Origin of the sequence: Campylobacter sp. RM9333 (assembly GCF_020137705.1) — a bacterium.
Lineage (GTDB): Bacteria > Campylobacterota > Campylobacteria > Campylobacterales > Campylobacteraceae > Campylobacter_E.
In genome coordinates, this window is sequence record NZ_JACGAY010000012.1 from 1 (window position 1) to 52,031 (window position 52,031).

The 52,031-nt window shown below is 27.6% G+C and carries 58 protein-coding genes; 7 read left to right on the top strand and 51 right to left on the bottom strand.

Annotated elements, in window-relative coordinates; genetic code table 11:
- Positions 1–709, bottom strand: a 709-nt coding sequence (locus AVBRAN9333_RS05420; protein WP_336608413.1) for a cache domain-containing protein, incomplete at its 3' end; no start/stop codon positions are given.
- A 113-nt stretch (positions 710–822) separates the two neighbouring features.
- A complete protein-coding gene (locus AVBRAN9333_RS05425) occupies positions 823–1,821 on the bottom strand; it encodes a c-type cytochrome (protein ID WP_214150613.1) in 999 nt (332 codons plus the stop codon).
- A 225-nt stretch (positions 1,822–2,046) separates the two neighbouring features.
- Here AVBRAN9333_RS05425 and AVBRAN9333_RS05430 point away from each other — a divergent pair, with 225 nt between their 5' ends.
- A complete protein-coding gene (locus AVBRAN9333_RS05430) occupies positions 2,047–2,448 on the top strand; it encodes a hypothetical protein (RefSeq protein ID WP_214150614.1) in 402 nt (133 codons plus the stop codon).
- A 97-nt stretch (positions 2,449–2,545) separates the two neighbouring features.
- Here AVBRAN9333_RS05430 and AVBRAN9333_RS05435 read toward each other — a convergent pair whose 3' ends face one another.
- From AVBRAN9333_RS05435 to AVBRAN9333_RS05615, 37 genes are all read right to left on the bottom strand, one after another.
- Positions 2,546–3,016 carry a hypothetical protein gene (locus AVBRAN9333_RS05435; protein ID WP_336609565.1) on the bottom strand — a complete coding sequence of 157 codons (471 nt, stop codon included), beginning with the start codon at positions 3,014–3,016 and terminating at the stop codon, positions 2,546–2,548.
- 70 nt (positions 3,017–3,086) lie between these two features.
- Positions 3,087–3,500 (bottom strand): hypothetical protein, encoded by a 414-nt coding sequence (locus AVBRAN9333_RS05440; RefSeq protein ID WP_336609566.1) that lies wholly within the window; start codon positions 3,498–3,500, stop codon positions 3,087–3,089.
- Entirely contained in the window at positions 3,497–3,928 is a 432-nt protein-coding gene (locus tag AVBRAN9333_RS05445; protein ID WP_214120144.1) for a hypothetical protein, read from the bottom strand. The genes AVBRAN9333_RS05440 and AVBRAN9333_RS05445 overlap by 4 nt, the downstream gene beginning before the upstream one ends.
- Before the next feature lie 36 nt (positions 3,929–3,964).
- Positions 3,965–4,435, bottom strand: a complete 471-nt coding sequence (locus AVBRAN9333_RS05450; protein ID WP_214120145.1) for a hypothetical protein — start codon at positions 4,433–4,435, stop codon at positions 3,965–3,967.
- A gap of 61 nt (positions 4,436–4,496) precedes the next feature.
- A complete protein-coding gene (locus AVBRAN9333_RS05455) occupies positions 4,497–5,435 on the bottom strand; it encodes a carbon-nitrogen hydrolase (protein ID WP_214115728.1) in 939 nt (312 codons plus the stop codon).
- A gap of 42 nt (positions 5,436–5,477) precedes the next feature.
- Positions 5,478–5,999 (bottom strand): serine O-acetyltransferase EpsC, encoded by a 522-nt coding sequence (gene epsC / locus AVBRAN9333_RS05460; RefSeq protein ID WP_336609567.1) that lies wholly within the window; start codon positions 5,997–5,999, stop codon positions 5,478–5,480.
- Positions 5,992–6,900: a cysteine synthase A gene (gene cysK / locus AVBRAN9333_RS05465; protein ID WP_239803500.1), complete on the bottom strand. Its 909-nt coding sequence runs from the start codon at positions 6,898–6,900 to the stop codon at positions 5,992–5,994. Before cysK ends, epsC begins: the two co-directional genes overlap by 8 nt.
- 78 nt (positions 6,901–6,978) lie before the next feature.
- Complete coding sequence (locus AVBRAN9333_RS05470; protein WP_336609568.1) at positions 6,979–7,914, bottom strand: agmatine deiminase family protein; 936 nt, start codon at positions 7,912–7,914, stop codon at positions 6,979–6,981.
- Positions 7,914–8,975 (bottom strand): YeiH family protein, encoded by a 1,062-nt coding sequence (locus AVBRAN9333_RS05475; RefSeq protein WP_239803498.1) that lies wholly within the window; start codon positions 8,973–8,975, stop codon positions 7,914–7,916. Before AVBRAN9333_RS05475 ends, AVBRAN9333_RS05470 begins: the two co-directional genes overlap by 1 nt.
- On the bottom strand, positions 8,972–10,564 hold the full coding sequence (argS, locus tag AVBRAN9333_RS05480) for an arginine--tRNA ligase (RefSeq protein WP_267524420.1): 1,593 nt from the start codon (positions 10,562–10,564) through the stop codon (positions 8,972–8,974). Before argS ends, AVBRAN9333_RS05475 begins: the two co-directional genes overlap by 4 nt.
- A complete protein-coding gene (gene tatA, locus AVBRAN9333_RS05485; protein WP_214115733.1) occupies positions 10,564–10,794 on the bottom strand; it encodes a twin-arginine translocase TatA/TatE family subunit in 231 nt (76 codons plus the stop codon). The genes argS and tatA overlap by 1 nt, the downstream gene beginning before the upstream one ends.
- Position 10,795: 1 nt before the next feature.
- Entirely contained in the window at positions 10,796–11,407 is a 612-nt protein-coding gene (gene gmk / locus AVBRAN9333_RS05490) for a guanylate kinase (RefSeq protein WP_214115734.1), read from the bottom strand.
- Between the two features lie 2 nt (positions 11,408–11,409).
- Positions 11,410–13,230 carry a hypothetical protein gene (locus AVBRAN9333_RS05495; RefSeq protein WP_336609569.1) on the bottom strand — a complete coding sequence of 607 codons (1,821 nt, stop codon included), beginning with the start codon at positions 13,228–13,230 and terminating at the stop codon, positions 11,410–11,412.
- Positions 13,231–13,239: 9 nt separating this feature from the next.
- Positions 13,240–13,998 (bottom strand): flagellar biosynthetic protein FliR, encoded by a 759-nt coding sequence (fliR, locus tag AVBRAN9333_RS05500; RefSeq protein ID WP_214115736.1) that lies wholly within the window; start codon positions 13,996–13,998, stop codon positions 13,240–13,242.
- Entirely contained in the window at positions 13,986–14,693 is a 708-nt protein-coding gene (locus AVBRAN9333_RS05505; RefSeq protein WP_336609570.1) for an SIR2 family NAD-dependent protein deacylase, read from the bottom strand. The genes fliR and AVBRAN9333_RS05505 overlap by 13 nt, the downstream gene beginning before the upstream one ends.
- Positions 14,686–15,306, bottom strand: a complete 621-nt coding sequence (locus AVBRAN9333_RS05510) for an ABC transporter ATP-binding protein (RefSeq protein WP_336609571.1) — start codon at positions 15,304–15,306, stop codon at positions 14,686–14,688. Before AVBRAN9333_RS05510 ends, AVBRAN9333_RS05505 begins: the two co-directional genes overlap by 8 nt.
- Positions 15,306–16,370: a translation elongation factor Ts gene (gene tsf, locus AVBRAN9333_RS05515; RefSeq protein WP_214120153.1), complete on the bottom strand. Its 1,065-nt coding sequence runs from the start codon at positions 16,368–16,370 to the stop codon at positions 15,306–15,308. The genes AVBRAN9333_RS05510 and tsf overlap by 1 nt, the downstream gene beginning before the upstream one ends.
- Positions 16,370–17,140 carry a 30S ribosomal protein S2 gene (gene rpsB / locus AVBRAN9333_RS05520; protein WP_214115740.1) on the bottom strand — a complete coding sequence of 257 codons (771 nt, stop codon included), beginning with the start codon at positions 17,138–17,140 and terminating at the stop codon, positions 16,370–16,372. Before rpsB ends, tsf begins: the two co-directional genes overlap by 1 nt.
- A gap of 119 nt (positions 17,141–17,259) precedes the next feature.
- Positions 17,260–18,513 carry an ArsS family sensor histidine kinase gene (locus AVBRAN9333_RS05525; RefSeq protein ID WP_214115741.1) on the bottom strand — a complete coding sequence of 418 codons (1,254 nt, stop codon included), beginning with the start codon at positions 18,511–18,513 and terminating at the stop codon, positions 17,260–17,262.
- Positions 18,510–19,187 carry a response regulator transcription factor gene (locus AVBRAN9333_RS05530; RefSeq protein WP_214115742.1) on the bottom strand — a complete coding sequence of 226 codons (678 nt, stop codon included), beginning with the start codon at positions 19,185–19,187 and terminating at the stop codon, positions 18,510–18,512. The genes AVBRAN9333_RS05525 and AVBRAN9333_RS05530 overlap by 4 nt, the downstream gene beginning before the upstream one ends.
- Positions 19,188–19,420: 233 nt before the next feature.
- Positions 19,421–20,656: a type II secretion system F family protein gene (locus AVBRAN9333_RS05535; protein ID WP_214115743.1), complete on the bottom strand. Its 1,236-nt coding sequence runs from the start codon at positions 20,654–20,656 to the stop codon at positions 19,421–19,423.
- A gap of 3 nt (positions 20,657–20,659) precedes the next feature.
- Positions 20,660–22,351, bottom strand: coding sequence for a GspE/PulE family protein (locus AVBRAN9333_RS05540; RefSeq protein ID WP_442862230.1), 1,692 nt, complete (start codon positions 22,349–22,351; stop codon positions 20,660–20,662).
- A 44-nt stretch (positions 22,352–22,395) separates the two neighbouring features.
- Entirely contained in the window at positions 22,396–22,932 is a 537-nt protein-coding gene (locus AVBRAN9333_RS05545; RefSeq protein WP_336609572.1) for a hypothetical protein, read from the bottom strand.
- Positions 22,929–23,801: a CDC27 family protein gene (locus tag AVBRAN9333_RS05550; RefSeq protein WP_239803492.1), complete on the bottom strand. Its 873-nt coding sequence runs from the start codon at positions 23,799–23,801 to the stop codon at positions 22,929–22,931. The genes AVBRAN9333_RS05545 and AVBRAN9333_RS05550 overlap by 4 nt, the downstream gene beginning before the upstream one ends.
- Positions 23,794–24,621: an ATP-binding protein gene (locus AVBRAN9333_RS05555; RefSeq protein WP_214115747.1), complete on the bottom strand. Its 828-nt coding sequence runs from the start codon at positions 24,619–24,621 to the stop codon at positions 23,794–23,796. Before AVBRAN9333_RS05555 ends, AVBRAN9333_RS05550 begins: the two co-directional genes overlap by 8 nt.
- 9 nt (positions 24,622–24,630) lie before the next feature.
- Positions 24,631–26,253, bottom strand: a complete 1,623-nt coding sequence (gene mshL, locus AVBRAN9333_RS05560) for a pilus (MSHA type) biogenesis protein MshL (protein ID WP_214115748.1) — start codon at positions 26,251–26,253, stop codon at positions 24,631–24,633.
- Positions 26,231–26,599, bottom strand: coding sequence for a hypothetical protein (locus AVBRAN9333_RS05565; protein ID WP_336609573.1), 369 nt, complete (start codon positions 26,597–26,599; stop codon positions 26,231–26,233). Before AVBRAN9333_RS05565 ends, mshL begins: the two co-directional genes overlap by 23 nt.
- Entirely contained in the window at positions 26,599–27,294 is a 696-nt protein-coding gene (locus tag AVBRAN9333_RS05570) for a hypothetical protein (RefSeq protein ID WP_214120104.1), read from the bottom strand. The genes AVBRAN9333_RS05565 and AVBRAN9333_RS05570 overlap by 1 nt, the downstream gene beginning before the upstream one ends.
- Positions 27,291–28,979: a hypothetical protein gene (locus AVBRAN9333_RS05575; protein ID WP_214115751.1), complete on the bottom strand. Its 1,689-nt coding sequence runs from the start codon at positions 28,977–28,979 to the stop codon at positions 27,291–27,293. The genes AVBRAN9333_RS05570 and AVBRAN9333_RS05575 overlap by 4 nt, the downstream gene beginning before the upstream one ends.
- 18 nt (positions 28,980–28,997) lie before the next feature.
- Complete coding sequence (gene era, locus AVBRAN9333_RS05580; RefSeq protein ID WP_214115752.1) at positions 28,998–29,867, bottom strand: GTPase Era; 870 nt, start codon at positions 29,865–29,867, stop codon at positions 28,998–29,000.
- Positions 29,864–31,183, bottom strand: coding sequence for an HslU--HslV peptidase ATPase subunit (gene hslU, locus AVBRAN9333_RS05585; RefSeq protein ID WP_214150108.1), 1,320 nt, complete (start codon positions 31,181–31,183; stop codon positions 29,864–29,866). Before hslU ends, era begins: the two co-directional genes overlap by 4 nt.
- A 2-nt stretch (positions 31,184–31,185) precedes the next feature.
- The gene (gene hslV / locus AVBRAN9333_RS05590) at positions 31,186–31,722 is read right to left on the bottom strand and encodes an ATP-dependent protease subunit HslV (protein ID WP_214115754.1); all 537 of its coding nucleotides are present in this window, start codon (positions 31,720–31,722) and stop codon (positions 31,186–31,188) included.
- A complete protein-coding gene (gene rplI / locus AVBRAN9333_RS05595; protein WP_214120108.1) occupies positions 31,722–32,165 on the bottom strand; it encodes a 50S ribosomal protein L9 in 444 nt (147 codons plus the stop codon). The genes hslV and rplI overlap by 1 nt, the downstream gene beginning before the upstream one ends.
- Before the next feature lie 99 nt (positions 32,166–32,264).
- The gene (locus AVBRAN9333_RS05600; RefSeq protein ID WP_336606776.1) at positions 32,265–32,981 is read right to left on the bottom strand and encodes a tetratricopeptide repeat protein; all 717 of its coding nucleotides are present in this window, start codon (positions 32,979–32,981) and stop codon (positions 32,265–32,267) included.
- Positions 32,982–32,983: 2 nt separating this feature from the next.
- Positions 32,984–33,466 (bottom strand): DUF3972 domain-containing protein, encoded by a 483-nt coding sequence (locus tag AVBRAN9333_RS05605; protein ID WP_336606777.1) that lies wholly within the window; start codon positions 33,464–33,466, stop codon positions 32,984–32,986.
- A gap of 8 nt (positions 33,467–33,474) precedes the next feature.
- Positions 33,475–34,722 (bottom strand): peptidase U32 family protein, encoded by a 1,248-nt coding sequence (locus tag AVBRAN9333_RS05610; RefSeq protein WP_336609574.1) that lies wholly within the window; start codon positions 34,720–34,722, stop codon positions 33,475–33,477.
- A complete protein-coding gene (locus AVBRAN9333_RS05615) occupies positions 34,722–35,438 on the bottom strand; it encodes a chemotaxis protein (RefSeq protein WP_214115759.1) in 717 nt (238 codons plus the stop codon). Before AVBRAN9333_RS05615 ends, AVBRAN9333_RS05610 begins: the two co-directional genes overlap by 1 nt.
- A gap of 83 nt (positions 35,439–35,521) precedes the next feature.
- On the opposite strand from AVBRAN9333_RS05615, the gene glnA reads away from it, so the two are divergent.
- Positions 35,522–36,952: a type I glutamate--ammonia ligase gene (gene glnA, locus AVBRAN9333_RS05620; protein WP_214115760.1), complete on the top strand. Its 1,431-nt coding sequence runs from the start codon at positions 35,522–35,524 to the stop codon at positions 36,950–36,952.
- A 30-nt stretch (positions 36,953–36,982) separates the two neighbouring features.
- On the opposite strand, the gene AVBRAN9333_RS05625 is transcribed toward glnA, so the two are convergent.
- The 8 genes from AVBRAN9333_RS05625 to AVBRAN9333_RS05660 all read right to left on the bottom strand — a co-directional run bounded on the left by AVBRAN9333_RS05625 (position 36,983) and on the right by AVBRAN9333_RS05660 (position 44,002).
- Positions 36,983–37,330: a cupin domain-containing protein gene (locus tag AVBRAN9333_RS05625; protein ID WP_336609575.1), complete on the bottom strand. Its 348-nt coding sequence runs from the start codon at positions 37,328–37,330 to the stop codon at positions 36,983–36,985.
- A 61-nt stretch (positions 37,331–37,391) separates the two neighbouring features.
- Positions 37,392–38,273 (bottom strand): glycosyltransferase family 9 protein, encoded by an 882-nt coding sequence (locus tag AVBRAN9333_RS05630; RefSeq protein WP_336609576.1) that lies wholly within the window; start codon positions 38,271–38,273, stop codon positions 37,392–37,394.
- The gene (locus AVBRAN9333_RS05635; RefSeq protein ID WP_214115763.1) at positions 38,270–39,145 is read right to left on the bottom strand and encodes a lipid A biosynthesis lauroyl acyltransferase; all 876 of its coding nucleotides are present in this window, start codon (positions 39,143–39,145) and stop codon (positions 38,270–38,272) included. The genes AVBRAN9333_RS05630 and AVBRAN9333_RS05635 overlap by 4 nt, the downstream gene beginning before the upstream one ends.
- Positions 39,142–40,089 carry a glycosyltransferase family 9 protein gene (locus AVBRAN9333_RS05640; protein ID WP_336609577.1) on the bottom strand — a complete coding sequence of 316 codons (948 nt, stop codon included), beginning with the start codon at positions 40,087–40,089 and terminating at the stop codon, positions 39,142–39,144. The genes AVBRAN9333_RS05635 and AVBRAN9333_RS05640 overlap by 4 nt, the downstream gene beginning before the upstream one ends.
- Entirely contained in the window at positions 40,070–41,059 is a 990-nt protein-coding gene (locus AVBRAN9333_RS05645) for an OmpA family protein (protein ID WP_336609578.1), read from the bottom strand. Before AVBRAN9333_RS05645 ends, AVBRAN9333_RS05640 begins: the two co-directional genes overlap by 20 nt.
- Positions 41,052–42,050 carry a MotA/TolQ/ExbB proton channel family protein gene (locus AVBRAN9333_RS05650; protein ID WP_267523837.1) on the bottom strand — a complete coding sequence of 333 codons (999 nt, stop codon included), beginning with the start codon at positions 42,048–42,050 and terminating at the stop codon, positions 41,052–41,054. Before AVBRAN9333_RS05650 ends, AVBRAN9333_RS05645 begins: the two co-directional genes overlap by 8 nt.
- Before the next feature lie 83 nt (positions 42,051–42,133).
- Positions 42,134–43,183, bottom strand: a complete 1,050-nt coding sequence (gene fbaA / locus AVBRAN9333_RS05655) for a class II fructose-bisphosphate aldolase (protein WP_214120117.1) — start codon at positions 43,181–43,183, stop codon at positions 42,134–42,136.
- Between the two features lie 9 nt (positions 43,184–43,192).
- Complete coding sequence (locus AVBRAN9333_RS05660; RefSeq protein ID WP_214120118.1) at positions 43,193–44,002, bottom strand: peptidylprolyl isomerase; 810 nt, start codon at positions 44,000–44,002, stop codon at positions 43,193–43,195.
- A 74-nt stretch (positions 44,003–44,076) separates the two neighbouring features.
- On the opposite strand from AVBRAN9333_RS05660, the gene nth reads away from it, so the two are divergent.
- From nth to AVBRAN9333_RS05685, 5 genes are all read left to right on the top strand, one after another.
- On the top strand, positions 44,077–44,718 hold the full coding sequence (gene nth, locus AVBRAN9333_RS05665) for an endonuclease III (protein ID WP_214115769.1): 642 nt from the start codon (positions 44,077–44,079) through the stop codon (positions 44,716–44,718).
- Entirely contained in the window at positions 44,681–45,925 is a 1,245-nt protein-coding gene (locus tag AVBRAN9333_RS05670) for a ComEC/Rec2 family competence protein (RefSeq protein ID WP_336609579.1), read from the top strand. Before nth ends, AVBRAN9333_RS05670 begins: the two co-directional genes overlap by 38 nt.
- Positions 45,922–46,722 carry a YihY family inner membrane protein gene (locus AVBRAN9333_RS05675; RefSeq protein ID WP_214120121.1) on the top strand — a complete coding sequence of 267 codons (801 nt, stop codon included), beginning with the start codon at positions 45,922–45,924 and terminating at the stop codon, positions 46,720–46,722. The genes AVBRAN9333_RS05670 and AVBRAN9333_RS05675 overlap by 4 nt, the downstream gene beginning before the upstream one ends.
- A gap of 212 nt (positions 46,723–46,934) precedes the next feature.
- Positions 46,935–47,123 (top strand): hypothetical protein, encoded by a 189-nt coding sequence (locus AVBRAN9333_RS05680; RefSeq protein WP_214115772.1) that lies wholly within the window; start codon positions 46,935–46,937, stop codon positions 47,121–47,123.
- Between the two features lie 178 nt (positions 47,124–47,301).
- Entirely contained in the window at positions 47,302–48,642 is a 1,341-nt protein-coding gene (locus tag AVBRAN9333_RS05685; RefSeq protein WP_336609580.1) for a sodium/glutamate symporter, read from the top strand.
- A 12-nt stretch (positions 48,643–48,654) separates the two neighbouring features.
- Here the strand turns inward: AVBRAN9333_RS05685 and AVBRAN9333_RS05690 are convergent, their stop codons facing one another.
- The 4 genes from AVBRAN9333_RS05690 to AVBRAN9333_RS05705 form a co-directional block, all read right to left on the bottom strand.
- Positions 48,655–48,960, bottom strand: a complete 306-nt coding sequence (locus AVBRAN9333_RS05690) for an ArsR/SmtB family transcription factor (protein WP_214115774.1) — start codon at positions 48,958–48,960, stop codon at positions 48,655–48,657.
- 8 nt (positions 48,961–48,968) lie between these two features.
- Positions 48,969–49,844 carry a permease gene (locus AVBRAN9333_RS05695; RefSeq protein ID WP_336609581.1) on the bottom strand — a complete coding sequence of 292 codons (876 nt, stop codon included), beginning with the start codon at positions 49,842–49,844 and terminating at the stop codon, positions 48,969–48,971.
- A 156-nt stretch (positions 49,845–50,000) separates the two neighbouring features.
- Positions 50,001–50,339: a TfoX/Sxy family protein gene (locus tag AVBRAN9333_RS05700; RefSeq protein ID WP_336609582.1), complete on the bottom strand. Its 339-nt coding sequence runs from the start codon at positions 50,337–50,339 to the stop codon at positions 50,001–50,003.
- Between the two features lie 93 nt (positions 50,340–50,432).
- A partial coding sequence (locus tag AVBRAN9333_RS05705) for an autotransporter outer membrane beta-barrel domain-containing protein (RefSeq protein WP_336609583.1) occupies positions 50,433–52,031 on the bottom strand: 1,599 nt, incomplete at its 5' end.

Consider the following 52,031-nt stretch of genomic DNA (forward strand, 5'->3'; position numbering starts at 1 on the left):
TACCATTATTTAATTTGCTTAAAGATTTTACTATTAGCATCATCACATATACAATATAAGGGATAAAAACCACTATAAATACAAATAAAGCAATAATAGATGTCGTAACAAAACTACTATTGATTAAATTTTCTAACTCGTGAGTATTCTTATCAATCTCATCTAAATAAACACCTGTTCCAATCCATAAAGAATTTGTATTAGGTATTAATGCTACATAAGATAATTTTGGTGCTGTAATATCAGTGCCTGGTTTAGGGAAAGGAAAGGTTACAAAACCACCACCAGAATTAGCCTTTTTGCTTAATTCTTGAATAAAAAAAGTCCCATCAGGAGCTTGCATTCCCTTTAAATCTTGTCCTATTAGCTTTTTGCTAACTGGGTGAGCTACTGCTGTGGTATCTTTATAAACGAAAAAATACCCATTACCATTGTCAAATCTAAAATTTTCTATAGCTTGTGCTATATAATCAATTTTCTCTTTTTCACTCTGTAAATCTTTTAAATGAATTGAAAGCGCATTAATCATTGCATCAGTTGATATTTTTAATTTTTCTTCTATATCAACTTGCATAATTCTTGCTACCTCATTTGAATTAGCTTGAATTGTCTTTTGATTATTATTGTAAAATAAATAAAGCATCAAAAATAAAACAAACAATCCTAAAATAATAACAAAACCAAGTTTTGCTTTTATAGTTTTTAACATTACATACTCCTTTTGAAACTTTAAATGAAACATAATTTTAAAATTTAAAAATATAAATAATGTTAAATTTAATTAAGATTTTAGGAATTTCAAAATTGAAATTCCTTCTTTACTTATTTTGCTTTAGATTTGCTAACTTCTTGCATTTTTATATAAGGTCCAAATCTATGTTGCTCTATGCTAAAATCATCATCATAAGGAGCTACATCCATATCAAGTGGTTTTGTCCTTCTATCAGGAAAATCTGCTTCACGATTAGCCTTAATTGGTCTTGGTTTTGAATTAATATAAGCTGCCACATCAAAAGCTTCTTCATCACTTAAAGTAGCATCACCTTTTGGCATATTACCTTTAATATACGAAGCTGCTTTTATTAGTCTATACATTCCAGCACCTGTGTTATAGCTATCATCTCCCCATAAAGCAGGATATACATAATATCCACCTTTTTGCTCGTCATTTAGCATTCCTGCCCCATCTTCGCCGTGACAAGCTGAGCATTTTTCTTCATAAATAACTTTACCTTTTTTAGGATCAGCTGCTCTATTTAATAATTTTACTTGAGTAAGTCCTTGCCCTTCAACATTAGCACCTACTGGCACACCTTGGCTTAAATAGTGCATATAAGTTACAATTGCTTTCATCTCTACTGAATTAATAGGCAATGGCTTACCATTCATAGAGCGTTCCATACAGCCATTTATACGATTTTCAAGAGTAGCGACTACATCGCCTCTAGCTAAGTATTGCGGAAATCTAGCATAAATTCCTACAAAACCTGATTCATAAGGAATAGTCCCGCCATTTGCGTGACAGCTGCTACAAGATAAATTATTTCCTGCATATCTTTTACTCTCATCTTTTGCCTTTGGACCTATGTAATATGTGGTTTCATTTAGGATTTTATTGCCTAAAATCACTGCTTCAATATATTTTGAGCCTTTAGGTAATTTTTCTTCATCTAAATACCCATCATCATTCATAGCACTCGGCACTACCCAATTCATTTTAGCTTGTTTAATGCCTGTTTCTGATTTGGTTTTATTCACACTTGGGTCTATCGCAAATGCAAAAGATGATAATAATAAAATCATACTAATTTTAGTTTTCATAACTTCTCCTTAAATTGATTTAAGAAAATGCTAGGATTTTTATGTGAATTTAATGTGAAAAATAAGCATAAAAATCGTAAAAAATTACAAAATTGTTACAAATTTACAAAAAATAAATAAAACTAAGAGAATTTAAAAAGATGAAGTATTAATTTTGATATTCTGTATTAAGTCAATTATAAGTATTATATTATTAAAATAAAAAACTAATATAAAGGAGAGAAAATGAGTAAAAAAATTAATATAATTATGGCTAGTGCGTTATGTTTTATATCTACAGGTTGCGTTATGCCAGAACTTTTAAATGTAAATAATGTTATAAACCATAACAACAATTCTAATACTAACACAGCTAAAATCATAAGAACATATCCTGATAAAACCATAGTAACTCAAGGAAATATGAATTATGGTAAAAAATGTGCGTTCAAAACAGACCCTAGAAATAATAAAGTTGTAGAAGTAGGCTATGTTATACAAGATGCTTGCTTGCCTGATTGGTGTAAAAAATGGTATGACAATGTAGATTTAGAACCTAAATCTGATTCTGATAAATTTCAAGTTGATACTTGCCATAGTTTTATAATATATAATGCGTCATTAGGATATAAATTGATAGAAGATTAATAAAAGATTAAATAAATTATGCCTTTAACTTTTTAAAGCATAATTTATTAATCAAAAAACTAAAAAATAAAATCTTTAAACCAACAATCAAATTCTTTTACACTTCATCTTTCAATACTTCTTCTCTTACATAAATTGTGCATTCTTCTTTTTCATCTAAGCTTCCGTCCCATTTATAAACAGCTAATATTTCTCTTAATAAGGCTATTATTTCTTTTTCACTTAATGTTTTATTATCTCTTATAGAAAGGATTTTATAAACTCTATTATAAACTACATTATCAATCTCTTGTTTGATATCATAATCTAAAATTATCCTTATATGTTCGCCTTTATAATATAAAATCCACAAAGATTTATTAAGTTTTGCATGGTCTAGTTCTGGGTCATCAAAATACATACAATTCATAAACCAGCAGTCTAATTCTTCATCTATTACAATACGCCAATCATAAGGAAATTTATGACATTGTCTGCCATACCAACTATTAGTATGTTCTCCGTAGATATAAGAAAGTGAGTATTTTTTATCTAATCTATCATCAATAATTGCGTTTTTAAAAGCCATTATTTCTCCTTTTTTGAAAATAAAATTCATATTTTAATTCTTTAAAATTTTATGGAATTTAAAATAAGAATTAGCTTTTATAAAAAATATAATATTTTATTTTTTTAAGCCAATTATCTTTAGTTTTTATATCTTTAATTAAACTTAAATTTGCAAATACTAATAAATCCAAATAACGCTGAATAATAGAGAACATAAAAGATAAAATCACAAAAACTAAGAAAAACAAAATTATAAAAATTAAAATATTATCATAAACAAAAGCCCTAGCTATAAAAAATGCAATACTAAAATCTAACAGACCAAAAATAATATTTATCATTTCGCTAATTTTTAATCTTGATATTTTGCCTTTTAAAATATATGAAACCTTACAATTAGGACATTGCAAGGTATGAATACCTAAGTCTTTTTTATAAGAAAATGATTTTAACTTTGAAATATTATAAGAGCAAAACTCGCATTCTTTATAAAACATTTTCATCTTTTTATAAGCTTTATGAAAAAATCTTTTAATTTAATTAATCTAGTTTTTTTAACTTCTAACTTCTCATTATCATCAATTAAGACAAATTTAGAAAATATAAATAAATTTAAATAATGCTCAAGTATTACCACAAAAAGCCCAATACCTAGAAAAGATACAAGCCATACAAAGATTAAAAAGACAGCATTCTTACTCACAAAATCACTGCATAAAAACACACAAAAAAATGGTAGCAAAAACACAGACCATCCTAAAATCTCATTCAAAATAGCATAAATCATTACAAAATATACTTTAAGTTTCAATCCATAAGAAGCATTGCAATTAGGACATTTTAAAGTATAAATTCCTAAATCCTTTTTATAGGTATATAATTTTAATTTTGAAATCTTACAAGAGCAAAGCTCACATTCTTTATAAAACATTTTCATCCTTTATATTTTTAAAATGATTTAATTTTTTTACAAAATATCTTCAAACACTTCATCTATTATATATGCTTTAAATTCTTTATCATTATTTAAGCTTCCATTCCATTTATAAACAGCTAATATTTCTCTTAATAAAGCTATTATTTCTTTTTCATTTAATGTTTTATTATCTCTTATAGAAAGGATTTTATAAACTCTATTATAAACTACATTATCAATCTCTTGTTTGATATCATAATCTAAAATTATCCTTATATGTTCGCCTTTATAATATAAAATCCACAAAGATTTATTAAGTTTTGCATGGTCTAGTTCTGGGTCATCAAAATACATACAATTCATAAACCAGCAGTCTAATTCTTCATCTATTACAATGCGTTCTTCAAAAGGAAATTTATGATGTTGTTTGAGATACCAATCATTAGTATGCTTAATACAAATATCTACAAAAGAATATTTCTTCTCTAATCTATCATCAATAATTGCATTTTTAAAAGCCATAAAATATCCTAGCAATTAGAAATTAGCTTAATGCTAATTCCTAATTAAATTCCAAAATGATTTATTCTTTTATAGCTCTTTTTGTTAGATTAGAATAATGTTCTATTCTTCTATCTCTTAAAAACGGCCACCAGCGTCTTATTTGTTCGCATTTTTTCATATCTATAGCAACTACTACTTCAAGCTCTTCGCTTTCATTGCTTCTAAATAGCTCTTTACCTTGTGCATCATATACAAAACTATTACCCCAAAAATCAATACCATTTTTAGTAGTTTCATTGTTATTTATAAAATGTTTTTTCTCATTTTGAGTAATGCTGCTTTCGCCACTAAGACTTACATCTTCAAAACCAACACGATTTACCCCCACAACAGGCAAACAATTAGCTATTGCATGTCCTCTTTGAACGCCTAGCCACGCATTTAATTGGTCTTGCATAGTTTCACTATCATCACTAACGCCGTTTTCATAAAGCCAACCAATAGCTGTAGGATATATTAAAATCTGCGCTCCATCTAAAGCCATAAGTCTTGCAGCTTCAGGATACCACTGATCCCAACATACTAAAACTCCTAATTTTCCTACACTTGTATCAATCGCACGAAAACCTAAATCACCTGGAGTAAAATAAAATTTCTCATAAAAATGCGGATCATCAGGTATATGCATTTTACGATATTTTCCTGCAATACTTCCATCACTCTCATAAACTATAGCAGTATTGTGATATAAACCTTCTAGGCGTTTTTCATATAAAGATGTAACTAATACGATATTATTATCTTTTGCTACTTCGCTCCAAAAAATCAAATCATTTTCATAATCACTAGCTAGGTCAAAATTATTAGTATTTTGCACTTGGCAAAAATAAGCACTTTGGTGTAATTCTTGTAAAATTACTAATTTTGCACCTTTTTTAGCAACATTTTTAATCTTTGCTTTTGTGATTTCTCTCATATTTTCGCTATATTTTTGTGATACTAAACCAATTTTTAACATATTTTTATCCTTATAAGTTTTCAAGATATTATCAAATTCTAGTTATTTTATATTCTTGATTATTTCCTTTCCTATAGTTCCTACCATTGTTGTATTTGGCGATACATCTTTTAAAATAGTAGCATTCGCACCGATTTTTGCATTTTTACCAATTGTGATATTGCCTAAGATAGTAGCACCTGCTCCAATTATTACTCCATCTTCAATGGTAGGATGTCTTTTACCACTAACTTTACCTGTGCCACCTAAAGTAACCCCGTGATAAATAGTAACATTATCTCCTATAATAGTCGTTTCTCCAATCACAACTCCCATTCCGTGGTCAATAAATAAACCTTTGCCAATTATTGCTCCTGGATGTATTTCTATACCTGTTAAAAATCTTGAAAATTGAGATATAAATCTAGCTATAAAAAATAATTTTTTCTTATACATAAAATGCGCTAAACGATGAAACAACACAGAATGTACACCAGGATATAATAAAAAAACTTCTAATTTATTTCTTGCTGCAGGGTCGTTTTTTAAAATATTTTCTAAATCATATTTTAAATTATCAAACATCAAAAATCCCCATAGAAATATATTTTTCTCCGCCATCAGGAGCTATTGCTAAAATCTTTTTATCATTTGGTAAAGTTTTTGCCAATTCTAAAGCTGCAAATATACTAGCACCAGATGAAATTCCTAATAATAATCCTTCTTTACTAGCTAATAATCTTACCATATTAATTGCATCAGCTTCATCTACACAAACAATATCATCAACCACACTAGCATCATAAATAGCAGGAACAAATCCAGCCCCTATTCCTTGAATTTTATGCGCTCCTGCTGTATTTTTACTAAGCATTGGAGATTGCTCTGGCTCTACTGCTATTACTTTAATATCTTTAAAATGCTCTTTTAATCTCTTACCAGCACCACTAATAGTCCCGCCTGTGCCTACTCCTGCTACAAAATAATCAAGAGTTTTAAATTCTTTTATGATTTCTTCTGCTGTTTTCGTATAATGTGCTTTTGTATTTGCTGGATTTTCAAATTGTTGTAAGATTATATATCTATTATCACTCTTTGCTAATTCTAAAGCCTTATTAATAGCACCTTTCATACCATCTTTTCCACTCGTAAGAATTAAATCAGCTCCGAAAGTTTTTATTAAATCTCGCCTTTCTTTACTCATAGTATCAGGCATTACTATGCAAGCTTTATAGCCCATTAATCTAGCAATCAACGCTAAAGAAATACCTGTATTTCCACTAGTTGGCTCTAAAATGATTGAATTAGAATTTAATTTTCCTTGTAATTTAGCTTCTTCTATCATAGCTAAAGCAGCTCTATCTTTTACACTACCACTTAAATTAAATTTCTCAAGTTTTACATAAACTTGAGCCATCTTATCATTTGTTAAAGCATTGAGTTTAACTACTGGTGTATTGCCTACTAAATCTAAAATATTTTTCATAATTACCCCTTGTTTTTAAAATAAAAATTTTATTATAAATTAAAAAATTAATTAAAAAGAGTAATTATGAAAATAAAATTATTCTTCAAATATATTCATACAAGAACAATGTAATGAGCCATTTTGCCTTACGAAGACTAAGGCATTTACTAAAATAATTTTATGATTAGGTAAAGCTTTTTGTAATTTTTGTCTTACTAATTCATCGTTTTTATCATCATAACAAGGCACTATTAAAGCGTCATTTACAAACACAAAATTAGCATAAGTGCAGCCTAATCTTTTGCCATTATAATGTTTTGGGCTAGGAATTGGTAGTGAGATTAGATTATATTTAGTTTTTTTAAGCTCATCTTCTAAGGCTTTTAAACTAGCGTAATTTTCATCATTTTCATCTTCGCAAGAACTATAAGCGATAGTATTTTCATCAATAAATCTAGCTAAAGTATCCACATGAGAATCCGTATCATCACCTATAATGACACCATTTTCAAGCCATAAAACTTCTTGAACTTTTAAATATTTTTTAAGTGTATTTTCTATTTCTTCTTTGCTTTGTTGATTTCTATTATCGTTTAATAAACATTCAGTAGTTGTTAATAATACCTTGCCATTAGTATCAATGCTACCACCTTCTAAAATAAAATCAATTTTATTTAGGTCTTTTTTAAGATAATTTTTAAACAAATTTTCATTAAAAGCATTGTCTAAATTAGAACTAAATTTATTCCCCCAAGCATTAAAAACAAAATCCAAATTATTATCAATTGGACCAAAATCTCTAATCCAAGTATCATTAGTATTAAAACAATAAAACTCTATATTATTTAACTTTTTAAACTCATCAAGATTTGCACTTTCGTGATGAACTAAAAGCACCTTACAATGATTTGCAATAGCTTTTGCAAATTCTAAATAAGAATTTAAAATCTCATTTAAATAAGGCGACCAATCGCTATCTTTATGAGGTAATGCTAATAATATATATTCACATTTTTGCCATTCTGCTCTCATTAACAAAACACCTTTATATAAGCATAAGCTGCAACCACTAACCATACGCATAAAATTGCTGCCATAATAAATGGCTTAAGACCAGCTTTGCTTAACATATCCTTTCTAATATTTACTCCAAGTGCCACCATTGCTAAGCTTAATAAAAATGTATCAAAAATAGCAATATTAGGCTTTATAACATTTAAAGCATATTCTGTATTTAAAATAGGCAAACTTGATATGCCACAAGCTAGTAAAAATCCTAAAGCAAACCAAGGAATTTGATTTAAGAAATTGCCTTTTTTTTCTTCTTTTTTAAATCCAAAACTAAGCATTAATAAAAACGGAACAAGCATTAAAACTCTTACCATTTTTATAACTATACTTGAATTTGCCCCATCAACTCCTATACTAGAACCCGCTCCTACAACATGTGCAACTTCGTGTAAAGTCCCGCCTACTAAAAAGCCAAATAATCTACCATCTAAATCAAATAGATTTTGAACCAATGGATAAACAAACATTCCAATACAACCATACACAACTACGGTGCAAACTGCTATACCAACTCTTGCCGAACCACCTTTTAGCACACTCTCACTAGCTAAAACAGCAGCAGCTCCACAAATACTAGAACCACTAGCAATTAATGCTGATTGTAAAAAGTCTATTTTTAATAATTTTCCTATTAATAAGCCAATAAAAAATGTAGAAAAAACTATAAAAAAAGCAAGTCCAACTCCACTTAAACCAATGCTTTCAATATCACTTAAAGAAATTCTAAAACCATAAAGAATAATCCCTAGTCTTAAAATCTGCTTAGTGCATACTCCTAAAGCACCTGTTTTTTTTAATAAGCTTACATTATGATGTGCGAAATTTCCAATAACAGCTCCCAAAATTACGGCAATTATTAAAGCTGATATTCCAAAGTTCTTAAAAAAGCTTAATTCACCAATAGCATAAGAACAAAATGCTAAAACTACTAATACTACATAACTTTCTATTTTTTTACTTTTATAAATTTTATTTACCCCCAAAGCTACTTGCTCTGGGGATTTGTTGTGTTTTTTACTCACTCTTTTTCCATTCTACTTACTGCATTTATACCAATTAAGCTAAAACCTGTTTTTATACATAAAGCAACTTGAGCAAATATTTTTAAATATTGCTCTTCATTTTCATGTCCAATAACTCTAGTTTCATTATAAATTTTATGAAATGAACTTGCGATTTGTTTTAAATAATCGCATAATTTAGAAAGAGTTCTGCTATTAAAAGCGTCTTCTAAAACATCATTTAAAGCTAAGGCGTCAAATAATAAATTAAGTGCATTTTCATCCTTAAAATTACTCAAACTAACATTGATTACATCATTAAAGTTTTTATTAGCTTTTGCAAATATTTGATGAATTCTTGCGTGTGCGTAGTTTATATAAAAAATAGGATTTGAATTATCTTGCTTTTTAAACTCATCTACATCAAACTCAAGCGGGCTATCACAACGCTTGCTTATAAAAATATATCTTAAAGCATCTACGCCAATATCATCTAAAACATCGCTAAATAAAATGACATTACCTTTTCTTTTACTCATTTTATAAGGTTGTCCGTTTTTTAGCAAATTAACCATTTGAGCTAGGATTACTTCAAGATTATTAGCATCATGCCCTAAAGCACTCATAGCAGCTTTTACACGAGCAATGTAGCCATGATGATCAGCTCCCCATATATTAATAACTTTATCATATCCCCTACTTAATTTATCATCGTGATAAACAATATCAGCTGCTAAGTAAGTCCCCCTACCATCTTCACGCACGATAACTCTATCTAAATCATCTCCATATTTTGTAGATGCTAAATATAATTTATCATCTTTTAAATATGTAGCTTCGGCTTTTTTTAATTTTTCTAAAGTTTCTTCAAGCTTTGGATAATAAGCAGTTTCGCTTACATAATTATCAATCTTAATTCTAGCATTTGCTAAAGTTTGCTTGATTTCTTTTAAGACTTCATCTTTAGCTAAACTTGCTATTTTGGTTTTGTTATTTATAAAATCATCTTTGAATTTATCATAAAAAATTCTAGCAAGTTCTTGCATATACTCGCCACCATAAAAACTTTCAGGATATTCAACATTTTCTTTTAAAACAAAATCTCTTATAGCTAAAATAACGCTTTCGCCTAATAAATCTATTTGATTACCTGCATCATTTACATAATATTCTGTATCAAATGTATAGCCTAAATGTTTTGCAATTTTATTTAAACTATCTCCATAAATAGCACCCCTTGCGTGCCCTATGTGAAGTGGTCCTGTAGGATTTGCACTTACATATTCAAGCAAGATTTTATAATTTTTTTTAGGACTTTTTGCAAAATCTTCTGGGTTATTTAAAGCATTTTTACATAATTTATCTAAAAAATCATTTGATAATTTGAAATTGACATAAGCATTCACTGCTTCAACACTGCTAAAAATCTCACAATTTTTCAATTTTTCTGCAAAATCTGCTGCAATTTTATTTGGGGCTAATTTAAGCTCTTTTGCAAAGCTAAAGCAAGGCATTGCAAAATGAGCTAAATTTCTATCTTTTGGACTTTCTAAACTAAATTCGCATTCTAATACTTTTGATAAATACTCTTTAATACTTTCCTTTAGCATTAGGCTTTTTGCTCGCTTTTTACTTCATTAGCTTCAGTTTTTTTAGTATTATCAGCTAATTCATCAATTTCATTCACAGGCTTTGCAGTAGTATCATCTGCCATTTCTTTTTTAAATGTTTTAATACCTTTTCCTAAGCCTTTTGCAAGTTCTGGTAATTTTTTACCACCAAATAATAAAATGATTACTAATAAAACAATAATCCAGTGCCATCCACTACCTATTCCCATATTATTCTCCTTTTTTCCATTCTGAAATAAATTTTTTAATGTCTTTATTTAACACTTTTAAGTTTGCTGCTTGGTAAAGTAATTTAAGCTCTTTATAAGCTTTTTCCAAATCATCATTTATAATAAAAAAATCATATCTTCCAATAGCTTGAACTTCAGCAGTTGCATTATGAAGTCTTTTAGCAATTACATCAGGATTTTCTGTGCCACGAGAAACAAGGCGTTCTTTTAATACTTTTTCATTCTCAGGACTTATAAAAACTGATAAAAAATCTTTACCTAATTTATCTTTTACTATTCTAAAGCCTTGAACATCTATATCTAAAATAACATTTTTACCATTTTCTAAAGCGTCATAAATTGGTTTTAATGGCGTTCCATAATAATTCCCATGAACATTAGCATATTCTAAAAATTCATCATTTTTAATTCCTAATTCAAATTCTTCGTGGGTCAAATAATAATAATTTACACCCTCTTTTTCTCCTGCTCTAGGAGCTCTAGTGGTTGCTGATATTGAAAAATAAAAATCATTATAATCTTGTGCTAAACGCTCTAATAGTGTGCTTTTGCCCGCACCACTTGGGCCTGATATTAATAAAATTCCTGCCATAATTAATCTTTAAAACTTATATTAATTGATATATTTATATCTTTTATACGATTTTTCGTGCCTTTTGTGCTATTGATAATAGCTTGATTTACTGCTTTTGTAACATTTTCGCTAACTTCACTAATGTCATCATCAACATTTGCTTCTATGCTATTAGTAAAATCATTATTTTTTTCTTTTATATCTTCATTATTGTCTAATAATTCTACAACTTCCTCCCCTAACGCTTTTTTAATTTCAATTTCATTTAAATCATCAAAATCACTCACTTTTTCATCTCCTACAATTTCTTGAATATCTTCAATATCATCTTTAATATCATCAAAAGCAGCTAAAGAACCTAATTCATTATCTTGAATATCTTCTAAATGATTATTAACATTCAAATCTTCTTTCACATCTTCAAATTCTTCTTCTAAACCACTATCAATAAAATCATCTTTCATATCTTCAGCTACGTCTAAATCACCCGTAACAACATCAAAATCATTTGTTATTTCTGTATTTAAATCATCTTCTAAATCTTTAAAATTATCATCTTCATAACTATTGTTTATATCTTCTTCTAAATCATTTGAACTTGTAAAATCAATATCATCCTGCAATAAATCTTGATAATCTCTACTTAATTCTTCAAAACTTTCAGGTAATGAAAATTCATCAATATTATTCAAATCATCTAAATTTAAATCATTATTTAAATTCTCTTCTAAATCATCTATGTCTTTCGTAGTTTTTAAATCTTCTTCTAAAACAATAGCATTACTTAATTCATCTAAATTCTCAATATCACTTAAAGTATCCAAATCTTGCGATAATTCATCATTATTTAAATTCTCATCTTCGTTAAAATCAGATAATTTCGTATCTAATTCATCATCTAAAGAATTTAAATCATCAAGAGTACTTAAATTCTCATCTATTTCATCATTAGTATCATCTAAATCTTGTGGTAACTCATCATCTAAAGAAGTTAAATCATTAAAACTATCCAAATCTTGCGATAATTCATCATTATTTAAATTCTCATCTTCATTAAAATCAGATAATTTAGTATCTAATTCATTATCTAAAGAATTTAAATCATTAAGAGCGCTTAAATTCTCATCTAATTCATCATTAATATCATCTAAACCTTGAGTTGGTTCATCATTATTTAAATTATCAAGTTCTTCAATATTATCCAATTCTTCACTAAATTTATTATCAACATCATCTAAATTCTCTAAATCTTGCAGTAATTCATCATCTAAAGAAGTTAAATCATTAGAACTATCTAAATCTTGCAATAATTCATCATTATTTAAATTATCAAGTTCTTCAATATTATCTATATTAAAATCATCTATAGAATTTAATTCATCAGTATTATCTAAATCAAGCTTAGTTTCCAAACCTAAACTATTACCAAAATCATTCAAGTCTAAACTATCTAAATCAGTGATATTATCTATTTTAAATTCTTCCAAATCAATATCATCACTTAATAAATCAATATTATCTAAATCACTAGTATTAAAATCTTCTTTTAATTCGTCTTTAAAACTATTTATCAAATCTATAAAATCAGTAGGTAAAAATGGTTTATGAATAACTATTGCATCATTACTTGTTTCATTTTTTGCTAATATAAGAATTAGTTTTTTAGACATTTGTTGACATAATTTAATATCAACTTCACACTCATTATCAGCTATAATAATATCACAAGGTTCAAGCTCTTCTAAATTATTTATTTCTTTATAAGTAATATTTAATTTTTGCAAACTAAGGCTTATTAATCTTGAAATTGCTGGATTTTTATTAATTAATATTGCATTCATTATACCTTCCTAACTTACAAATAGTTCAAGTTGTAAAAACACTTTTAAAACCAATTCTTTAAAATAAAACAAGATTGTAGCTAAAATTGTCATCAAAACAATAAATGCTATCGTTATTTTTATAGGATAGCCTACCACTAAAAGGTTAAATTGTGGCATTGTTTTCATAAGCAAACCAAATACAAAATCACTAAGCATTGATATAGCAATTATTGGAAACGCAAGGCTAAGACCAATTAAATATATGTCTTTAGTCTCATTCATTATCTGTCTAAACCAACCATCATGCAAAGCAAAATCACCTAAAGCAATACCATTTAAACTCTTTGCCCAAAATAACAAAACCAAATGATGTCCATCATAAGCTAAAAACAAAAGCAATGCAATAAGAGAGATAAAATGACCGATGATAGGAGTATTTGCACCAGTATTTGGGTCAAGCACACTAGCCATAGAAAAACCCATAATAAAACTAATATGTTCTCCACTCATTTGTAAAATCGTAAAAGTAAGCTGCAAACAAAGACCTGCAACAAGTCCTAACAAAAGCTCAGTTATAAGAGCAATAACTAAATAATTTGGCGTTATATTAGTATGTGCTAATGGATAGAAAAAAAAAGTCATAATAATAACAAAACTAGACTTAATAACCACAGGAATTTGTAAATGCGAATAAAATGGAAAAAATAAGCAAAGTCCGCTCATTCTAGCAAGTAATAGCATAAACAAAACTATGTTTTGCTCACTAAATAATCTTACGAGTTCCATTCTTGAATAATTTGCTCTAATTCATCTATACATTCATCACAAGATTTATAAATAATATGAGAAAATAAAGCTTCATTTATATATTTATTTTTTTCTAAATTAATTAGTATGTTTTTAGATTTTGCAAACCTTAATAAATAATTTATATTAATAACTGCACCACTTGTTCCTATGATAACCACCAAATCATCTTCATTAAGATTATAAAATGTTGAATATAAATCAGTATAAAATGGCGCTTGTTCTCCAAAAAACACCACACTAGGCTTAATTAATTTACTTTGGCATTTTTTACAATTTTCAAATTTAAATTCCAAATCATCATTTAAATTAAGCTTAGTAATATCATTACAATTAGTGCAGTGTAATTCTAATAATTTTCCGTGCAAGTGAATTACATTTTCACACCCTGCACGCTCTAACAAATCATCAACATTTTGAGTAAAATTAATAACTTCAAAACGCTTTGATATTTCAGCAATTTTTTCGTGCATTTTATTAGGTGTTACTTTTCTTAATTCAAGTCTTCTTTTATTATAAAATTCATGAACTAAATTAAAATTTTTAATCCAAGTTTGATAATTACAAACTATATCTAAATCATATTGCTCCCACAAACCATCATTATCTCTAAAAGTGCTTAAGCCAGATGGGGCACTAAGACCAGCTCCACTTAAAAAAACTAACTTACCCATTATTTATCCTTAAAATATCATCACACATTAAAGCTAAATTTTCATCGTGAGTAATTAAAAATAAGGCTGAATTATTTAATTTAACATAATCAATCAATAATTTCATAGCTATTTTTGCATTTGTTGGGTCAAGATTTCCAGTTGGCTCATCAGCAAAAATAATTTTAGGTTTTTTGCAAAGAACTCTAGCAATACTTACTCTTTGCTGCTCTCCGCCACTTAATTCATTAGCTTTTTTATTTAGAATTTCTTTAATACCTAAAAAATTAATTATCTCATCATCTATTTTATTATTTGATAAAACACTTGCTAATTCAATATTTTCATAAGCTGAAAATCCTTTAAAAAGATAATGCTGCTGAAAAATAATTCCAAAATCATTTCTTCTTATTAATAATCTTTCATCTTCGCTAAGTTTATAAATATTCTTATCTTTATAAAAGACTTCCCCGCTATCAGGTGCTAAAAGTGTTGATAAAATATGCAATAATGTAGATTTTCCGCAACCACTTTTGCCTAAGACGGCTAAAGTTTGTTGCGGATTTAAAGTTAAATTTAAATTGTTAAATAAAACGGCATCGTATTTTTTACCAATACCGCTTGCTTTTAACATTAATTACCCATTTGAGCTGCAACTTCTGCTGCGAAATCTTCGTTTTTCTTTTCTAAGCCTTCGCCAACTTCATATTTTACGAAGCTTTCAATTACCAATTCATCTTTTAATTCAGCTGATTTATCAGCAATAACTTGCTCTATAGTTTTCTTATCATCCATTACATAAAATTGTCCCATTAATGTAAGGCGAGAATCTAAAATTGAGTTATCAGCTATAAATCTTGCCATTTGACCAGGAACAATTTTATCCCAAATTTGCTCTGGTTTATTTTGAGCTTTTAATTCAGCTTTTATATCTTCTTCAGCTTTCTTTAAAACTGCATCAGTAATTTGTAATCTACTTGCAAATTGTGGAATTTTATGAAGTGGCTTTTTAAGGCGAACTAATTCTTCATTTTCTTTTTCAAGTTCAGCACATAAAGCTCTATATTCAGCTTCTACAAATTCCTTATCTAAATCTTTATAGCTTAAAACACTTGGTTTCATAGCTGCAATATGCATACAAAGTTGTTTTAAAAATTCTTCAACTTTTGCTTTATTAGCAGCATTATTAAATTTAGCCTTAACGATAACACCTACACGACCATTTGTGTGTAAATAACCACTTAAAGCTTCATTATCATTTGCTTTTAAAGTAGCAAATCTTCTTACAACTAAATTTTCTCCAATAGTTGCGATTTGATTTTTTAGATAATCTTCAAATTTAGCCCCATCAATATTGCTATTTAATAAACTTTCAACATCGCAAACTCCACTAACTTGAACTTGCTCAACTGTTTTATTTACTAAATCTATAAATTTATCATTTTTAGCAACGAAGTCAGTTTCTGAATTGATTTCTACTAAACTTGCTAAATTATTTGAAAGTTTAACACCAATTAAACCTTCAGCTGCTAATCTATCAGCTTTTTTAGCAGCTTTACTTAAGCCTTTTTCTCTTAAGTATTCAACCGCTTTTTGCATATCTCCATCACACTCTTTAAGTGCGTTTTTACAATCCATCATTCCAGCACCTGTGCTTTCGCGCAGGTCTTTTACCATTGCTGCTGTAATTTCTGCCATTACATTTCCCCTTCCATCATAGCTTCTTCTAATACTTCTTGTTTTTCATCTTCGCTAACTTCTGCTCTTTCAACTACTTCACCATCTTGTTCTCTTAAAGCTTTACCTTCTAATATAGCTTCGCACATTTCTTGGCAAAATAATTGAACTGAACGAATAGCATCATCATTACCTGGGATAGGAAAATCTACAACATCAGGATCGCAGTTTGTATCAATTGGAGCTACTACTGGGATTTTTAATCTATTTGCTTCTGCAACTGCAATTTTTTCTTTTACTGTATCAATTACAAAAATCATATCAGGGCGAGTTTTAAGGTCTCTAATACCGCCTAAATAATCTAATAATTTTTCTTTTTTACGATTTAGCATTAATGCTTCTTTTTTAGTTAATAAATTAATGCTTCCATCTTCTTGCATACTTTCAATAACTTCAAGTTTTCTAATTGATTGGCGAATGGTTTCAAAGTTTGTCATCATACCGCCTAACCATCTGTGATTTACATATGGCATTCCACATTTAATTGCATATTCTTTAATAGCATCTGTTGCTTGCTTTTTAGTTCCAACAAATAAAATTGTTTTACCTTCTGCTGCTGCATCACGAACGATATTGTATGTATATCTAAAATATCTAATTGTTTTTTGTAAATCAATTACATAAATACCTTTTCTCTCACCAAAAATGAACTTTTTCATTTTAGGATTCCAGCGTCTTGTTTGATGCCCAAAATGCACACCACATTCTAATAAATCTCTCATTGTAACCATAGGTTTCTCCTTAAAAAATTGTTTTTACCTCCACACCCAAATACAACTAGCGTTGCAACAATAAGGATTGGTGTGTGTGAAATAAGCGGATATTTTAACTTTTTTAAAGTTAATAAAGGTTATTTTTCTTGAGTTTTTTCTTCTTTGATTATATTATCAAGATTAGTAATGGCAAAAATATTATAACCATTATCATAGTTATAATTTAATTTCAATTTATGAGCTTCTAAAATCGTATTTACAACATAAAGCCCCAAGCCAAAAGAATTTGAACTCTTATTACCACCTTGAGTAAAAGGCTCTAAATAATACTCAATATTTTTATCTAATTTTTTACCTTTGTTATAAAACTTTATACTTTCATGGCAAATTATAACTCTTACAGCATTATCATCTGAATATTTAATAGCGTTATCTAATAAATTTTTAATTGCAGTTGTAAATAGTTTAAAATCAACATAAACTACAAAAGTATTATCACTTATAATATTAATTTTTTCATTTTCTAAAAGCAACATTTCCTTTGCTTCATTAAAAATGTGAGTAATTGAAATTTTCTTTGGATTTTTTGCAACTCCACTTGTGATTTGCTCTACTGCGGCTAATTCATCTATTAAAATCACCATTCTATCAAATACATTTATAAGTCTTTGCTTAAATTTCGTATCTTCTAGCATTTCAGCTGTAATTCTACCTTTTGTAATTGGAGTTTTAAGCTCGTGCATTATATTTCTTAAAAAAAATTGTCTTGAAGTATTTAAATCTTTAATTTTTTTAATAGCTTGATAAAAAGCATCTGAAACTTGAGAAATCTCATCATTACCCTTGCTTATATTTTCTATATTATCTAAATCATTGCTAGCAAATTTTGTAATTTGTCTTTTAAGTCTTCTAATAGGTCTTAATTTACCTATAACAAATATATAACTAATTAATAAAACCAAAATAACTATACATAATATTATTTGAATACTCATATATCTATAAGAATTAAAATTCGTATCTTCATATAAGAAATCTTTATCATTTGCTATTATATATAAATAATTCTTGCCATTACTTGTAAGAATTTTACTTGCTCCTAAGTTATTACTATCTTCAGCCAATGTTATAGCATCAAATAAAATTAATTTTTTACTATCTTGGTCTATTAATTTAAGTTTAAATTGATTTTGTTTGTAATTAAATTCATCTTCAGTAATTGCATTATTTAATTCTTGGAGTTTTAAATTCGCTAAGTAAGAATATCTAGCGTTTAGTTCGTTTGAATAATTATCCTTATCATAATTAATCAACCAAATAAACGCCATTCCTATAGTTGAAGTAGCTAATATAAAAATAAAAGTAATTACATAAAAAATACTAGATTTCATTGTGTTAGCTTATAACCAATTCCCCTAATTGCGTGAATATGAGTTGGAGTTTTGCTATCATCACTAATTTTTTGTCTTATTCTAGAAATAATTACATCTATACTTTTATTAGAACTTTCTTCATTAATTGAAGAACAATTGTAAATTAATTCTTCGCGGCTAACTACACCACCTTCTTTTTTAATTAAATAACTTAAAATATCAAATTCTGCATTTGTTAAAACTAATTCTTTGCCTCTAAAATAAATAGCATGTTTAAATTCATCATATTCTAAAGTCTTGTTGCTATGCTCGTTTGCACTTATTTGAATTTGTTCAAATCTTCTTAAATGTGATGTAATTCTAGCTTTTAATTCTTTTGGATCATACGGTTTTGGTAAATAATCATCAGCGCCTAATTCTAAAGCTTCTACCTTATCATTTATATCGTGTCTTGCAGATGATACTATAATTGGACTAGTATATTTTTTTCTAATTTCTTTACATACTTCAAGTCCGTCCATTCCAGGCAATGTTAAATCTAATATAATCAAATCATATGTAGTAAGATTTAATTTTGACAATCCAATATATGGCTCATCAGCAATATCAACTTTCATATCATATTGCTCTAAATATTCTTTTAAAATTTCTGCTAATTCTAAATCATCTTCAATCATTAATATTCTAGTCATTTTAACTCCTTTAAATAATTACTAATACAGATAAAACCTTATCAAAATCTATAATTTATATTATAAACCAAATAGCTTACAAAGATTATTTTAATTCATTAAAATTAAAACTATTTATCAAATTAAAAAATATTGTAGCTTAGTGATTGTATAGAACTTAGTTAAATTATTGTAAATTCAAACTAATAAAGAAATGTATTATCTTTAGTCAAATTCTTGACTAAAGATTTTATTTAGCTTTTTACAGCGCTTCCTAAATCCCACATAGGCATAAAAATACCAAGTGCTAAGAAAAGAACCATACCAGCAATAAATAACATAAGAATTGGCTCAATATAGCTTGATAGGTTATCTATAATATTATTAAATCTTTCCTTATAATACCCAGTAACTTTTTCAAGCATTGCATCTAATTGACCACTGGCTTCGCCTGCTTTAATCATTTGAATAAGCATATTCTCATAAAGTTCTGTTTCTTTAAAAGATTCAGTTAAGCTAAGCCCTCTTGAAATTGAAACTTTAGTAGCATTTAATTTATTTTTCATAGTTGTATTAGATATTGTTCTAAGTGAAGTATCAAGTGCATCTGCAATAGGAATACCTGCTCTTACTAGCTCTGTAAAAATAAGATTAAATCTACTCATAGTAGCAAATAAAATAATCTTTCCTATTAGATAAGTTTTTAAAGCATATCTATCAACTAAAGCTTTATAATTATCATTAATTCCATAAAATCTTTTACTAGCAAATATCCCACCAATAAGCACAACTAAAACATATATCCCATAATTTCTTAAAGTATGCTCAATAAATAACAAAGCCTTAGTAGCAGGTGGTAAATTAGCCCCTAATTGTTCAAATATCTCCTTAAACTGCGGAACAACAACAAGCATTAAGATAGTAAATGCTATAGCAATAGCTGTAACAACTATTATAGGATACCTTAAAGCCTTTTTAAACTTTTGTTGATTGTCATATAATTCTTGTAAAATTTCTGCAAGTTTTTTTAAACTTTCACCCAATTTACCAGTGCTTTCACCTAGCTTAACCATAGCTAGTGTAATATCACCTAATTCAGCTTGAAATGGTTCAAGTGATAAACTTATACTAAGACCAGCATTCAAGTCCTCATAAACTTTAGAAAAAATCTCTTTTACCCTTTTATTTGCACTTGAATTTGCAACTTCTCTCACACTATCATGGATAGAAATACCAGCACCAGCCATAACACCTAATTGGTTAATTGAAGCAATCAAATCAGGTAATTTTATAGTAGGTTTAAAAAAAGATAAATTTTTTAATTTATCAACAGCACTTCCTAGCGAAACGGTTTGAACTTCGCCAGCCTTTACTATACGACCTAAATTTTTATTTTTAGCTTGTTCAACAGCACTTGCCTTGCTTTGTGCTGTTAGAGTTAAGACCTTTTTTTGTCCTTTACTAATATACTCAACTTGAAATTTCTTCATTTATTACTCTTTCGCAACTCTTAATACTTCATCAACACTAGTAACACCCTTAGCAGCTCTTACTATACCATCATGAAACATATCAACAAAACCTTCTTCATAAGCTACTTTTCTAATCTCTTCTTTAGATGCACCCGCTGCAACCATAGAAGAAATTCTATCGCTGATTGGTAGAATTTCACTTATCATTTCACGACCAGTATAGCCTGTTTGAGAACATTTAGGGCAACCTACAGGCTTATAAAATTGTGGATTTTCTACTTCTTTTACATACTTTTCAATTCTTGAATAAAAATTATCAGGTATTTTTGTAACTTGCTTACAATTAGGGCAAAGCTTTCTTACAAGTCTTTGTGCTTCAATTGCTGTTAATGCACCACTAACCATATAAGGCTCAACCCCCATATCAACTATCCTAGTAACGGCTGAAACTGCGTCATTCGTGTGAAGAGTTGAAAATACTAAGTGTCCTGTAAGTGCTGCTTGAATAGCAATTGTTAATGTTTCAGCATCCCTAATCTCACCTATCATTATAATATCAGGGTCTTGTCTTAGAATAGACCTAAGAGCAGCCGCAAATGTTAGCCCTGCTTTTTCATTAACATGCACTTGCTGAATCAAATTTAACTGATACTCTACAGGGTCTTCAACCGTGATAATTTTAGTCTCAACGCTTTTCATATCATTAAGCGCAGCATAAAGAGTAGTTGTTTTACCACTTCCTGTTGGACCAGTTACAAGAATAATCCCATAAGGTGCATGCATTGCTGCTTGAAATCTTTCAAGATTTGTAGGGTGCATTCCAAGATTGCCTAGACTAATTAAAATCTTTGATTTATCAAGTATCCTTAAAACTATACTTTCGCCATTTATAATAGGTAATGTTGAAATACGAAAATCATATTCTTTATCTAAAACCCTAGCAGAAAATCTACCATCTTGTGGTTTTCTTTTTTCTGCAATATCCATATTTGATAAAAGTTTCATTCTAGAAACCATTGGTGGATATATATCTTTATCAAAAATAAATATTTCAGTTAGCATACCATCAATCCTACCACGAACAATGCAGTTTGTCTCGGTTGGTTCAATGTGAATATCGCTTGAGCGATTTACAATACAAGTTCTAAGGATAACTTCAATTAATTTTAAAATTCCAGAGCTATCTTGCTCTCCACCAGTCATTGTAGGATCAGAGCTTAACTCTTTTCTAATATCATTGATAATATCTTTTATACTTTCATTTAATTGAATTTTACTTAAATATCTATCAATTTGAGATGGATGTGCGACATAGTTTTTAACAAGTTTTCTACTAAATAAATGTTGAACTTTATCTTGAGTTTCTAAATTAAATGGTTCTTTATATGCTACATATAAATTAATTTCATCTTCTTTAAAAGGTAAAAATCCATAGTTTGATAAAACTGAATACTGAATTTTTTCAGAAATTTTATAATTAATATCAACTGAATCTAAATCTATATATTCAAATCTTAATTTTTGTGCAATTTTTTCTAAAAATTCTTTATTACCTATTTCAAAATGTAATGCAATATCATCTAAAGTAATACCATTAGTCTTATAAAGGTCAATCAATAAAGATTCTAATGTGCTTTCATCTAAAACGCTTTTTAAATAATTTAACTTATCTTGTGGATTTTCAAAAGACATAATAGTGTCTTTTAATTCCATTTTTCTTCTATATACTAAAACTCCTAAACGATCTACAAATTCCATTACCAGTACTCTTTCACTTCTAATATTTGATTGTTTGAATTTAAAATAGTTAAAACCATCTTAGTAAATGGTTTATCAAATCTCAAACTCATTTCATAGATTTTATCATTATATCTAAAAATATATTTATCATTTTCCTTTATATAATTACCTAATATATAATCATCGTAAATATCAGATAAAATATAATCACACTTAGGTAGCTTAATAGAGCTTATATCAAGGTTATCAACTAGTGCTGAATGCAATAATTTTTTCTTATATAAAATAGTTGAATAATAAACAGCATTAGCTCTTGCTTCTTTTGAATTTCTAAGTGCAATAATAACAGCTGATAGTTTGTTTATATAATCTGTTCTTAAACATGCAATACCATACAAATTCATCAATCCATCATCTTGATTTTTTACAGCTAAATCATATACTAAATTATTGCATACTTTTGAATATTCTTGATTTTCAATAGCTTTATTAATATCTGCTAAACTAATAGCAAAACAATTTAAAGCTATTAATAAAAAAATAATTTTTCTCATAATTTACCTTCTTTAATTAAGTCTAAAGTTTGTTTAACACGAGTTGAGCTATTAGAATTTAAATAATTAGTTAAAGAATTAATAGCTTGCTCTTTTAAACCTAATTTATAACTTGCTTTTGCAAACATAACCCAAGATTTATCATTTTTAACATCTAATTTATTTGCAGTCAATGCCCATTCTCTAGCGTTTTTAAAATCGCCTTTAGAATAATACACATCAGCTATATCTAAAGCAAAATATATACTATTAGTTTCAGAAAATTTTAATTTCAAATATTCTAAATCATCTAATTCTTTTTTGCTTTCTACCTTAGGTGTAGCTGTAGAATTTAAATCAGTAATAACTATTGTGTTAGTTTCTATATTTTTAGGTATATTTTTAATAATGTTATTATTTTTAATATTACTTGATTTTGTTTCACTTGTATTTGATTTAAAAGATGAGTTTTTAACATCTATATTCATAATGCTTAATGATATAGTTTCATTATTTGTAGTATCTGATAAAGTAGTAGTATTAACTTCTTCTTGTTTAGGCATATCTACTAATTTCTTATCATTATCTGGCTTATTACTAATTACTTCTACTGGTTTATTGATAATATTTTTATTATCTAATATTTTTTCTTTTTCTAATTTAACCTTAGTATCATTTATAATCTTTTTAACTTCATTATTACTTTTTTTTACATTAGTTTCTAATTCGCTAGCACCTTTTGAGTATGCAAAATATATTAAAGCAGATATAAAAATAACAAATATAATAAAAGCTAATATGTATAAAAAGATATACTTTTTCTTTTTTTTCTTACTTGAATAAATTTTCCATTTATTTTCTAATTCTATAACTTCATGTAAATTAAGCATTTAATAAACCTTTATCAAGAGCAGCCATTTCTAATACTTTTTCATTGATTTTTGGATTACTAAACTCACTAAATCTTTCTTGCTCATAAAATTCATATATTTCAAATGCTTTATACAATAACATATTAACAGTTCTTAAGTTTCCTTTAGTAACGCTATATATAAACTTATAATTTTTATTACTAAAAAATCCTTTATCCAAACCATTCTTTAAAGTTTCTAATTTCTTATTAATATAAGTTTTAATTTCATCTTCACTAGATTCACTAAGTTCAATACTTTCCCAAATTCTAGTAGTAAAATGCTCTTGAGCTAAAATATCCTCATCAGCAATTGTCTTATGAACTGTAAATAAGAATTTAAACATTCTAGTATCTGATAATAGTCTAATTTTTTCTATTAATATATTAGGATACATTTGAGCTTCATCAAGCATTACCATATATCCATCGTATTTTAATTCTTCGGGAGTTTGAGTAACTTTATCCTTAAAAATTCTTAAAAAATCTTCGTATTTTTCAATCTCTACATATTCATTAAAAATTTTTCTATGCAACTCTGTGTAAAATCCTGATTCTGAATAAAATGGCTGTTCTAATAATATAATCTTTTTATTTTTTTCTTTTAAATCTTTTTCTATTTTATTTAATAAAAAAGTCTTACCACAACCTGGCTTACCATAAAACAATACTAATTTTAAAGGCTTTTCTAATGAAGTTATAATCTTATGATAAGCAATCTTAGATTTATCAAGATTGATAAATCTAAGGCTTTCTAAATTGTCTATAAATAATTCTTTAGCTAATGTATATTTATTCAATAGCAACCCTTATTCAACATTATTTATTGAATCAAATTCTTCTGCTTTTTCTTTAAATAAGTTTTTAGTAGCAGTAGGTTTTAAATCTTCTTTATAATCTAGTGCTAAAGAGTATCCTAAATCTTCTAAAGATTTTCTTACTTCTTCTTTATCTTTAGTAAAATCAACAACATGCGGAGTGATAACAAACACTAATTCTGTTTTTTCTTTTGATTTTTGTTTAGAACCAAATAATTTTCCTAATAAAGGAATATCTTGTAATACCGGAATTCCATTTTTACTAAATAATTCAGAATCAGTAATAAGACCACCTAAAACAATAGTCTCTCCATCTCTTACTTGAACAACTGTTGATAATTTCTTTTGTTTTGTATCTGGAGCAACAACCCTATAGCCATCTTTAACTTTTTTATCTTCAATATTTATTAGCTCACTAATGCTTGGATTAATTCTTAGCATAATTTTATTATCATCTGATATTTCAGGTAAGATATTTAATAAAATACCTACGAAAATTGATTTTTCTTCATCAGCATCACCCGTGCTACCACTATCTGTAGTTGTGCTACTTCCTTTTAATTTATAATTATATGTATCACCAACCGTGATTAATGCTTGTTGGTTATTTAAAGTTGCGATTTTAGGACTTGAAACAACTTTAACATCTCCACTTTCTTTAAGAAAATTTATCATACCTGTTAGGTTAATACCCATATTAATAGCTATATTTTCATCTCCGTGCCATCTACCTTTATCGGTTTTACCCCAAAATACATTAGAAGTATTTTTTTTATCAGCTAAAATAATAGTGCCATTAGCAGTGTTTCCAATAAGATTTGTAAGAGATGCTCCAGTAGTATCAAATCCTAAATTAAATTGTGTCCAATCTATACCTGTTTTATGAGATTTATTAAGGCTTACTTCAATAATTGAAACATCAATTACTACTTGTTTTTTAAGTGATTCTTGAACTTGATTTAAATAAGTTTCAATCCTATCTAAAATTTCATTACTTGAAGTAACTGTGATTAAACCTGCATTAGCATTGATTGTAGGAGGGGTAATAGGAATATTTTGACCTGAATTTTGAACTATTTCTGAAATCTCTTTGCCTATGTTTTTCCAAAAATCAAATTCTTCTTTAGTTTCAATCATATTATCACTATCTGAACTTGAACCTGAACTTGAACTTGAGCTACTGCTATCGCTGCTGCTTGCTTGAGATTCAACATTTGCCTTAGTAATAGCACTACCCTTACGAACTGAAGTAATATAATCTAATTTAAATGTTTTAGTATTTAAACCTTGAATTTTTAAGATATTATTTGAAAAATCATAATCTAAACCTTGTTCAGCAATAAGCAAATCAAAAATGCCATTAATATGCATATTTTTAATGCTTATTCCATCTTGTCTAGTACTCAATATTCCTTTTGAATATGAATCTTTATAAACTACACTAAAATCACATACTTTTGATAATTGATTAATTATTTCGTAAGCTGAAGTATCTTCTTTATTTACTTTAATATCAAAAGCTCTTTTTGAGCAATCTGCTGCACTTAATGAGCTAGATAGCATTAGCGCTGCACTTAAAGATATAATAGTTTTATTTAACACTGATTTGAACATTCTGATTATCCTTTAAATTAAGTTCTACATAATTAATTGAATTTGAAAGACCAACTCTTTCATTATTAATACTAACTACCCTATAACCTGCAGTAATTATTTCGTTTAAACCATACCATTTTTGATTGATTTTCACTCTTTTATCTACAATAGCATATAAAGTAAAAGTTATAACCTCGTCTGATTTGATTTTGTCCTTATAAAAAGGATCATTTATTTTTGTAATTTCAAGATAGTCTATTGTATTTCTAACTTGAACTAATTCATTAAATTTATTGTCAAGTTCTGTTCTTGTCATAGCAAAAATTGCTTGAATACAAACTAATATACATAATACTTTTTTCATTAATATTTAATCCCCCATATTGAGATTTTAACATCAGCTTGAATGTCATTTGTATAAACTTTGTTATTTTCGCCACCATTATTATCCTTATTAGGATTATCTGTAGGCTCAATTTTGTATAGTTTAAGCATATTTACATCTACAACATCAATTGATTTTTCTAAGCTATTTACAAAATGTAAAATATTTTGGAATTTACCAGTTAAAGAAAATTGAACATTAAAAACTTCTTCTACTTTTTGACTTACCAAATCATTTACACTACTTCTTACATCACCTAAAACTACTTGATATTTTTTAGATAATTCATTAATTTTAGCCATAAACTCAGACCAATTTTTTTGATTATATAATAATTTTGACGCTTCTTTTAATTTATCATCAAAATACATATTCTCATCACTGATTTCTTTTCTTGCTTTTTCTTCGCTAATGATATCTTGTGTTAATTTTTGTATTCTTGAGTTTTGCTTTTCTCTTTCAATAAAATCATCAAGTCTTCTTAACTCTTCTTTAGCTTTATTTAACAATTCTGTTTGTTCTGCCACATACTGCTCTGAACTCTCATATGTATAATCATAGATTAAATAACCAAATAAAAATACACACATAAATATACTCATATAGAATATATTAGTATTAGGCTGCTTTTCGTAATAATTATCTATTTTATCAAAAATACTACCTTGTTTCATCTTAAAACCTTTATTACAATATTACTTTCATGCTCTTTATCTTTATCATCAAGATTTAATATCTTAATCAATACATCTCTTGATTCAATACTATAAGTATCATCAGCACCTATTTCTTTTAAGAATGAAGTTATACCTGTTGAAGTTCCTTTTAAATTAACATTTATAATATCATTATCAAAAGACATACTTGTTACTTTAATATTGCTTTGATTTAAGATACTAGCCATTTTTGTAGCTGCACTAGCTTTTGATAAATAATTAACTTTTTTATCATAAATATTATCTAAAAGTGTATATCTAAATTCTAAAGTTCTTCTAGCTTCATTTACTTCAGCTGATAAACTAGATAATCTACTTTCAAGGTTTTTAATTTCATTATCAATTCTTGTATATTCTGTTTGTTTAGCAGGAATTTTTTCACTAGTATCTCTTTCTTCTACTTCAATAAATTTACCATTTATGTAATTATATATAGGATAAATACTAGCCAATACAATAACAGCCAAAATTGATAAAATTAACTTCCCAGAATATCTCTTTGCAAAAGGTGGTGGTCTTAAGAATGTAGATATGTTAAATACATCATTTGGCATTTTTAATTGTTCATTAGCTCTTAACAAGCTTAATAAAACAAATGGATTAATCCTTAATTCTCCGCCTTCTTTTTCAGGAGTAGTTGTAAATTCAGAAGGTGTATTAACCTCAACGGTAAAATTTCTAATATTTTTAAATAAATCATATTTAATTTTATGGATATTAATAAATTCTGCTACCTCAAGACTATTAATTCCAATTTCAACTTTATTATTAAGCATAGTTTCAAGTATAATATCATCATCAAGACACCTAAAGCAAGAAAACAATACTTCAACTTTTTTTAAGAAATTTTGACTTAACCCAATATCAGTTCCTACAAATACTTTTGTAATAGTAACATTATCTAATTGAGCACCTCTTAATATTAAAGATAAATTATTAATTAAGAATTTAAAAGACTCGCTTAAAACCTTATTAAGTGAAACTCTTTTTGCATCATCTACATGGTCAAAACCATATTTTGATAATTCATTTAAAAACATATGTTCAGGAATTCTCTCTCCTAAATCATGAGAAAAACTACCATGCAACATATCTATGCTAAGTTTATTAATAATCTTATAGTTTATTAATTCTCCATCTTTATACACGGTAAGTGTTGTATATGTTTTATGAAAATATATAAATACTTGAACTCCATCACTTTCTATAAGTTTGCTTGTATAATAATTTTGATACATCAATGGTTCAATATCTATATAATCAATATACTGAAGCTTATTAGCTACATCTTTAAATTCTGTTTCAATTTTTTCATTTTCTACTACAAATACATTATATACTGTATTAATTCCCATACTAGCATTAGAAATACTATAAGATATCTTATAATCCTTGTCTATATCTAATTCTAACACTTCATAAGTTTTGTTTGTAATTATACTGATTTCATCCTCATCTGTATCGTTTGGAACCTCAACAGAAGCATACTTTACATTTTCACCTGGCATATAGGTAATATTGTAAGCAGAATTGCTTTTTTCCTTAACGGTAATTTCACTAAGGACATTATCAGCAAGTTTATAGAGTTTTTTTGTACTTGAATCAAAAGCGACCAATTCTCTTTTTTTCGCTGTTTTCGCCATTTAAATACCTTTTATTTTTTATTGTTTTAAGCCTACTTTTTTTAAAAAGTTCTCATTATCGTACCATTTTTTTTGAACTTTTGCAACCAACTTTAAGTTAATTTTTAATAAAAAAACTTCAGCAATTCTTTTCCTAGCGACTATTCCAATACGCTTAATTGTATTAGCATTTCGACCGATTAGCATTGCTTTATGATTTTCTGAATCTGTAATAATATCGGCATAAATAGTTAAAAAATTATCTTTTTCTATAATTTTATTAATTAACACTTCACAACAATATGGCAATTCATCACTAAGATTTTGATAAATGCTTTCTATTATTAATTCTTTAATAACATCTTTAGTTGTTTTATCAGTGCTAAATTCTGGGTCAAAAAAATATGGGTGTTCTGGTAAATACTTTACCATCTCATCTAATAATTTATTTTTATAGAATTTATTTTTTGATGAATAAGGAATGATATTAGGAACAATATCTAATTTATTAAATTCTTCTAATTTATCCAATAATTTTTTAGGTTCAACCAAATCAACTTTGTTTATAACTACAATATGCTCAACCTTTGGCTTTAAATCTAAAAATTTTTTATATTCATCTAAACTATCAAAAATACTCATAACGAATACAATCAAATCACACTCATCTAAGCTCTTTTTAGCAGCTTCTATTAATAGTTGATTGAAATTCTTATTGCTTTCGTGTAGGCCTGGAGTATCTATTAATATTATTTGATTTTCATCGTGCATTATTACCACATTCATTTTTCTTCTTGTGGCATTTTCTTTATGTGATACTAGGCAAATATTTTCGCCTAGTAAAGAATTAATCATTGTGCTTTTACCGGCATTTGTTCTGCCGATTACACTTACAAAACCGCTTTTCATAAAATATATCTTGCTATATCTTGATTTTCTATAATAGAGCCTAATTTATCATCAACTAATTTTGTATCTATTACACAATCTTTATCTTTGTATTTATCACACTCATAAGAAATATCTTCTACTAATTTTTCAATAACAGTATGTAAGCGTCTAGCACCTATATCTTCCATACTTTCATTTGCTTGTGCTGCTATTTTTGCAATTTTTTTAATAGCATCATCTTCAAACACTAAATTAACTCCTTCAGTTTCTAAAAGGGCTTTATATTGTTTTAAAAGTGAGTTTTTAGGTCTTGTTAAAATCTCATACAATTCATCAGCACCCAAGCTATCAAGCTCAACTCTTAGTGGAAATCTACCTTGTAATTCAGGGATTAAATCACTTGGCTTACTTAAATGAAATGCACCTGCTGCAATAAATAATATATGATCAGTTTTTACATTACCTAATTTAGTATTTACTACACTACCTTCTACGATAGGTAACAAATCTCTTTGAACACCTTCTTTGCTAGGGTCTTGTCTACTTGAATTACCCGAGCTTACCGCAACTTTATCTATCTCGTCAATAAAGATTATTCCTTCATTTTGAACTCTTTTTAAGGCTTCATCTTTAATGCTTTCATTATCTAAAACACTATCTGTTAATTCAGTTTCTAAAACTTTTCTAGCGTCTTTAATTTTTAACTCTTTTTTCACTTTTTTATCAGCAATACCAATTACTTTTACCATCTCTTGCATACTTGCAAGTTCTGGTGGTAGATTTGGATTTGTCTCAAGTGAGCGTTGGGTTACATAAATTTCTATAACCTTATCTTCAAATTCTTTATTTCTTAGACGCTCTTTCATCTTTTCTAAGCTAGTTTCATACTCTGCTTGTTTTTCTTCACTAACACCTTTTGGTAATGGCGGTAATAATTTTTCTAAAATTTTATTTTCTATTAGTTCAGCTAATCTTGATTTGTTTTTTTCTAAATGTTCATTTTTTACTAAAGTTAAAGCTGCATTAGCTAAATCTCTTACCATACTTTCTACATCACGACCAACAAAACCAACTTCAGTATATTTACTAGCTTCTACTTTAATAAAAGGCAAGCCCATTAATTTAGCAATTCTTCTTGCAATTTCTGTTTTACCAACACCTGTGCTTCCTATCATTAAAATATTTTTAGGAACAACATCATCTTGCATACTTTCTTCAAGCTTTAATCTTCTATATCTATTTCTTAAAGCAATAGCAATTACCTTTTTAGCTTTTTCTTGACCTATTACATATTCATCTAAAAATTCAACAATTTCTTTAGGTAACATCTGCATTCTTAATCCCTTAATTCATAAGTAGTTATATTTGTGTTTGTATAAATACAAATCTCTCCTGCAATTTTAAGACTTTCTTTAACTAAAGTTAATTCATCTAAATTTGCATGATTATGCAATGCTCTTGCAGCACTAAGTGCGTATGCTCCACCACTTCCAATAGCACAAATGCACTCATCTTGTGGCACAACTACATCGCCTGTCCCGCTTAATAAAAAGATTTGTTTTCTGTTTAAAACTATCATCATAGCTTCAAGTTTTCTTAAGTATTTATCTTTTCTCCACTCTTTTGAAAACTCAATAACAGCTCTTTCTAAATCTCCTTTTTTACTCTCAAGCATTTTTTCAAACATATCAAATAAAGTAAAAGCATCAGCAGTGCTTCCTGCAAAACCTGCTAATACTTTTCCTTCATAAAGCTTTCTAAGTTTTACTGCATTACCCTTTAAAACCGTATTTCCAAAAGTAACTTGCCCGTCACCACCAATTACTGAAGCATCTTTTCCTTTATAAGCTAAAATCGTAGTAGCGTGAAACATTAAGCACCTTTTACCACTACTACAAATTCAGCAACAATGCCATGACCTAATTTTGCACTCACTTTATACTCACCTTCTGCTTTAATAGCATAATCTTGAATGCTTTTTTTATCAAGTTCAAGGTTGAATTGCTCTTTAATAGCGTGTGAAATTTCATCTTTTGTAACTCCACCAAATAATGCTCCATTAGCACCTAATTGTTTTTTAATAATAACTTTTTTATCAGCTAAACTATCTTTTAATTTATTCATTAATTCAAGCTCATATCTGTCTTGCTCTTCTTTTTTCTTTAAATCACTTGCGTGTTTTCTAAGCACTTCTGTGCTAGCAACTTTTGCAAAACCTTTACCAATTAAGAAATTTTGACCATAACCATCTTTTACTTCCTTAACTTCTCCGGCTTTACCTAAGCCTTTTACATCTTTAATTAATAAAACTTTCATAATTTCTCCTTTTTGTAATATTATTGATTGTAATAAAAAAAAGTATATTTTACGCAAATTATTATGTGGAATTTAAATCTATAATGAATGATTTAAATTCTAATACTTTATTTGATTAAGTATGTCGTAATTATAGCAACCCATCTGCTCGCCTAAATCACAAGCTTTTTTACTTAATTTAAGCGCTTTATTATAGTCTTCTTTTACACCTTCACCATTAAAATAAGCAAGAGCTAAATTATTGCAAGCCATAGGATATTCTCCATCACAAGCTTTTTCATATAATTTAATTGCTTTATTGTAATCTTGTTTTACGCCTTTTCCTTCGCTATACGAAACGCCAGCATTATAACAAGCATTAAAAACTTCTCCATCGCAAGCTTTTTCATACAACTTGATTGATTTACTATAATCTTGCTTTACACCTTGTCCAATATAATAAGAATTACCTAAATTATAACACGCTTCAAAAACATCTGCATTACAAGCTTTTTCATATAAGTTATTTGCTTTTTTGTCATCTTGTTTTATACTTTTTCCATTTTTATATATCCAGCCTAAACCAAAACAAGCACCAAACTCATTTGCATCACAAGCTTTTTTAAATAATTTAATTACTTTTGAATAATCTTGCTTTACATATTTTTCTTGACTATAAATATAACCTAAAAAACTGCAAGACTTAAAATTATCTTTAGCACATTCTTTTTCCCAAATTTTAGCAGCTTTTTCGTATTCTTTATTTTTATAATACTCTAAACCTTGATTAGCAAAACAAAACACGCTAATAAATACAAATAATAAGAATTTTCTCATTTTTATTCTTTAATATCTTTTTGATAATTTTCTACAGCTTTATTCCACATCAGTTTATATTTGCGTTTAAGATATTCAATTTCTTCTCTAGCTAATTCTAATTCTTTATTTAGAGTATCTATTATTTTTCTATCTTCATCATAAAGCTCTTGCATAGAATAAAGTGCTTCTTTTAAAAAGGCATTTTCGCCCCTTAAAACTTCTAAAGTCTCATCCTTTGCATCTAAGACTTTCTCGTGAAGATTAAGAATAGTTCCTATTGTCTTTTCTATAAAATTACCTGCAGGGGTATTTGCAATATCTTGAACTTCTATATTTTTATCTTTTACAGGAACGATTGCAAAAGTCCCTGCATTTGCTTCTATTAAAAGCTTTTCATTTTCATATTTGTGTTTTAATGAACCACTTTTAATCATAGCCATTACAACTTCTTCATTCAAATGAACTAATTTGCAAAATTCACTAAGTTCAAGATATGTTTGCATAAAAACTCCTATGCTCTTAAAAAGCTAAATTCTGGCAATAAAGATGGGCTTAAAATCTCATTTATATTGCCACTATGTAATTCGCCAAATTCTTTGTTATTCTCATTTATAAGCTTTTTAAATTTGCAAAAATATTTATCATCACGCTTATAAATTTCGCCTATTTCATTATTTACTAATTCAATACTTGCATTTAATGGAGCAAATATTTCGTATTCATAATCTTTTTTAATAATTCCCTTACTAGCTATGCTTTTACCATTTTCGCTAAACCCATGCACTTGCATTGTGCCTTGCATTATTGAAGTTTCGTGATTTTGAGTATCATCTTTTTCATAAGGTCTAGCCATTAAATACCCATCAGTAAATCCACGAGATTTTAAAGTATTTAACTCATCATCATATTTTTTTGCATCAAATTGATTGTTTAAAGTATCAATTACAGCTTGTTTGTAAGTTCTAGTTGCACAAGCTACATAATATTCACTCTTAGTTCTTCCTTCTATTTTAAAAGCATTTATGGCATTTTTTTCCATAATTTTGTCTATATAATTAGCAAGTTTTAAATCTTTAGAATTAAAAATATGTGTTCCTAAATCATCTTCTACTATTCTAAATAAAGCATTATTTTCTGGATTTTTCGCATATAATTCATAAGGAAATCTACAATCATTAGCACATGCACCAAGATTTGAGCGTCTTCCACTCTGAACTGCTGATATTAAACACCTTCCACTATAAGCAAAGCACATTGAGCCATGCACAAATGCTTCTATTTCAATATCTGCATTTTTTGCTATATCACAAGCATCTTTTAAGCCTAATTCTCTAGCAATTACAACTCTTTTTGCACCTAAATCCTTATAAACTAAAGCATCTTCATAATTTAAAATATTTGCTTGAGTGCTAACATGGATAGGAATATTAGGAGCTATTTCTTTTGCTAATCTCATAGCACCTATACTAGCGATTATTAAAGCATCAGGTTTTAGCTCGGCAAGTAAGGCTAAATGTCTTTTAAGACCTTCTAGTTGAGCACTCACATGAAAACCATTAACCGTTGCATAAACTTGCACACCTTTGCTATGAGCATATTTTATACCTTCTGCAAAGCTAGTTTCATCAAATTCTTTAGCAGCACGAGAGCGTAAAGAAAACGATGAAAGTCCTGCATAAACAGCATCGGCACCATAATTTACAGCAATTTTTAATTTTTTTAAATTACCTGCTGGAGCAATTATTTGTGGAGTTAGCATTATTTTTTACCTAATGACGCAATTAATGCTTCAATATCATCATTTGTAACCAAATCAGCTGTGCTATCTCCTTCAATATGAACAGCACTACTAACTCTTTTTTCATCATCAATTCTACCTTCAAACAAGCTATTCATATACTTAGATAATGCTCTCATTACATTAATTACACGCTCAATCTTTTGTCTATGAATATCTTGATATTGCATAGCATCCATTGCCATCATAGCTTCATCTTGTCCCATTGCTAAATTATCTAATGCTTCATCAATTTTTGCTAATTGTTCTTTGCATTCAGCTAAACATTCACTAAATTTATTAACATTAGGAAATTTCTCATTTAAAGTTGTAAATAACTCAACTTGATTTTGAACTGATTTTTTAAAGGTTTTTATAATCTTTTCAGCAGTTGCAAAATAATCCATCATTGTTTCAATTTTTTCAAGTAATTCAGTAGCTTTAACTTCACTATCACGAGTTACATCATCTAATTGATTTACAACCTTATGATCTTCTGTTGGTGGCGGTGGTGGCCAAGATTTCCTTGAATCTGGTCTATATGATTTATATTCTTCTTCTAAACTCAATTCTTCATCTTCTAAATCTTCAATTGCTTCACTAGGCTCTACAACTTCTTCTTTTATATCATTAACAATTTCATCTTCAAAATCATCAAGCCCACCAGCCATTAAAGCATCTAATTCTTCTTGCGTCATTATTTTTCTTCCTTAAAATAATACTTAATTAAAAAATATTAGCTAAAATCATAGCTAATCAAATCTAACTTAAGGTTAAAAAAATGGCTAAATTTGTAAATAATGTTACCGAATTCTTTGATTTTTGCATAAGCAATGAAATAAAGTTTGTAGATTTTAGATTTACTTCTCTTGATGGCACTTGGAATCATCATACATACACTATGAAAAGTGTAACAAAAGATACACTTACTAATGGAATTCCTTTTGATGCAAGCTCATATAAAGGCTGGCAACCAATTGAAAAAAGTGATATGATATTAATCCCTGATGTTACAACAACTTTTATTGACCCATTTACAAGCGACAATACCGTTATTGTAATCTGTGATATTTTTGATGTTTATAAAAATGATTTTTATGAAAAATGCCCAAGAACAATAGCAAAAAGAACTCTTAAAATGCTAGAAAGTAGTGATATTGCTGATACTGCGTATTTTGGTGCTGAAAATGAATTTTTCATCTTTGATGATATTAAAATCGTAGATACAATGAATTATGCTATGTATCAAATAGACACAGAAGAAGGTGAATGGAATGATGGTAAGCATTATGAAGACGCTTATAACACCGGTCATCGCCCAAGAAGAAAAGGTGGTTATACTCCAGTTCCTCCTGTTGATAGTATGCAAGATTTAAGAGCTGAAATGGTTCAAGTTTTAGAGCGTGTTGGTATTGAATGCTTTGTTCATCACCACGAAAACGCACAAGGTCAAGGAGAAATCGGGGTTAAGTTTAATACTTTAGTAGAAGCTGCCGATAATGTTCAAATATATAAATATGTAGTAAAAATGGTAGCTCATCTAAATGGTAAAACTGCTACATTTATGCCAAAACCACTTCATCTTGATAATGGTAGCGGAATGCACGTTCATATGAGCTTATTTAAAAATGGCAAAAACTTATTCTATGATAAAAGTGGCTATGCAGGACTTAGCAAGACTGCAATTCATTATATAGGTGGGGTTTTAAGACACGCAAGAAGTGTAACAGCATTTACAAATCCAACTACTAATTCTTATAAAAGATTAATACCAGGGTTTGAAGCTCCATCAATTCTAACTTACTCTTGTCAAAATCGTTCGGCTAGTTGTAGAGTGCCTTATGGAATTAACGAAAAAAGTGCTAGAGTTGAAATGCGTTTTCCTGATAGTTCTAGTAATGTGTATTTGGCATTTTCATCTATGCTTTTAGCAGGACTTGATGGAATTAAAAATGAGCTTACTGCAGCTGGACCTATGGATGAAAATTTATTTAAATTAAGCCTTGATGAAATTAGAGAAAAAGGAATAGAGCAATTACCACATACTCTAAGGGGTGCTTTAGAGAGTTTAATCCGTGATAATGCTTATTTAAAACCTGCATTTACTGATGTTTGTATACAAGATTATCAACATATGAAGTTTAAAAATCAAGTTTGGCCAGTAGAACAACGCCCAACTGCATACGAATTTAAAACTACATATTCTTGCTAATTATTTAGAGGTTGAAAAACCTCTAAAGTATTAATCAATTTGAACGCTTTTTACCCTACTAAAATTATCATTTTTTGCAAGACTTAGTCTAATTATACTATCTTCATTAGCAATTAAACTATGATTAATATTAGCAGCTACTTTTATACTCATCAAATCTTTTAGATTTATACTTTTATTATCAATTATAAACTCAATATCCCCTTTTAAAACTTGAACTACAATCACTCCTGGAGCTTTATGCTCTTGCATAATTTTACCTTTTGGTAAAATAATTTGGATTTCTTTGTTTGCTTCATCATCATAAATTGGAGTTATTTTTAACTCACTTGAATTACCTTGCCATTCTTTTACTTCATAAATTACATTAAATTTCATAAAATCTCCTTTGAATAATTTTAGGAGTATTTTACTCTTTAAAGAAATAAAAAGACTTGATTTATCTCATTTGTTCTAATACAAATTCAGGTGTCATTTGTTTCATACAATTGTGGTGCTTTAAAGGGCATACTTTTTTAGCACAAGGAGAACAAGGCAAAAACAATGAAAATAACTTACCATTATTACAAAAAGGATATGTTTGTTTTGTATTCGTAGGTCCGAAAAATGCTAGAACTTTTATATTAAAACTAGCACCTAAATGCATAATTCCACTATCATTTGCCAATAAATAATCAAGGCTAGAAACTGCTAAAGCCAATCTTTTAATATTAGTTCTGCCGCACAAATTAATGGCTTTTATATCGTATTTTTTAAGCTCATCTTCAATAAAATTACAAATTCCAGCTTCATTTTTAGTCCCAAAAAGTATTATTTTATGCTCTTTAAAAGTGCTAGCAATTTTTGCAAAATAACTAGGCTCATAGCATTTAGCAGCACCATAATTAGCACCAGCTGCTATTCCTATTAGTTTTCTTGTTTTAAGCTTTTTAAAAGGTAAAGCTGTGTTTAATTGCTCGTCTAATCCAAGTGGCTTTATTAGATTAAAATATTTTAAAACTTGATGAGTATTATCACTTTTGTTTGCTTTAAAATAAAATTTTTTCTTAGCATTTAATATAAATAACAAAAACTTAGATGACAAACTTGCTTTAAATGAAATTCCTAAATCAAATTCTTCTTTTAAAGCTTTAATTTGTTTTAATCTTTGTTTTTTTATCTCTACTACAACTTCACCTAAATCCTTATAAAGCTCACAAGCTACAAAACTTCCATAAAAAGTAATTTTTGCATTAGGATATTTTTTAATTAAAGCATTAATAGCACCAGCAGCCATAATAGCATCGCCTAGCCAATTAGGTAAATATATAAAAACTTTCAATACTCATCCTCATAAAATGTCTTAAATCTTTTGTGAAACCAAAAATACTCGCTAGGATTTTTTTCCCACATTTTTTTCGTGCATTCTAATTGATAAAAGCTAAGTTCTTCTATTGTTTTTTCACTAGCCTTTAATGGCTTAAAAAACTCTATACAATAACCATCGCTAATTTCATAAATATAAACAGGCAATAAATAAGCATCACACCTTTTAGCTATAAGACTTGCTGCATTGCTTTGAGTAACTTTTCTACCATATAAAATAAACTCGCTACTTTCTTTAATATGTGCGTCTTGATCGCTTACAATTCCTACTAATTCATTATTGTTTAAAGCCTTAATCATAGGTCTTAAAGCATTTGTTTTTTCTATTAGTTTTACTCCGAAATTTTCTCTATATTTAGTAAGTATGGCATTAATTTTTGCACTCTCTAAGGCTCTTCCAATTATATTAATTTTACAATTATACTTAATAGCAACAGCAGATGGCAAAATCTCCCAATATCCATAATGTGCTGTTGTAAAAACTATTTTTGCATTAGCACTTAATAAATCTTGTAAATATTCTTCGTTTTTGAATAATTTTATTTGTTTTAATAATTTTTCTTGGCTTATATTTTGATTTTTTACCATTGATAATATATAAAAAGCAAATTTTTTATAAACTTGTTTGGTAATTTCTATACTTTTTGGAGCTTGTGTGAGTTTGCAAAAATGCTCTAAGTTTTTTAAGATTATATTTTTATGTTTTTTATTAATTCTAAATGCTAGGCTACCAATTAAATTAGCAAAGAATTTTAAAATCTTATTGGGAATTAATTTCAGTAAAAAATTAAAAAAATAAAAAATAAAAATATATAAATAATCTCTCATTTGCTAAAAACCCTACTAATAATATCTAAAACTTTTTCTTTATTTACATCGCTAAATTTATAAAAATAATGTTGTAAATTAGATGGACTTATTAATCTTTTTGCAGGTTTTTTATCACATTCGTTTAAAAAAGTTATATTAGGACGATTTAAAACCACAGCAATATGAGTAGTCCCGCTATCATTTCCTATAATTAATTTTGCTAATTTGCTTAAAAACACTAATTCATTTAATGAAATTTTAGGCAAGACTTTAGCATTTTTACATTCTTTTGCAATCTCATTTGCTCTATCAAGTTCTATTTGAGAACCCCAACTAAGCAATATTTTATAATCACAATTTTTACAAATATCAATCAATTTTTCTAAAGGGAGCATTTTATTTATCTTGCTTGAGCCATTATGTAATAATATAAATTCGTCTTCTACTAAAGGCTTTATTTTATTCATAATATTTTGAGTTTTTATCTCATCATAAATTAACACATCGCTAGTTACTAACTCATCATTTTTAAATTCTTTTAAAGCAAAGCGAGTTAATTCAAGGCTTCTTTTATACACATTTTCTAAATAATCACAATTACAATGGTTTTTATAAAAATAATAAGCTAATTTTTCTCTTAAGCCATTTTTAGAATATCCATAAGAATTTGCACTCAAATAATTTGCTAAAAAACCTGATTTTATTCTTCCTTGATAATCAATACTAATATCATATGATTTTTTTAAATGTTTTATCTCTTTTAATGCTTTTATTGGGTGTTTTTTGAGTGGTAATGAATAAATATTATCAAACCAAATAAGTCCATCAAGTAAAAAATAAAACCTAGAATCTACAAAAAAATCAATCCTAGCTTTAGGATATGCAGCTCTTATATAATTAATATGCCATAGCATATGAAAAATATCGCCCATTGCACTAAGTCTAATTATTGCTATTTTCACTTAAATCCTTTGAAATTACGCTTTCAAATTCCTTGATTGCTTGTTCATTTGAAAATTGTAATTTTATTTCTATTCTTCTGCTTGCTTGTTTATCTTCAACGCCATCTTTAAATTTTAAATCATTATAGCTTTTGCCAACTGCTACAAGTAGTTTTTCTAATCTTTTATCATTATAAAACGAATTAATAAATTTCATAATCTCCAAAGCTCTTTTTTGAGATAACTCAAGATTATAAGTAAATCCACCAACACTATCAGTATGTCCTTCAATCACTATACTATCAATATTAGCTAGAATTTCAGGTGAGCTAAGCAAGGCATCAAAATACTTAATTAGAGTTTTTTTAAGCTCTTCTTTTGCACTATCTTTAATCAAATACTCCGCACTATCAAACAAAATACTAGCATTTAAGCTAATACTGCCTGAATTAAGATTGATTAAAATATCATTTGATAATTTATTTTGTAAAGCTTGAATTAATTTTGTTTTATTATTTTTAAGTTTTTCATATTCAAGCTTAAACCCACTTAATTGTTTTGCTAATTCGTCTATTTTATCATCTTTGTTTTTTATTGTTATTTCAGTATCTTCAAGATTTTTAAGTAGTATTAAAATCTGTGCGTCTTTTTTGTCAATATTGCTTAATAATTCTTCCTTGTTTTTTGCATTTTCATCTAAATTAAGAAGCAATTTTTTAATATAATCATTTGCATCTTTATTTTTATTTAGCTCATCGTTTAATGAAATATTGAGTTTTTCAAGCTCTTCATTTAAAGAACTCAAAAGCTCATCTTTACTAATTATTAAAGCTTTTGATTCATCTAAATGTTTTTGTTCATTTTTTAGCTCATTTTGTGTAAAAATATATTTTAAAACAATAGCACTAAGAACTAAAATAAATACAAACAACAATCCAGCCATCAAATCAGCATAAACTATCCAAAAATTATTATTATCTTTATTACGCATTATTTATTTTATTTAATACCTGATTTGCTTCTTTACTAAGGTTTTCAATATCAGCTTTTAATTCATCAACTATTCTAAATTCGTGTTTTTCATCTTCATAAATATTTTTAAAATCTAATAATTTAGCTTCTAAATCTTCTTTTAATTTAGCAAATTCTTTCAAGCTATTTTCAATTCTTAATGAAAATTCATCTATCTTTTCTTGCATTTGCTTAGTATTTTTATTGCTTAATTCTAAAGATTTTTGAGCTAAATTTGTATGAACTATCGCAATTTTTTCATAAGATTTAAATAATTCTTTAAAACCTGTAAATTTATCTTGATGGAGTTTTGATATTTCATTAAAAAACTCATTATCATAAAGCTTTGATAATAATAAATTTGTATTAGAAAATAACTCACTATTTTTTCTAAGAGAAATTCTTTCTAATTCTTCTTTACTCCAAAAATATTTTTTACTATTAATTCTATAATTTTCTTTAAAATTATTAATTTTAGCAATACCAAGTCTTGAATAAAACATCCACCAAATAGTAAGAAAAATCCCGTAAATTGAAACATAAAAAGCAGTTGAAATTCCACTAAGCAATAAGCTAATTTCTCCTTCAAGCGCAGCTGAACTACCTACTTTAAAATCAGGCATAGATATTGCAATACTTATAAAAGTTCCTAAAATTCCAATCATTGGAAAAACAGCACTAGCAATATATCCAAATGAAAGTGGCTTTAGCTTATGTAAATAATTATCAAAAAATTCATCAAAACTCACATTAGCCTTACTAATTTCATCAATTCTTAAAGAATTATCTTTAATAAAATCTTTTAAATCATTTTCAAAAATTGACGAATTCTTTTTAATTTTTGCATATACACAATATTCATTTTGCGGTGCAAAAAACATAGCAAATACTAAAAGCACAGCACACATTATAATAGTATGTAATGGCATAATAAGTTTTATAATATTTAAATAAGCTAAAATCGCTAACACGAAGACTAATAAGGGTAAAAAGATTAAAAATAAAAAAGAAGAAAATACACTTTTCTTCTTTTTAACAATTATTGTTTGCAAGATTAATTCCTATTCATACAATTTAACTCGCTAAACGCTTGTAAAAGGCGTTTTTGCATAGATTTTTCTCCAGCAACTAACCACATTCTTGGGTCATAATATTTCTTATTAGGCTTATCATCGCCTTCAGGATTTCCGATTTGTCCTTGTAAATATCCGTGATTTTTTACTTCATATTCACGAACACCATCCCAAAATGCCCATTGAGTATCAGTATCTATATTCATTTTAATTACGCCGTAATTGATTGCTTCAGTGATTTTTTCTGCTTCACTACCACTTCCGCCGTGGAATACAAAATTAAGTGGTTTTGCACCCTTTTGTAAATATTCTTGACAATTATGCAAAATTACTGGCTCAAGTCTTACATTTCCTGGTTTATAAACCCCATGAACATTACCAAAACTTGCTGCGATTGTATAATTTGTCCCAATTTTGCTTAATTCTTTATGAGCTAGTGCTACATCGCTTGGTTGAGTGTATAATTTAGCATTGTCAATATTTGTATTATCAACTCCATCTTCTTCTCCACCAGTGCAACCTAATTCAATTTCTATACCGATTTCTAATGCGTTAAATTTCTTAAAATATTCGCAAGAAATTTCAATATTTTCGTTTAAACTTTCTTCGCTTAAATCAAGCATATGAGAACTAAATAAAGGTTTTTTATGAATTGCATAAAATTCTTTATTTGCCTTAATTAAATCATCTATCCAAGGTAAAAGTTTTTTTGCTGCGTGGTCAGTATGTAAAATAGCAACTACTCCATAAGCAGCTGCTACTTCATGCACATACTTTGCACCTGCAATTGCTCCAATTACTGCTGAATTAGGACAATCTTTTCCTGCAAAAAAACTAGCTCCGCCATTACTAAATTGAATAATAATAGGCGAATTTGCTTCACGAGCAGCTTTTAATGCGGCGTTTATAGAATTTGTTCCTACAACATTTACTGCTGGAATTGCAAATTTATTTTCTTTTGCGTAAGCATAAACACGCTCTAAATCTTTACCATAAATAACACCTGGTTTTACTAATTCTAAAACACCCATTATAAATCCTTATTTAACTTGTAAGCCTGAATTTTTAATCAAATTCTCAACTTCGTTTTTAATTAATTCTTTATGTTTTTCATTTTTTAAACCATTTTCAATAAATGGAGTTGCTTCTTGTAAGCTTCCTTGTCTGCTAGCTCTAAAATCTTCTCCTAAGATTACATGAAAACCAAATTGAGATTTTACAGGTTCTGACACTTCATCTTTTTTAAGTTTTTTAGCTGCGTTGAAAAACTCAGGAACTAATTCATTTGCACTCATATAAGGTAAATCGCCACCCATTGCTCCTGAACCTTTATCAAGTGATTTTGATTTAGCAAGTTCGCTAAATTTAGCTACTAATTTATCTCCTTTAAGACCTTTTAATTGTTTTAATATTTCTTTAGCATCAGCTTCACTAGCAACTAAAATATGTTTAGTTTTTACAGCTTCAGGAACTTTAAAATCATTTAAATGTTCATCATAATATTTTTTAATTTCAGCATCACTTACCTTGATACCTTCAAATTTTTTCAATAAATATTGTTGAGCAAGTAATAATTCTTTTGCACTATTTAAAGCTGATTGAAATTTCGCATCTTTATCTAATTTCATCTTTTCAGCTTCTTTAGCAAAAAGTCTTTTTGATAATACATCTCTTATTAAACCATCTTTAACTTCTTTTGGAAGCGCACTTACATCGCTTATTTGAAATTGAGCTAAATAAGGTGCTAAATCATCGCTTGTAATTTCTCCACCTTTATAAGTTGCAACCACAGCTGCATTTAAGCTTACACCACATAAAAGTCCTGCTAGAACTAATGAAATTTTTTTCATAATATCTTCCTTTTTCAATTGATTTGATATATCATTTTACAAATATTGTGTAAAAAAATAGTAAGATAGTAATTATGAGAAGAAGAGAAAAAGAAATTAAAAATAGATTTTTAAATAATTATAAAAACGCAAAAAGTGAATTAATTTTTAATAATGATTATGAACTTTTAGTTTGTGTTATGCTATCAGCTCAATGCCTTGATAGTAGAGTTAATCTAATAACACCAAGTTTATTTGCAAACTATCCTGATATAAATTCTTTAGCAAATGCAAATTTAATGAATATAAAAGAATTAATTAAAAGTTGTAATTTTTATCAAAATAAAGCAATTAATCTTATCAAAATGGCAAAAAGTGTTGTGGAATTTCATTCAGGAATTATACCTATGAGATTTGATGATTTAATAAATCTTGCAGGGGTTGGAGAAAAGACTGCTAATGTGGTTTTATGCGAGAGTTTGGGTGCAAATGTAATGGCTGTAGATACTCATATTTTTAGAGTTAGCAAAAGATTAAAAATATCAAATGCAAAAACTCCTAATGATTGTGCTAAAGAGCTTACAAAACTATTTAAAACCGACCTTGATAAATTGCATAAAGGAATGGTTTTGTTTGGAAGATATATTTGCAAGGCTAAAAAACCTGATTGTAATAATTGTTTTTTAAACGATTTATGTGATGAATATAAAGAGCAAAAGAACTCTAATAATCAATAAAAAACATTATTTTATAATATTTATTGTTTTAATTGCTATATTTTGTTTGCAAGTGCATTTGAAATTCTTAGATTTTTGCGAGTTTTTAGAACAAGATAGTTATGAGTTAAAAATAAACAATAATTATTTAAAAACTAAAAATAATAAAAGTTATTATGTTCTAGCACTTGCATATAAAGATGTTTTAATATACACAACTACTAAAAAAGAAATTAAATCCAATCAAATCAGCTTAAAATTCGCAGCTAAAAATAAGCTTAATTTTTATGAATACTTACAAGCTAGATTTTATTTGCCAAGCTATGCTTTAGAAGAATTAGAAGAGATTAAAGAGAACGCATTTGTAAGTTATTTTATAAATCAGCACGAGAATTTAACTATGAAGCAATTTTTTGGAGCTTTATTTTTTGCAAAAAGCATTAGCAAGGATTTAAGAGATAGCGTAAATTACTATGGGATTGCACATTTACTAGCAATATCAGGCTATCATTTAGGGCTTATTTATTCCATATTTTTCTTTATATTTTCAATTATTTATAAGTATTTTCAAAAAAGATTTTTCCCATATAGGTCAATTCATTTTGATTTAGGAATAATTATTTTCATAATCTTAGCCTTATATTTTTATGAAATTGGTCTAGTTGCAAGCTATTTTCGCTCATTTATAATGGCTATTTTGGGATTTTATTTTATAATTAGAGCAATTAAAATTCTTAGTTTTTCGCATTTATTTTTAGCATTTTTTATTTGTATTGCTATTAATCCTAGTTTTTTATTTAATGTAGGGTTTTTCTTCTCTTGCCTTGGGGTCTTTTATATATTTTTATTTATTTATCATTTTAATGCTAATTCACTTACAAAACTAATCTGCCTTGAACTTAGCACCTTTTTTGCAATGGTTGCACCTGTTTTATACTTTTTTCCATTGCTTAGCTTTCAACAATTATTAGGGATTATTTTAACTCCTATTTTTGTGATTTTTTATCCTTTAGTTTTGTTTTTACATATTATTAATTTAGGAGATTTATTGGATAAATACTTATTAATATTTTTAGATTTTAAAATGTTTGCAACTAATTTTAAATTAGAATTTAAATATTTTTTCATTTATTTAATACTTAGTTTTTTATCAATTTTTCATAGGTATTTAGCAATTTTTGTTATAAGTTTGAACTTAATATTTTTTATTTATCTAGGATTTTTATGAAAAAGATTTTACACATTTTAAAAACAATTATTAATGTAAGTGATAAAGGTATTTTACAACACGCTAGCTCGCTTTCTTTTTATAGTGTTTTAAATATTATTCCGATTTTATCTTTAAGTTTTTTTGTATTCGCTCATATGCCAAGTTTTAAAGAACAAAGCAGCCAATTAAATAATTTTATATTTAGCTTAATTTTGCCAAACCAAGAAGCAAATTCTGTAAATTACATAGAGCAATTTTTACAAAATAGCACAAAACTTGATGTAGCAGGAATTATCGCTATGGTTTTTGCTTTATTTATGTTTTTTAATGCTTATGAAAATACCATCTCGCACATTAGCAATACTCCTAAAAAGGGCTTTTTTTCATCGCTTAGCACATATTGGTCGCTAATTACTCTAGCGCCTTTAGGATTATTAACTAGCTTTTATTTAAGTTATAAAATTCAAAAATATATAGATGCAATAGGACTTAAATTTAATTTCTTAGGGATTTTACCTTTTTTAATCATTTGGGCTTTGTTTTTTGTATGTTTTCATATATCAATTAATAAACATTTAAATCCTAAAATCATAGCTCTAGTAAGCTTTTTAGTAGCTTTGGTTTGGAGCATTTTTAAAAGTCTTTTTGTATTTTATATATCATTAAATAAAGTATATGCTAGCATTTATGGTAGTTTTTCTGCTGTTTTATTTTTCTTTATATGGCTTTATTTTTCTTGGATAATTTATCTTAATGGAGTAAGAATTAGTTCTTTACTAAACACAGATAATGCAAAAACAAAATCAATAAAATAGGAACTAAATTCCTATTTTAAAATCCATAATTATTTAATTTAAATTATATAAATATATTTAATAATTTTATAAATATTTTGCTAATTTAAAATCGCTAATTTGACTATATATTAGGAATTTCAGAATATTTTTTCAAAATTTATTTTTTTTAAGTAAAGTTTAAGATTGTAGGAGTAGAATGCCGGCGCATTTTAATTAAAAAGGAAGAAAAAATGAAAAAGTTATTAGTTTTAACAGCTATCTTAGGTGCATTTAGTGCAGGTTTATTCGCAGAAGAAAATACAGACGCTACAAAAGTTCAACCAGTAGAACAAACTCAATCAGTAGAAAATGCTGATGCAAACGCACAAGCAGTTGCAGTTGAGCCAGAAGCAGAAAAAAAAGACGCTGAAAGCAAATAATTTCTAAGCTACCTTTTAGGTAGCTCTTCTTTATATATCAATCAAAACTTTATTAAATAAAATCTCAAAATTATTACAAAATTACTCACTTTTTTAAAAAAACAAAATTAATTGCTTATATTTGTAACAAATTAAATATTTTAAGACAAAATAAAGCGATTTAATAAAAGGAGTTTTAATGGAAAAAATCAATCTCGGTATTGCAACTTTGCTTAGCAATGATAATGGCACTAGTGTGCTTGAACTTAATTTTTATAGCACATTTATTTGTATTATGCTTGTCTTAATTTTGGGTAGAATAATTACTAAATATTCTAGCTTTTTAAGAAATTACGATATTCCAGAGCCTGTAACTGGTGGTATCATAGTAGCATTTATTTTATTCTTATCTAGTTATTATGCAAATTTTACAATCAAATTCGCAGAAGATATAAAAACCCCACTTTTGTTAGCATTTTATGCAACGGTTGGGCTTAGTGCTGATTTTGATAGTATCAAAAAGGGCGGGAAATTACTAATTACTTTTTCAATTGCTGTTTTTGCTCTATTAGTAGTTCAAAACGCAATTGGTGTTGGAGTAATGAGTGCTATGGGTGAAAATCCATTAATAGGCTTACTTGGTGGCTCAATTACACTTAGTGGTGGACACGGAACTGGGGCTGCTTGGGGAGCTACATTTCAAGAAGCACCTTATAATTTCGCACAAGCAACTGATATAGCAATGGCGTGTGCTACTTATGGACTTATTGCAGGTGGTTTAATTGGTGGTCCTATGGCTAATTACTTAGTAAAGAAATTTAATCTAAAAAGCGATGAAGTAGAAAGTAGTGAACAATCAAGCGATGAAGCATTTACAAGTCCGCAAAAAGTAAGATTAATTACAAGTGATAGTTTTATTACAAGCTTAAGTTTAATTGCACTTGCTTTGGTAGCAGGAAACGTTATTGATTATTTATGTAATTTTTTAAATATAATCACTATACATGAAGTAACCGATCCAGTAACTGGTGTAGTAACCAAGGAATCAAATAGAATATTAAGCTTCTTTGATAGCATACCTACTTTCGTTTGGTGTTTGTTTTCAGGTATTATTATTAGAAATGGCTTTAGCTCACTAAATATTCATAAAGTATTTGATAGAGAAGTAGGTGTGATAGGAAATGTGGCTTTATCATTATTCCTTGCTATGTCAATTATGACTTTAAATATCGTTGAACTTATAAAATTAGCTGTTCCAATCAGCGTTTTATTAATAATTCAAACAATAGCGATTATTATTTATGTAAGATATGTAACCTTTGTTATTTGTGGCAAAAACTACGCAGCAGCTTGCCTTGTAGCAGGACATTGTGGCTTTGGTATGGGTGCAACTCCAACTGCGATTGCAAATCTTCAAACAGTAACAAATCACTTCGGACCTTGCAAAATAGCATTTATTATCGTTCCTATTATGGGTGGATTTTTAGTAGATATTGTAAATGCTCTTATTGTTAATGGCTTTGTTGGATTTTTATTTTAATTCCTAGATTTTCTAGGAATTACATTCTTTTGGGGTTTTTAAATCAGGTAAAGTAAAATTAGCCTTTTTTAAAAGCTCTAAAATCTCTTTAGTATTTTCATAATTTATCTCATAATAAATAAACGCCCCATCTCTACTAGCTATTAATAAATCAGCATCTTTTAATATCTTTAAATGCCTTGAAATCCTAGACTGAAGCATTTCAAAACTCTCACATATCTCACATACGCAACATTTTTTATGAATATCTAAAAAAGCTAAAATTTTAAGCCTAGTTTCATCATTTATAGCTGCTGTATAATTTAATAAATTCTTCATTTTAATCCTTAATAAAATAAATAAAGTAAAATTCCAAAAATATTTGCCATTGATAAAATACTAATGATAAATATTATCATCATACGAATTTTAAACATTGACCTAAGTAAAATTAATTCAGGTAAAGAACAACCCCCACCAGCTATTAAAAAACTAAAAAATATACCGATAGGAAACCCAACATTTATTAAAGTTACTCCCAATGGAATAATCAAGCAAGTTTGTATATAAAGCAACAAACCAACAAAACTAGCCAAAAATATACCATAAATTCCAAAACTAGATAAATAATCTTTAATAAATTCAACAGGCATAAAATTATGCAAAAAAGCACCTATTAACATACCAAATAATACATAATAAAAAATATCCTTATATGATTTTAAAGACTTGTATAAACATTCATACAAATTAAGCTTGGTATTTTGATTAAATTGAAATTCTCTAGTTACAATATCTTTTAATAGCAATCTTGCAGGTATTAAACCTATTAAATAGCTTATAATAAATACAAATATAACTATATAAATAATGTAATAAAAAGTTATGCTAAAACCAAATGCACTAAGTAGCATAGTAATTAGCATAGGATTAATTAATGGCGAAGTTAGTAAAAAAGCACTAGCTACTCCGTGATTAATATTGTTTTTAATTAAAGAATTAAAAACAGGTATAGTTGAACAAGAACAAAAAGTAGTAATTGAGCCTAAAAATATTGCTATAAAATATGAAAAAACATTATTTTTTAAATATTTATTAAAGCTATATCTTGAATTAATATAAAACATAATCATATTGATAAAAATAAATAAAAAGCTTATTTCAGCAGTTAAAAACAAAAACTCATAAAAAGTTTCTAATAATTTCTCACTTGTAAATTCCATAAAAATCCTTTTTCAAAATAAAATAATTTTGAAAATTTATTATAGTATTCTAAATATCAAGTTATCTTGATATATTATAAATATATTAAATACTTTTCACAAGATTTCAATCAAAATAGCTATGAGAATTTAAAATTAAGAATTTTTATAAATATTTTAATTACTAATACAATTTATACTATTTTTAAGCTTCTTTTTAGGATTTGGCAATTCATCAACCATTGCTATTACAATCATACTCAAAAGCTCTTTATCTTCTTTATCAAACAAAACCATCTCATTTTTTGCACCCTTAAAAGGCAATAAAAAAGTAGGTTCATTTAAGTATTTCAACACTGATTTTGTAGGTTTTAATAGTAATTGATTATCAAAAATACCACCTATAACCTTATCTTTATAATACAGCATATATTCACTAAACATATATTTATATCTTATATTCAATCCATCAAACAAGTCTAAAACATACTCCAAATAATCCTTACTTGTAGCCATCAAAACTCCTTTAATAATTTAAATATAAAAATATCATACTAAATTATTTTTATTTTAAAGCCTAAGGTTTAAATACCTTAAGCTTTAAACAAATTAGAATGTATATCTAATAACTGCATTTACTTCATAGTCTTTTTTGAACTTACTTCCGAAGCTCTTTTCTACGCCTAAATTAATTCTTAGATTATCATTTACTTTATAGCTACCACCTACACTTGCAAATCCGTGATTATTGCTATTTAACTTAGTTTTAGCTTTTGCATCAATTCCATTTACGATATTATTGATTACTATATCAGCTTCTTGTTTTTTCGCATTAACTACAGCACCAACTCCAGCTCTAAATACAAAGTCTTTATGCTCTATACCTGTATAAACTTGTGGCTTAATCATAATTGGTGTAAATGATTTAACACTTATTGTATTAGCCTTGCTCTTAGCTTCATATTTACCTACACGACCAGTGATTATTTCTAAACTTGGCTCTACATAAGCTTTTTCATTAATCTTAGCTCTATATCCACCTTCAACGCTTAATAATACAGAGTTTTGTTTTTTAAACTCTACGCCAGTCTTTTTAAAGCTTGTATTTGCATATTTTAAAACGCTATCAACAAATAAACCATTATTATGGATATAACTTCCATATACACCAATATTAAAGCCATTTGCCTTAGTATCAGCATTAACTTTATCAAATCCTATCATTGCACCAGTTATCACATCAGCATCACTTAAATTAGTCATCTTATCAGCACCAAATTGAGTTGAGTAGAAATTAATATGATTGTTACTATTGCTAAATCTTCCGCCATAAGCTCTAAACCAAGTTCCAATATCAGAATTTAATCCCCTAATCTCACCTAAACGCTTATTCATATTATTAATTTGCACATTAAACGCACCTAAAGCATTGCTTGTGATATTTGATTTTTCATTATCAATTACTTTTGTTGCTATTGCATTTGCTGCTGTTTGAACTTTTGCTTTTGTAGTAGCGTCTAATTTATTTGCATTAAATGTAGCTAAATCACTAACTCCGCTATCTACTAGGATAGTTACAAGTTCATTTACTTTATCTTTTGCCATATTTCCTAGATTGCCTAGATTTTTTACTATTTCTTCTGTTTGTTTGATTAGTTGCTCTTTTTTAACTTCTTCAGGAGATTTCTCTGGGACAGCTGGTGTGCTTACGTCAGGTTTGGTTGGTTTAGTAGCTTCATCTTTTTTGCTATCTTCTTCACCTTTATTTGCATCTTCTTTATTTGTATCTTCTTTGCTTGATTCTGGCTCTTTAACTTCTTCTTTTTTATCTTCAGTTTTTGGAGCTTCATCTACTTTTGGAGCTTCATCTACTTTTGGAGTATCTTCAGCTTTTAAACCATCTTCTTTACTTGATTCTAGCTCTTTAACTTCTTCTTTTTTATCTTCAGCTTTTAAACCATCTTCTTTACTTGCTTCATCTTTTTGATTTTCATCGACTTGACCTTCTTTCTTCGGCTCATCAGGGTCTTTTGTATCAACTGATGGGTCTTGATTGTCATCTTGATTATCTAATTCAGGTTGTTTTTCACCACCTTGATTATCTAATTCAGGTTGTTTTTCACCACCTTGACTATCTAATTCAGGTTGTTTTTCACTATCTTTATTATCTTCTGCAGGTTGTTTTTCACCACCTTGATTATCTAATTC

Excerpts from the sequence above, each read along its gene's own strand:
- AVBRAN9333_RS05605 (WP_336606777.1), bottom strand. The coding sequence starts at position 33,466 with ATGCAAACATATCTTGAACTTAGTGAATTTTGCAAATTAGTTCATTTG.
- AVBRAN9333_RS05675 (WP_214120121.1), top strand. The coding sequence starts at position 45,922 with ATGAAAAAGATTTTACACATTTTAAAAACAATTATTAATGTAAGTGAT.
- mshL (WP_214115748.1), bottom strand. The coding sequence starts at position 26,253 with ATGTTCAAATCAGTGTTAAATAAAACTATTATATCTTTAAGTGCAGCG.
- AVBRAN9333_RS05660 (WP_214120118.1), bottom strand. The coding sequence starts at position 44,002 with ATGAAAAAAATTTCATTAGTTCTAGCAGGACTTTTATGTGGTGTAAGC.
- AVBRAN9333_RS05525 (WP_214115741.1), bottom strand. The coding sequence starts at position 18,513 with ATGAAATCTAGTATTTTTTATGTAATTACTTTTATTTTTATATTAGCT.
- tatA (WP_214115733.1), bottom strand. The coding sequence starts at position 10,794 with ATGGGAATAGGTAGTGGATGGCACTGGATTATTGTTTTATTAGTAATC.
- AVBRAN9333_RS05670 (WP_336609579.1), top strand. The coding sequence starts at position 44,681 with ATGAATATAAAGAGCAAAAGAACTCTAATAATCAATAAAAAACATTAT.
- AVBRAN9333_RS05565 (WP_336609573.1), bottom strand. The coding sequence starts at position 26,599 with ATGAAAAAAGTATTATGTATATTAGTTTGTATTCAAGCAATTTTTGCT.
- AVBRAN9333_RS05570 (WP_214120104.1), bottom strand. The coding sequence starts at position 27,294 with ATGAAACAAGGTAGTATTTTTGATAAAATAGATAATTATTACGAAAAG.
- AVBRAN9333_RS05690 (WP_214115774.1), bottom strand. The coding sequence starts at position 48,960 with ATGAAGAATTTATTAAATTATACAGCAGCTATAAATGATGAAACTAGG.
- AVBRAN9333_RS05495 (WP_336609569.1), bottom strand. The coding sequence starts at position 13,230 with ATGAATGCAATATTAATTAATAAAAATCCAGCAATTTCAAGATTAATA.
- AVBRAN9333_RS05610 (WP_336609574.1), bottom strand. The coding sequence starts at position 34,722 with ATGCTAACTCCACAAATAATTGCTCCAGCAGGTAATTTAAAAAAATTA.
- AVBRAN9333_RS05535 (WP_214115743.1), bottom strand. The coding sequence starts at position 20,656 with ATGAAGAAATTTCAAGTTGAGTATATTAGTAAAGGACAAAAAAAGGTC.
- rpsB (WP_214115740.1), bottom strand. The coding sequence starts at position 17,140 with ATGGTTACAATGAGAGATTTATTAGAATGTGGTGTGCATTTTGGGCAT.
- era (WP_214115752.1), bottom strand. The coding sequence starts at position 29,867 with ATGAAAAGCGGTTTTGTAAGTGTAATCGGCAGAACAAATGCCGGTAAA.
- AVBRAN9333_RS05430 (WP_214150614.1), top strand. The coding sequence starts at position 2,047 with ATGAGTAAAAAAATTAATATAATTATGGCTAGTGCGTTATGTTTTATA.
- fliR (WP_214115736.1), bottom strand. The coding sequence starts at position 13,998 with ATGGAACTCGTAAGATTATTTAGTGAGCAAAACATAGTTTTGTTTATG.
- AVBRAN9333_RS05700 (WP_336609582.1), bottom strand. The coding sequence starts at position 50,339 with ATGGCTACAAGTAAGGATTATTTGGAGTATGTTTTAGACTTGTTTGAT.
- AVBRAN9333_RS05625 (WP_336609575.1), bottom strand. The coding sequence starts at position 37,330 with ATGAAATTTAATGTAATTTATGAAGTAAAAGAATGGCAAGGTAATTCA.
- tsf (WP_214120153.1), bottom strand. The coding sequence starts at position 16,370 with ATGGCAGAAATTACAGCAGCAATGGTAAAAGACCTGCGCGAAAGCACA.
- fbaA (WP_214120117.1), bottom strand. The coding sequence starts at position 43,183 with ATGGGTGTTTTAGAATTAGTAAAACCAGGTGTTATTTATGGTAAAGAT.
- AVBRAN9333_RS05540 (WP_442862230.1), bottom strand. The coding sequence starts at position 22,351 with ATGGAATTAAAAGACACTATTATGTCTTTTGAAAATCCACAAGATAAG.
- hslV (WP_214115754.1), bottom strand. The coding sequence starts at position 31,722 with ATGTTTCACGCTACTACGATTTTAGCTTATAAAGGAAAAGATGCTTCA.
- AVBRAN9333_RS05695 (WP_336609581.1), bottom strand. The coding sequence starts at position 49,844 with ATGGAATTTACAAGTGAGAAATTATTAGAAACTTTTTATGAGTTTTTG.
- AVBRAN9333_RS05450 (WP_214120145.1), bottom strand. The coding sequence starts at position 4,435 with ATGGCTTTTAAAAATGCAATTATTGATGATAGATTAGAGAAGAAATAT.
- AVBRAN9333_RS05550 (WP_239803492.1), bottom strand. The coding sequence starts at position 23,801 with ATGCTTAATTTACATGAAGTTATAGAATTAGAAAATAAATGGAAAATT.
- epsC (WP_336609567.1), bottom strand. The coding sequence starts at position 5,999 with ATGTTTGATAATTTAAAATATGATTTAGAAAATATTTTAAAAAACGAC.
- AVBRAN9333_RS05685 (WP_336609580.1), top strand. The coding sequence starts at position 47,302 with ATGGAAAAAATCAATCTCGGTATTGCAACTTTGCTTAGCAATGATAAT.
- AVBRAN9333_RS05435 (WP_336609565.1), bottom strand. The coding sequence starts at position 3,016 with ATGGCTTTTAAAAACGCAATTATTGATGATAGATTAGATAAAAAATAC.
- AVBRAN9333_RS05645 (WP_336609578.1), bottom strand. The coding sequence starts at position 41,059 with ATGCGTAATAAAGATAATAATAATTTTTGGATAGTTTATGCTGATTTG.
- cysK (WP_239803500.1), bottom strand. The coding sequence starts at position 6,900 with ATGAAAAATATTTTAGATTTAGTAGGCAATACACCAGTAGTTAAACTC.
- AVBRAN9333_RS05505 (WP_336609570.1), bottom strand. The coding sequence starts at position 14,693 with ATGGGTAAGTTAGTTTTTTTAAGTGGAGCTGGTCTTAGTGCCCCATCT.
- AVBRAN9333_RS05615 (WP_214115759.1), bottom strand. The coding sequence starts at position 35,438 with ATGACGCAAGAAGAATTAGATGCTTTAATGGCTGGTGGGCTTGATGAT.
- AVBRAN9333_RS05575 (WP_214115751.1), bottom strand. The coding sequence starts at position 28,979 with ATGGCGAAAACAGCGAAAAAAAGAGAATTGGTCGCTTTTGATTCAAGT.
- AVBRAN9333_RS05440 (WP_336609566.1), bottom strand. The coding sequence starts at position 3,500 with ATGAAAATGTTTTATAAAGAATGCGAGTTTTGCTCTTATAATATTTCA.
- rplI (WP_214120108.1), bottom strand. The coding sequence starts at position 32,165 with ATGAAAGTTTTATTAATTAAAGATGTAAAAGGCTTAGGTAAAGCCGGA.
- AVBRAN9333_RS05545 (WP_336609572.1), bottom strand. The coding sequence starts at position 22,932 with ATGAGAAAAATTATTTTTTTATTAATAGCTTTAAATTGTTTTGCTATT.
- AVBRAN9333_RS05445 (WP_214120144.1), bottom strand. The coding sequence starts at position 3,928 with ATGTTTTATAAAGAATGTGAGCTTTGCTCTTGTAAGATTTCAAAATTA.
- AVBRAN9333_RS05425 (WP_214150613.1), bottom strand. The coding sequence starts at position 1,821 with ATGAAAACTAAAATTAGTATGATTTTATTATTATCATCTTTTGCATTT.
- AVBRAN9333_RS05455 (WP_214115728.1), bottom strand. The coding sequence starts at position 5,435 with ATGTTAAAAATTGGTTTAGTATCACAAAAATATAGCGAAAATATGAGA.
- AVBRAN9333_RS05635 (WP_214115763.1), bottom strand. The coding sequence starts at position 39,145 with ATGAGAGATTATTTATATATTTTTATTTTTTATTTTTTTAATTTTTTA.
- AVBRAN9333_RS05680 (WP_214115772.1), top strand. The coding sequence starts at position 46,935 with ATGAAAAAGTTATTAGTTTTAACAGCTATCTTAGGTGCATTTAGTGCA.
- hslU (WP_214150108.1), bottom strand. The coding sequence starts at position 31,183 with ATGCAGATGTTACCTAAAGAAATTGTTGAATTTTTAGATGAATATGTA.
- glnA (WP_214115760.1), top strand. The coding sequence starts at position 35,522 with ATGGCTAAATTTGTAAATAATGTTACCGAATTCTTTGATTTTTGCATA.
- AVBRAN9333_RS05470 (WP_336609568.1), bottom strand. The coding sequence starts at position 7,914 with ATGAGAGCAGAATGGCAAAAATGTGAATATATATTATTAGCATTACCT.
- AVBRAN9333_RS05600 (WP_336606776.1), bottom strand. The coding sequence starts at position 32,981 with ATGAGAAAATTCTTATTATTTGTATTTATTAGCGTGTTTTGTTTTGCT.
- AVBRAN9333_RS05530 (WP_214115742.1), bottom strand. The coding sequence starts at position 19,187 with ATGACTAGAATATTAATGATTGAAGATGATTTAGAATTAGCAGAAATT.
- AVBRAN9333_RS05510 (WP_336609571.1), bottom strand. The coding sequence starts at position 15,306 with ATGTTAAAAGCAAGCGGTATTGGTAAAAAATACGATGCCGTTTTATTT.
- gmk (WP_214115734.1), bottom strand. The coding sequence starts at position 11,407 with ATGGCAGGAATTTTATTAATATCAGGCCCAAGTGGTGCGGGCAAAAGC.
- nth (WP_214115769.1), top strand. The coding sequence starts at position 44,077 with ATGAGAAGAAGAGAAAAAGAAATTAAAAATAGATTTTTAAATAATTAT.
- argS (WP_267524420.1), bottom strand. The coding sequence starts at position 10,564 with ATGCTAAAGGAAAGTATTAAAGAGTATTTATCAAAAGTATTAGAATGC.